This is a genomic window from Pseudoalteromonas sp. BSi20439, assembly GCF_000241165.1.
Taxonomy (GTDB): domain Bacteria; phylum Pseudomonadota; class Gammaproteobacteria; order Enterobacterales; family Alteromonadaceae; genus Pseudoalteromonas.
Genome location: NZ_BADW01000067.1, coordinates 1 through 44,195, shown reverse-complemented (window position 1 = coordinate 44,195; position 44,195 = coordinate 1). Strand labels below are relative to the sequence as shown.

The 44,195-nt window shown below is 41.1% G+C and carries 45 protein-coding genes and 1 pseudogene; 4 read left to right on the top strand and 42 right to left on the bottom strand.

Annotated features, from left to right (window positions below; translation table 11 throughout):
- Positions 1–46: 46 nt before the first annotated feature.
- Positions 47–1,558, bottom strand: a complete 1,512-nt coding sequence (gene putP, locus P20439_RS06460) for a sodium/proline symporter PutP (RefSeq protein WP_008465433.1) — start codon at positions 1,556–1,558, stop codon at positions 47–49.
- Positions 1,559–1,902: 344 nt separating this feature from the next.
- Between putP and P20439_RS06455 the strand changes: the two genes are divergently transcribed.
- A complete protein-coding gene (locus tag P20439_RS06455; protein ID WP_008465430.1) occupies positions 1,903–3,126 on the top strand; it encodes an EAL and HDOD domain-containing protein in 1,224 nt (407 codons plus the stop codon).
- A 56-nt stretch (positions 3,127–3,182) separates the two neighbouring features.
- On the opposite strand, the gene P20439_RS06450 is transcribed toward P20439_RS06455, so the two are convergent.
- From P20439_RS06450 to ccmA, 10 genes and pseudogenes are all read right to left on the bottom strand, one after another.
- A complete protein-coding gene (locus P20439_RS06450) occupies positions 3,183–3,914 on the bottom strand; it encodes a VacJ family lipoprotein (protein WP_008465428.1) in 732 nt (243 codons plus the stop codon).
- Positions 3,915–3,923: 9 nt separating this feature from the next.
- Entirely contained in the window at positions 3,924–5,180 is a 1,257-nt protein-coding gene (gene ccmI, locus P20439_RS06445) for a c-type cytochrome biogenesis protein CcmI (RefSeq protein WP_008465427.1), read from the bottom strand.
- Positions 5,181–5,642, bottom strand: a complete 462-nt coding sequence (locus tag P20439_RS06440) for a cytochrome c-type biogenesis protein (protein WP_008465425.1) — start codon at positions 5,640–5,642, stop codon at positions 5,181–5,183. It lies immediately after the preceding gene.
- A complete protein-coding gene (locus P20439_RS06435) occupies positions 5,639–6,211 on the bottom strand; it encodes a DsbE family thiol:disulfide interchange protein (RefSeq protein ID WP_036933069.1) in 573 nt (190 codons plus the stop codon). The genes P20439_RS06440 and P20439_RS06435 overlap by 4 nt, the downstream gene beginning before the upstream one ends.
- Positions 6,208–8,169 (bottom strand): heme lyase CcmF/NrfE family subunit, encoded by a 1,962-nt coding sequence (locus tag P20439_RS06430; protein WP_008465422.1) that lies wholly within the window; start codon positions 8,167–8,169, stop codon positions 6,208–6,210. Before P20439_RS06430 ends, P20439_RS06435 begins: the two co-directional genes overlap by 4 nt.
- Before the next feature lies 1 nt (position 8,170).
- Positions 8,171–8,650: a cytochrome c maturation protein CcmE gene (gene ccmE, locus P20439_RS06425; protein WP_008465420.1), complete on the bottom strand. Its 480-nt coding sequence runs from the start codon at positions 8,648–8,650 to the stop codon at positions 8,171–8,173.
- Positions 8,647–8,850, bottom strand: coding sequence for a heme exporter protein CcmD (ccmD, locus tag P20439_RS06420; protein ID WP_008112240.1), 204 nt, complete (start codon positions 8,848–8,850; stop codon positions 8,647–8,649). Before ccmD ends, ccmE begins: the two co-directional genes overlap by 4 nt.
- Positions 8,851–8,852: 2 nt before the next feature.
- Positions 8,853–9,590: a heme ABC transporter permease gene (locus P20439_RS06415; RefSeq protein WP_036933067.1), complete on the bottom strand. Its 738-nt coding sequence runs from the start codon at positions 9,588–9,590 to the stop codon at positions 8,853–8,855.
- Position 9,591: 1 nt separating this feature from the next.
- Positions 9,592–10,277 (bottom strand): annotated as a pseudogene (ccmB, locus tag P20439_RS06410) (heme exporter protein CcmB).
- Positions 10,277–10,897 (bottom strand): cytochrome c biogenesis heme-transporting ATPase CcmA, encoded by a 621-nt coding sequence (gene ccmA / locus P20439_RS06405; protein WP_076920609.1) that lies wholly within the window; start codon positions 10,895–10,897, stop codon positions 10,277–10,279. Before ccmA ends, ccmB begins: the two are co-directional and overlap by 1 nt.
- 113 nt (positions 10,898–11,010) lie before the next feature.
- On the opposite strand from ccmA, the gene P20439_RS06400 reads away from it, so the two are divergent.
- Entirely contained in the window at positions 11,011–13,176 is a 2,166-nt protein-coding gene (locus tag P20439_RS06400) for a flagellar hook-length control protein FliK (protein WP_008465409.1), read from the top strand.
- Positions 13,177–13,178: 2 nt separating this feature from the next.
- Positions 13,179–13,487: an EscU/YscU/HrcU family type III secretion system export apparatus switch protein gene (locus P20439_RS06395; protein WP_008465407.1), complete on the top strand. Its 309-nt coding sequence runs from the start codon at positions 13,179–13,181 to the stop codon at positions 13,485–13,487.
- 27 nt (positions 13,488–13,514) lie between these two features.
- Here the strand turns inward: P20439_RS06395 and P20439_RS06390 are convergent, their stop codons facing one another.
- The 31 genes from P20439_RS06390 to P20439_RS06240 form a co-directional block, all read right to left on the bottom strand.
- A complete protein-coding gene (locus P20439_RS06390; protein WP_008465405.1) occupies positions 13,515–13,916 on the bottom strand; it encodes a DUF2802 domain-containing protein in 402 nt (133 codons plus the stop codon).
- A gap of 18 nt (positions 13,917–13,934) precedes the next feature.
- Positions 13,935–14,432: a chemotaxis protein CheW gene (locus P20439_RS06385; protein WP_008112225.1), complete on the bottom strand. Its 498-nt coding sequence runs from the start codon at positions 14,430–14,432 to the stop codon at positions 13,935–13,937.
- Between the two features lie 21 nt (positions 14,433–14,453).
- Positions 14,454–15,188 (bottom strand): chemotaxis protein CheW, encoded by a 735-nt coding sequence (locus P20439_RS06380; RefSeq protein WP_008465403.1) that lies wholly within the window; start codon positions 15,186–15,188, stop codon positions 14,454–14,456.
- 3 nt (positions 15,189–15,191) lie between these two features.
- The gene (locus P20439_RS06375) at positions 15,192–15,962 is read right to left on the bottom strand and encodes a ParA family protein (RefSeq protein ID WP_008465402.1); all 771 of its coding nucleotides are present in this window, start codon (positions 15,960–15,962) and stop codon (positions 15,192–15,194) included.
- A 12-nt stretch (positions 15,963–15,974) separates the two neighbouring features.
- A complete protein-coding gene (locus tag P20439_RS06370; protein WP_008465401.1) occupies positions 15,975–16,934 on the bottom strand; it encodes a flagellar motor protein MotB in 960 nt (319 codons plus the stop codon).
- A 5-nt stretch (positions 16,935–16,939) separates the two neighbouring features.
- Complete coding sequence (locus P20439_RS06365; protein WP_008465400.1) at positions 16,940–17,704, bottom strand: flagellar motor protein; 765 nt, start codon at positions 17,702–17,704, stop codon at positions 16,940–16,942.
- Complete coding sequence (locus P20439_RS06360; protein WP_008465399.1) at positions 17,697–18,848, bottom strand: chemotaxis response regulator protein-glutamate methylesterase; 1,152 nt, start codon at positions 18,846–18,848, stop codon at positions 17,697–17,699. Before P20439_RS06360 ends, P20439_RS06365 begins: the two co-directional genes overlap by 8 nt.
- A 53-nt stretch (positions 18,849–18,901) precedes the next feature.
- Positions 18,902–21,118: a chemotaxis protein CheA gene (locus P20439_RS06355; protein WP_008465398.1), complete on the bottom strand. Its 2,217-nt coding sequence runs from the start codon at positions 21,116–21,118 to the stop codon at positions 18,902–18,904.
- Positions 21,119–21,132: 14 nt separating this feature from the next.
- Positions 21,133–21,906: a protein phosphatase CheZ gene (locus P20439_RS06350; protein ID WP_008465396.1), complete on the bottom strand. Its 774-nt coding sequence runs from the start codon at positions 21,904–21,906 to the stop codon at positions 21,133–21,135.
- 16 nt (positions 21,907–21,922) lie between these two features.
- Entirely contained in the window at positions 21,923–22,306 is a 384-nt protein-coding gene (gene cheY, locus P20439_RS06345) for a chemotaxis response regulator CheY (RefSeq protein WP_008465395.1), read from the bottom strand.
- 40 nt (positions 22,307–22,346) lie between these two features.
- Positions 22,347–23,057, bottom strand: coding sequence for an RNA polymerase sigma factor FliA (locus tag P20439_RS06340; RefSeq protein ID WP_036933071.1), 711 nt, complete (start codon positions 23,055–23,057; stop codon positions 22,347–22,349).
- A 26-nt stretch (positions 23,058–23,083) separates the two neighbouring features.
- Positions 23,084–23,944 (bottom strand): MinD/ParA family protein, encoded by an 861-nt coding sequence (locus tag P20439_RS06335; RefSeq protein ID WP_008465391.1) that lies wholly within the window; start codon positions 23,942–23,944, stop codon positions 23,084–23,086.
- Entirely contained in the window at positions 23,937–25,424 is a 1,488-nt protein-coding gene (gene flhF / locus P20439_RS06330; protein WP_008465389.1) for a flagellar biosynthesis protein FlhF, read from the bottom strand. The genes P20439_RS06335 and flhF overlap by 8 nt, the downstream gene beginning before the upstream one ends.
- A 21-nt stretch (positions 25,425–25,445) precedes the next feature.
- Complete coding sequence (gene flhA / locus P20439_RS06325) at positions 25,446–27,554, bottom strand: flagellar biosynthesis protein FlhA (RefSeq protein WP_008112204.1); 2,109 nt, start codon at positions 27,552–27,554, stop codon at positions 25,446–25,448.
- 71 nt (positions 27,555–27,625) lie between these two features.
- A complete protein-coding gene (gene flhB, locus P20439_RS06320; RefSeq protein ID WP_008112201.1) occupies positions 27,626–28,756 on the bottom strand; it encodes a flagellar biosynthesis protein FlhB in 1,131 nt (376 codons plus the stop codon).
- A 9-nt stretch (positions 28,757–28,765) separates the two neighbouring features.
- Positions 28,766–29,545 carry a flagellar biosynthetic protein FliR gene (fliR, locus tag P20439_RS06315; RefSeq protein WP_008112199.1) on the bottom strand — a complete coding sequence of 260 codons (780 nt, stop codon included), beginning with the start codon at positions 29,543–29,545 and terminating at the stop codon, positions 28,766–28,768.
- A 2-nt stretch (positions 29,546–29,547) separates the two neighbouring features.
- Positions 29,548–29,817, bottom strand: a complete 270-nt coding sequence (locus P20439_RS06310; RefSeq protein WP_008112198.1) for a flagellar biosynthetic protein FliQ — start codon at positions 29,815–29,817, stop codon at positions 29,548–29,550.
- A gap of 41 nt (positions 29,818–29,858) precedes the next feature.
- On the bottom strand, positions 29,859–30,599 hold the full coding sequence (gene fliP, locus P20439_RS06305) for a flagellar type III secretion system pore protein FliP (RefSeq protein WP_008112196.1): 741 nt from the start codon (positions 30,597–30,599) through the stop codon (positions 29,859–29,861).
- A 4-nt stretch (positions 30,600–30,603) separates the two neighbouring features.
- Positions 30,604–30,987 (bottom strand): flagellar biosynthetic protein FliO, encoded by a 384-nt coding sequence (gene fliO, locus P20439_RS06300; protein WP_008112194.1) that lies wholly within the window; start codon positions 30,985–30,987, stop codon positions 30,604–30,606.
- Entirely contained in the window at positions 30,984–31,382 is a 399-nt protein-coding gene (gene fliN, locus P20439_RS06295; protein WP_008112193.1) for a flagellar motor switch protein FliN, read from the bottom strand. Before fliN ends, fliO begins: the two co-directional genes overlap by 4 nt.
- A 20-nt stretch (positions 31,383–31,402) precedes the next feature.
- Positions 31,403–32,494, bottom strand: coding sequence for a flagellar motor switch protein FliM (fliM, locus tag P20439_RS06290; protein WP_008112191.1), 1,092 nt, complete (start codon positions 32,492–32,494; stop codon positions 31,403–31,405).
- A 9-nt stretch (positions 32,495–32,503) separates the two neighbouring features.
- Complete coding sequence (fliL, locus tag P20439_RS06285; RefSeq protein WP_008112190.1) at positions 32,504–33,031, bottom strand: flagellar basal body-associated protein FliL; 528 nt, start codon at positions 33,029–33,031, stop codon at positions 32,504–32,506.
- A 57-nt stretch (positions 33,032–33,088) separates the two neighbouring features.
- A complete protein-coding gene (locus P20439_RS06280; RefSeq protein ID WP_008465385.1) occupies positions 33,089–34,897 on the bottom strand; it encodes a flagellar hook-length control protein FliK in 1,809 nt (602 codons plus the stop codon).
- An 87-nt stretch (positions 34,898–34,984) separates the two neighbouring features.
- Positions 34,985–35,431 carry a flagellar export protein FliJ gene (gene fliJ, locus P20439_RS06275; RefSeq protein ID WP_008112186.1) on the bottom strand — a complete coding sequence of 149 codons (447 nt, stop codon included), beginning with the start codon at positions 35,429–35,431 and terminating at the stop codon, positions 34,985–34,987.
- Positions 35,431–36,765: a flagellar protein export ATPase FliI gene (gene fliI, locus P20439_RS06270; protein WP_008112184.1), complete on the bottom strand. Its 1,335-nt coding sequence runs from the start codon at positions 36,763–36,765 to the stop codon at positions 35,431–35,433. Before fliI ends, fliJ begins: the two co-directional genes overlap by 1 nt.
- 18 nt (positions 36,766–36,783) lie before the next feature.
- On the bottom strand, positions 36,784–37,587 hold the full coding sequence (gene fliH, locus P20439_RS06265; RefSeq protein ID WP_008112182.1) for a flagellar assembly protein FliH: 804 nt from the start codon (positions 37,585–37,587) through the stop codon (positions 36,784–36,786).
- Between the two features lie 3 nt (positions 37,588–37,590).
- Complete coding sequence (gene fliG / locus P20439_RS06260; protein ID WP_008112181.1) at positions 37,591–38,631, bottom strand: flagellar motor switch protein FliG; 1,041 nt, start codon at positions 38,629–38,631, stop codon at positions 37,591–37,593.
- Complete coding sequence (fliF, locus tag P20439_RS06255) at positions 38,624–40,339, bottom strand: flagellar basal-body MS-ring/collar protein FliF (RefSeq protein ID WP_008112179.1); 1,716 nt, start codon at positions 40,337–40,339, stop codon at positions 38,624–38,626. The genes fliG and fliF overlap by 8 nt, the downstream gene beginning before the upstream one ends.
- 20 nt (positions 40,340–40,359) lie before the next feature.
- Positions 40,360–40,692, bottom strand: coding sequence for a flagellar hook-basal body complex protein FliE (gene fliE / locus P20439_RS06250; RefSeq protein WP_008112177.1), 333 nt, complete (start codon positions 40,690–40,692; stop codon positions 40,360–40,362).
- 157 nt (positions 40,693–40,849) lie between these two features.
- A complete protein-coding gene (locus tag P20439_RS06245) occupies positions 40,850–42,274 on the bottom strand; it encodes a sigma-54 dependent transcriptional regulator (RefSeq protein WP_008112175.1) in 1,425 nt (474 codons plus the stop codon).
- The gene (locus P20439_RS06240) at positions 42,271–43,383 is read right to left on the bottom strand and encodes a PAS domain-containing sensor histidine kinase (RefSeq protein WP_008112173.1); all 1,113 of its coding nucleotides are present in this window, start codon (positions 43,381–43,383) and stop codon (positions 42,271–42,273) included. Before P20439_RS06240 ends, P20439_RS06245 begins: the two co-directional genes overlap by 4 nt.
- Before the next feature lie 129 nt (positions 43,384–43,512).
- Here P20439_RS06240 and P20439_RS06235 point away from each other — a divergent pair, with 129 nt between their 5' ends.
- A complete protein-coding gene (locus P20439_RS06235) occupies positions 43,513–44,115 on the top strand; it encodes a DNA-3-methyladenine glycosylase I (protein ID WP_008112172.1) in 603 nt (200 codons plus the stop codon).
- Positions 44,116–44,195: the final 80 nt, after the last annotated feature.

The window sequence follows — 44,195 nt, the reverse complement described above, 5'->3', positions numbered from 1 at the left end:
TAACGTGTGCATTTTTTTAAACCAAACCTTTACGTTAGTGAATCAGTTACAATGACGATTCAACTTCATCAAACAGATCAGTAATTTCTTTTTTCGGTTCAGCTGTTACAAGGCTACCTACCACAATAGCAATACTCGCTAAAATGAAGCCTGGGACGATTTCATAGATCACGCTACTTAGGCTATCACCATTAATAGTAATAGGCGCATAAATCCACACAAGCACGGTTAGAGCACCAACAACCATACCACTGATAGCCCCTTTTAAGTTCATGCGCTTCCAGTAAAGGCTAAACAATACCAATGGACCAAATGCAGCACCAAAACCTGCCCATGCGTTGCTCACTAAGTCTAGTATTGAACTATTACGGTCATAGGCTAAATAGATAGCAAATAGCGCAACCAGTATCACGCTAATACGTCCTACTAGTACCAACTCAGTTTGCGAAGCATTACGGTTTAAGTAAATCTTATAAAAGTCTTCAGTTAGAGAGCTTGAACACACCAATAGTTGCGATGAGATAGTACTCATAATTGCAGCTAAAATAGCCGCCAGTAAGAAACCTGCAATTAACGGATGAAAAATTAATTCCGCCAATACTAAGAATATTGTTTCTTTGTCGGCAATTGGCATTTGATTTTCAATCATGTATGCAGCACCGAATAAACCGGTAAATACTGCACCAATGGCAGATAAGGTCATCCAAGACATACCAATACGACGCATAGTTGGCATTTCTTTTACTGAGCGAATAGACATGAAGCGAACAATAATATGCGGCTGACCAAAGTAGCCTAAGCCCCATGCCATTGCAGAAATAATAGCAATAGTAGAACCGCCCGCAAACCAATCAAGCATACTTAAAGAATGAATTTCGCTTGCTTTAGGCGAGCTTAGTAATTGCTGATAATTTGCATTTGCTAAGGTGTCCATAAAGGGTTGATCAAGCATCATGTAAGTGGCAATTGGCACTGCTAACAACGAAATAAACATGATACAGCCTTGCACAAAGTCTGTAAGGCTAACCGCTAAAAAACCACCAAACAGGGTATAGACCACTACCACACCGGTGGTTATGTATAAGCCCATTTCGTAACTCATTTGAAATGAGTTTTCAAACAACTTACCGCCGGCAACAACACCCGATGAAGTGTATAAGGTAAAGAAAACAATAATTACTATTGCAGAGATAACACGTAGGATATTTTTGTTGTCATCAAAACGGTTTGCAAAGAAATCGGGGATAGTAATGGAGTCATTGGCTTTTTCAGTATAAACACGCAGTCTTGGTGCTACTAAAAAGTAGTTTGCCCATGCACCCAATACTAAACCAATTGCAATCCAAACCTTACTCAACCCAAATAAATACATTGCGCCGGGTAAGCCCATTAATAACCAACCACTCATATCTGATGCACCAGCCGATAGGGCAGCAACACTGGGGGCTAAATTACGACCACCTAGCATATACCCTGAAATATCACTGGTAGATTGCTTATATGCGTATAGTCCTATTCCTAGCATTACAATAAAGTACAATGCCAGTGAAATAATCATTCCTGTTTCCAAATTTGCCTCCACTTAAAAAAGTAATAACAGGCTTGTAATCCAAATAATGACTCTTGAAATCTTATAATTAAGACAGTATTGGAATAAAAGCTTTCTATCCAACTATAACACGGTAATTACTAATAACTCCAACTCGCTAATTTAAGTAGATAAAAAACCATCTATTCGCTCACTTTTAAAACAAATAGAATAAAAAACAATGAGTTTAGATTAATAAAAACCACCCAAGCCATGATATTTTATTAATATAATTCATTTTCCCGATGCTATTTTGAATGTTTTCCAATATATTATTACAATGTTAACCAATTTCTACTGTTTCGGAATCTTATATGTATTTTTATGCTGCTCGCCAACCTATTTTAGATCGCAATAAGGAGTTAATTGGCTACGAGCTTTTATTTCGTGATGGAGTAGATAACGTTTTTCCGAACATTGACGGCGACGAAGCAACGTCTCGACTGATTGAGGGCAGCCAGTTTAACTTTGGTCTTGAAGATTTGACCGATAATAAACCTGCTTATATTAACTTTACCCTAGACACCTTACTAAAAGGCTACCCCACGCTATTAAACAAAGACGGGGTAGTGATTGAAATATTAGAAACCGTTCAGCCGGGGAAACGTCTGCTAGCGATAGTTAAAGACTTAAAAGAGAAAGGGTATACACTTGCTCTAGATGACTACGCGCATCAACCGGTATGGCGTCACTTTTATCCGTTTATTGATATCATTAAAGTTGACTTTTTAACGTGCGATATGGAAACCGTTAAAACGATCATTGAAGACTTAAAACCTTACCCACATATCAAGTTACTCGCAGAAAAAGTTGAAACTTACGAGCTTTACAACCAAGCTTTTGAGTTGGGCTTTGAGTACTTTCAAGGCTTTTTCTTTTCAAAACCCGAGATGGTGCAAAGTAAAGCCTTACCGCCATCTGGCATGGCACTGGCTGAACTGCTCTATGAAACATCCAGTGTAGAAATGGATCTTAAGAAGATCACCGATGTATTTGAGCGTGATGTTAACTTATCTTACAAGCTCTTGCGCTATTCCAACTCAGCGGCATTTACCCGCCGCTCTGAAATAAACACTATAAAACAAGCACTAATTGTACTAGGGGCTGCTGAAATAAAAAAACTGCTCTCTTTATTGTTTGCAGCACAAGTATCTGCAGATAAGCCATTGGAACTTATTAGACTGTCGTTAACACGGGCGCGTTTTTGTGAGTTGTTAGCTATTTCACATGGCAAACTTAAAGATACAGGTATGGCGTTCTTAACCGGCATGATGTCGCTTATGGATGCGATATTAGATGAAGAAATGGACAGCGTAATGCTTAAATTACCTTTGTCTAATGAGATAAAAACAGCGCTGTTAAAAAATGAAGGACTACTTGCTGAATACTTAAACTTAGTCACTCTGTATGAGCATGGTGATTGGCAAGCTGCGAACGATAAAGCCCAGCAATTAAACTTAGGCGATGAAGTGCCTGATGCATATCACGAAGCACTCAACTGGGTTAGTGAGCAAATGCGAGTGATGATCGATAGCTAAAATATCTTTAATACCCATAAACAAAACGCCAGCATCTGCTGGCGTTTTTATTTTTATTAAAGGCTTTCTAAGAAATCCTCATCAAAATCTTCAGGCTCTTCTTTTATTGGCGGGTTACCATCAAATAACTCGTATAATTGACGCTGAAAATAAATGTCTTTAATAAACAAGTAGGGGTCTAATGAATCATTTAATAAACCCTCTTGAGCCATTAAAGACGCCCTTGCCTCAACCGCCTTTAACGCAAACACTAAAATTGTTTGTGGTGTAGTCAGTGCAATTTTAGGTAAAACCACATTATCAACAACATCACCGGTTAAGTTACGTGCAGTTGATGGCCCCATTGCCGGGATCATTAAATAGGCACCATCGCCTACTCCCCACACACCTAAGGTTTGGCCAAAATCTTCATCAGTTACTTCAAGCCCTAACGAACTTGCAACGTCAAATAAGCCAAACACTCCCACCGTAGAATTCACTAAAAAGCGCGCAAAATTAATTCCGGCACTGCTTGGCTTTCCTTGCAGACCCGCATTAATAATATCAACCGGTGCTGTAATATTATCGGTAAAATGCACAATACTTCGACGCACAGGCTGTGGGGTTACTGTTATATAACCCACTGCCGCAGGCCTTAAAATATAAGCATCAAGTACGTCCATATTAAAGTCATAAATAGGTCTGTTTACACTTTGTATGGGATCGCGCTCATCATATTTACTCTCAGGCACTTGAGCACAACCCGATAACGTGAGTAAACATAATAAAAGTAAGCCTTGTTTTAACATCTCAAATCCTTAAGGTATTAATGTATCAATGTTCAGTTGCACTTGGCGCACCTCTTTAGAAACAAGCACTTGAGAATGCCCTTCAAGCTCCCCAGTGCTTGGCATAACTGAATCATCATTAGAGATACGCGCAGAAATGATAATTTCACTCGCACTGGATAAATTTAGCCCTGCCATCATGGCGTTCTCGTCGCTCAGCTCAACCGTAATTGGAAAGCTATAGTCTGTTAGTTTGACCACGGCTAAAGGCATCGGTGATCCCTTAGCCGCTTTAGCAAACACAAACAAAATACCGTTATTGGGCTGTTTGTCTGCAAGTTGGCTATCGATATCAACGGTAACTTGAATACTTTGAGCCGCTAACTGATCGCCACTGGTTGCCACGTTTTGCTGAGCAATTTGTAGATCGATTTCGCTAATACGTTGGTTGATCATAGCATAGCGCGTATCAGACTCATCCATACTTGCAAGTAACACCTCAAACGCTGCCTTTGCCTGTAGCCAGTCTTTTCTCTCAAAGGCGATCAGTGCAAGTAACGAAATCGCATCAAGATTATTTGGCTGCGCTTGTAGCACTTTAGAAAGCATACCCGCTGCACGAGTCATGTTCTCTTCACTGCCCTCAAGTAATAGCACCTGAGAGTAGCTAACAAGCGCCTGCATATTATCAGGATTCATTGACAATGCTTTATCAAATGACTGTTTTGCCATGTCAAACTCATTAAGCATAATAGCGACACGCCCTAACAGCATCCAAGCTACTTCATCATCACCGCTTTGACTTAACTTTGTACGCAGTGCCAATGCAAACGCTTGAAGTTCATTTTTAGATAACGGCTCACCTTTTTGCATTACGGCACGTTGACCATAATCGGCTAAGTTGTCCATTGCATCATGCCACGCCGAAATTTGTTGTTGGCTGCCTGTCATCGCATAAAATATACCTGCTAATGCAATTAAAAACGCTGCCCCTGTTAAAGCAAATATACGGTTATCACCACGACTGTTTAGTGACTTTTCTGGCGATAATTCATTAAGCAAACGACGTTTTAGCTCAATAATAGCCTCGTTATGGTTTTGCGAGTCTATACGTTGATTGTCTAAATCAGCCTGCAGTTCAACTAAACGCTGCTCATAAATGCTGATAAGCTGTGCATTAGCGTTGTGAGTAATAGTTACTACGCGCTCTTTTTTTAAAAAAGGCACAATAATAAACAGCAATGCAATGAGTGTGAGTAAAGCAAAAGACGCCCACATTAAAATCATTTAACTTTGCTCCTGACGTTTATTTTGTTTAATCAACTTATTGAGCATCACTTCATCAGCGTCACTCCATGTTTGTTTTACCGACGCTTTACGTTGGCGAATAACAATAAAACCAAAGCCTATTATTACAATGAGTACTGGTAACACCCACAGAATTAACGTAGCCGGCGTTACTGGTGGATCGTAATGAACAAAGTAGCCATAGCGGTCAATCATATAGTCAATGACTTCATCTTTGCTTTTACCATCTTTTACTAACGCCAATACACGATCACGCAAGTCTTTTGCAACTACGGCATCTGAATCAGCAATGTTTTGATTTTGACATTTAGGGCAGCGTAATTCTTTAGTTAGCTCTTCAAAACGAATCGCTTGTTCATTGCTATCAAACTGATAACGATCTTGCTGAGCAAACGCTGCTAAACTAATAAATAAGCAAAGGGTTAATAAAAACAATCTCATGGCTGCAGCTCCTGCATAAGAGGCGCAAACTTAGCGCGCCAAACTCGAGGGTTTATATCACCGGTGTGGTGTAACAAAATAGTGCCATTTTTATCAACTAAAAATGTTTCTGGTGCTCCAGACACACCCAAATCTAACGCCAAAGAGCGCTCTAAATCTAAAATATTAAACTGATACGGATCACCGGCGCGCGCAAGCATATTACTCACATCGTCACGCAGTGCTTGCATATCAAACGGGCCATCAAAATCGGCATCGTAACTTTGAACATAATACAAGCCGATAATTTTAATGCCTTGTTCGCGAAGCTTAGTTAAATAATCAAGTTCAGCTAAACACGTTGGGCACCATGTGCCCCACACGTTTAATAAATACACGTCACCTTTTAACTGCTCATCAGTCCAACGTTTATTATCTTGCATTAAATCAGGCAAGTTAAATGTTGGTACGGTTTGACCAATGCGCCCTGTTTGTATTTCCCGAGGGTTAGCAAACAACCCTTGGTATAAAAACACACAAATAAAGATAAAAATTAATAAAGGGACTATTGCCATCAATTTGCGATTCATAATGCCCCCTCTAATTCATCTTTGCGAGGTGAAGCGCGATAACGCTTATCAAATAAAATCACAAACCCAGCAAGTGAAATCAAAACACCACCGATCCACATCCAACGCACAAACGGCTTATGATAAATACGTAATGACCATGCCCCTTCACTTAGTTGCTCACCAAGCGCAAGATATAAATCACGAGTGAATCCGGCATCAATAGCGGCTTCGGTCATAAATTGCATACCAATATCGTAACGACGCTTTTCTGCATATAAACGCGTTACAGTGTCATTCCCTTTTAATACCGTCACGACACCTGCATGACCACTGTAGTTTGCACCACGAATAGTCTTCACACCTTCAAAGCGGTATTGATACTGATTTAGCTGTACGCTATCACCAGGCTTCATTGATACATCACGCTCAACTGAATACGCCGAGGTGAGTGTAATGCCCGCTATAACAAAGGCTAAACCAACATGCCCCAGCACCATTGCCCAATAGCTTAAACCTAAGCGCTTTATACCGAGTTTAAGCGAGCCATGAACCGCTGCTTTGGTATATAAATCAATAAAAGTGGCAACAAATATCCATACACCTAGCGTGGTTGCTAAAAGTGTTAATGGAGTCACTACCTCATAGCTACTAAATAACCACGCACAGGTAATGATAATACTGACTAATGCGCCTACAAATATTTTATTTTGTAAAAAGGCCCACTTATTTTGCTTCCAACGCAGGAAAGGCCCAATGCCCATTAAAATAGCAAATGGCACCAGTAAAATAGCAAACATTTTATTAAAGAAAGGTTCGCCAATTGAAATACTGCCTAGCCCCATTTCCTTGTGCACCATAGGTAATAATGTACCTAACAGTACAATTAACGTAGCAACCACTAAGAAAATATTGTTTAACCAAAGTGCCACTTCACGCGATACAAATTTATAACGCCCTTCACTTTTAACTTGTGAGACACGCAAGCCATATAACGCTAAACCGCCGCCAACAACTACGGCCAAAAAGCCAAGAATAAATAAGCCACGATCAGGGTCTGTTGCAAAGGCATGCACCGAAACAATAATTCCTGAGCGAACGATAAAGGTGCCTAGTAAACTTAATGAAAATGCCGCAATAGCCAGTAACACTGTCCATGATTTAAATACGCCACGTTTTTCAGTCACACTTAAAGAGTGCAGTAACGCGGTTGCGACTAACCATGGCATGAGTGATGCATTTTCAACAGGATCCCAGAACCACCAGCCGCCCCAGCCTAGCTCTGAATAGGCCCACCAACTACCTATGGTGATACCTAAGGTTAAAAAGCCCCATGCCGTCATTGTCCATGGGCGTGACCATTTTGCCCAGGTGTTATCAAGCTTGCCGGTTAACAACGCGGCAATAGCAAAGGCAAAAGCAACAGAAAGACCGACATACCCCATATAAAGTAATGGAGGGTGAATGATCATCCCTGGGTCTTGTAATAATGGATTTAAATCGCGTCCCTCAACAGGGAAATAGGGCAGTAAACGTTCAAACGGACTTGAAAGTAGCAAGGTGTACATCATAAATCCGACACCTAAAAAGCCAAGCACACCTAATACGCGAGCACGAAGTACCCAAGGCAGTGACTTTGAACGCACAGCAACAACGGCGGTCCAACCGGCCTGCATTAATAACCACAGTAAAATAGCGCCTTCATGGCCACCCCATGTTGAGGTTATTTTATAATACCAAGGCAAGGTGCTACTTGAGTGATACGCTACATAAGATACGGTAAAATCATCAGTTAAGCTGGCATAAATAAGCGCAGCAAAAGACAAAGCAACAAATGCAAACTGACCAATAGCAAGTGATGGCGCAGCGCGCATCAAACGAAGGTTTCCTGTGTGTGCACCCCAAAGTGGGAAAATACACAACAGAATACTCAGTACCATGGCCAATGTTAGGGAAAAATAACCAAGTTCTGGGATCATATTAGCTCCCACTATCTAAATTGTATTTTGGTTTCTCGTGCTTAATTCCTTTTACTGCCTCGGCAACCTCGGCTGGCATATATTCTTCATCATGTTTAGCCAGTACTTCAAACGCTTCAATGACGTTAGGTTCAACTAGCACACCTTGTGCAACAATTCCTTGCCCTTCACGAAATAGATCAGGCAAAATTCCTTGATAACGCACCGTGACCAATGGGCCAGTATCAATCAACTTAAAGCTTACCTGTAAGCTTTGCTCATTTCTTTGCACTGTACCAGGGACAACCATACCGCCAATGCGGAGCTTTTGTCCTATATGAGGCTTTTCTTTATTCGGGCCTTTACCATCAATTAATTCACTGGGGGTGTAAAACAAATTAATGTTTTCTTGTAAGGCGTACAACACTAAACCAATTGATCCACCAATACCAAAGAGTACGGCGATAATAACCAAAAGGCGTTTTTTACGTCTAGGGTTCACGAGGTTTGCTCCTGCTTAGAATTTTTAATTCGAGTTTCACGCGCAATTTGCTGCTCTACCGACGCTAAAATTTGTTTTTTGTCGCGTAACGAGCTAAATAAAATGCCTAATAAAATTAATGCGCATGTACCAAAAGAAAGCCATACATAAAAGCCATAGCCTCCCATTGCAATAAAATCTGAAAACGAGTCAAACTGCATAATTACCCCTTAGTTAACAACTGTCGCACCCATGGGCGGTGCTTTTCACGGTGTAAAATTTCATTTTTAAGACGAATTAAAGTCACAGTACCAACAAACGCGGCAAAGGCTAAAATATTAATCATTAACGGCCAAAACATACTTGGATCTACCGCGTCACGGTTAAACTTAGTGATGCTTGCCCCTTGATGCAGGGTATTCCACCATTCCACCGAAAAGTGAATGATAGGCAAGTTAATAACCCCAACAATAGCTAAAATAGACGCGGCGCGACCGGCTGATTTTTTATCTTCAAAGGCATGGTACAAAGACAACACCCCTAGATATAAAAATAACAAAATGAGTTCAGAGGTCAGCCGAGCATCCCATACCCACCAAGCACCCCACATAGGTTTACCCCACGCAGCACCAGTAATTAAAGCTATTGCTGTCATACACGCACCTACGGGTGCTATTGCAATCACCGCAAGCTCTGCATTGCGTAATTGCCATACAAGCGCAACAATGGCTGCAATCGCCATTGATGAATAGGCGCCCATAGATAAAATAGCGGAGGGCACGTGAATAAAAATAATACGGTAACTGTCTTTTTGTTGGTAATCGGCAGGAGCAAAACCTAATCCCCATATCCAACCAACAACCATACTAATAACCGTTACTACTGCAAAATATGGCAGTAGAGTATTGCATAATTGATATGCTCGCTCTGCTTTCGCATACGGATGTAACCACTTCCACATATTAACTTACACTCACTTTTAATGCTGATGATATGGCAATTGGCGCACTGATAGTCGCAACGACTAACATCGCACCAAGGATTGCAAGCTGACCACTGTAATCCAGCGACATAGTGCTGGTATCAATAGCGGAAGTTGCAAAAATTAAAACCGGAATATATAAAGGCAAAACGAGCAGACTCATTAAAATGCCGCCTTTTTGTAATCCCACAGTCAAGCCCGCCCCTATTGCGCCTATGAAGCTCAATAAAGGCGTACCCAATAATAGCGTTAATAACGTAGCCATTAGGGCCGTCGTATCTAAATTTAGTAGTAAAGCAAATAAAGGAGTCATTAGCACTAACGGGAGGCCGGTGATCACCCAGTGTGCGGCTACTTTGCCCAGTACCGTTAATGATAATGGGTATGACGAAGCAATGAGCTGCTCCAAAGAGCCGTCGTGGTAATCATCTCTAAACAGTTTATCAAGGCCAAGCATGGTCGATAATAAAGCCGCAACCCAAATAATGCCCGGTGCCATCCTTGATAACAAGCCTGGCTCAGGCCCTATGGCTAATGGAAACAACGAGATAACAATTAAAAAAACAAGATAGGATTAACTATTTCAGCGCGCTGACGAAAAGCGAGCTTAACGTCTTTGCTAAATACCGCGACAAATAACTGCCAATATGAATGCTGTCGTATCATTAGTGGCGGTACTCCAAAGTCAACGTTTGTAAGTCACTAAAGTGGGTGGTTAGGTCTTGATGTGTTGTTAACAAAATAGCGCCCCCCTTTGATAAGTGCTCAGTAAAACGTTGCTGTAAAAAGGCAACCCCGCTTTTATCTAGCGCCGTGAAAGGTTCATCTAAAATCCATAACTTCGCTTCAGATAACCATAATCGAACGAGTGCCACCCGCCGCTGTTGACCCGCAGATAACATTCTTACAGGCACATCTTCCAGCCCCACTAAACCTAACTTACTTAATAAAGGGTATAAGTCAGGAGTATCAACATAACCATTAATAGCCAACCAATGTGCTACATTTTCAAGTGCACTAAGTTGTACGTTAACACCGGTTTTATGGCCTATAAATAATAAGTCTCTGGCATATTCGTCATAATATTTTTTGATAGATTGATTTAGGTATAAAATATCACCTTCATCCGGCAGCGAAAAACCAGCAATAATGCGCAGTAATGATGTTTTACCAGCCCCATTAGGGCCAGCTAACTGCATGATTTGACCGCTTTTAAGGCTAAAATTAAGTTCATCAAACAAACAACGCTCTTGCTTGATACAAGTAACGGACTTAATGTGTAACAAGATGACGATTCTCTCTGCCAAAAATTAGCCGTAAGTCTACCATAATGATAGGGTAATACGAATATTGCTTTAGAATCGATTTACTTAAAATAAAGAAAACTTGATATAAAATAATGAATACACCAACGCACATTACAGTGACTAACCCACAGGTTAGTAATCAAACAACCGATTCGGGTAAAACTGCGTTACCAATACTGCCGCCTGAAGTACTAGCAGCAAAAAACATTCAGTTTTCTAAAGATTCAGTGACGCTTGATGTGTTTATGAATAAGCATTGGCAAACGATTCGCCTTGGGACAACTGAGACATTCACAAACGTTGAAAAAATAGCAAGTGCTAACATACAGTTAAGTGCAGATGGTAAAAGCTTAACCATCATCCCTAACAATACAACGTTAACAATTAAACAACCGGCTCAGTTGCAACGATTTTTAAATTTTATAAACACCCAGAGTGATATTCAAAACAACCCGCTATCGATACAAGTTACTTTAAAGCCAACGCCAAAACTGGTGATTGAAAAATTTAATGCCAGCATCGCCATTAATAAACAAATAGCGCAATTACTAGCACAAGAACCCTTATTAAAAGGCATAATTGAGACTGATGGCAAAGGTACACGGCTAAATATCATTAATCGTTTTGCTGACATTGTACATTCTCAACCTTTAAGCCAAGCAAAACTAACACAATTAGTTGCTAACAATTTAGGTCATGCTCAGCTTCATGCTACGCCCAAATTTGCGGTGTTAAATCCAAATACCGCAACAGGCTCGTTAAATATTAACTTAAGTCATCAACAATTATCTGAGCTACCCATAACCCCGACTAAGGTAACTATTACCAGCCAAGCAGATAAACTATTAATTAAAACCGCTTATCAAAATATAACCGTGGAGCTTAAAAACTCATTTAGTAAACCATTTAATGAAATGCTTTCACAGCAACCACAAATTGCTAACGATTCGCAAAAAATTAAACCTCACCCACTTAGTACCGTTAATAGTCCAATTCAATCATGGCTAAAAAGCAGTTTTGCTGATTTTAAAACGCGTATTTTAGATGCGGTAAAACATTTTGAAAGCAAGCCATTTACCACGGTATTAAACGCATCTCAAAAACCAAGCACTGTTGTTAATGAACAGCAAAAATGGCTCGCGCCAACGCAAAAAATAGACATAACGCAATTAAAAAGTCCTTTGAGCACAGCCCCCCCTTTAGTGCAACTTACCCAGCAGATAAAAGCCAGTATCTCCTTATGGCAACAGCGAGCGTCGACAACACATACAGACTCACATCCTGTTGTTACCCAGCCAGCACAAACAACTAATAGCACCTTAGCAGCCGTTAATCATTTACAGCCACTGGAAAAGCTATTATTGGCAACCGTTTTAAAACAAAGTGCAGCCGCTCCAATAGAGCAAAAAGAAGCTAACAAACACATTTTAAGCAGTCAACTGAACACCATTGTAGCTAAGATGACTGATCAGGGTACTGATTTAAACCGCTTGGTTAATCAGGCTTTTAACCGAATGTTGTCAGAAAGTAATTTACACCCAACCACCATACAACGTGAAATACTCAGCACTATAAAGCCGACACAACTGCCCAATGACACCTTGCAAAGCTCGTTTAATCGAGGTGTAGAACAACTTTCATTAAGTATTTTAGCTGCACCAATTATTAATCATAATCCAACAGCGATTAGCATCAATAATCAAAGCGGTTTAGAAGCCCTGCTTCAGGTTTTATTACCCACCTTTAAAGTAGGTAATAGTGCCAATAAGTTATTAGAGCAGTTGCAGCAACCACAAGTGCAAGCATTAGCAGGCGAATTAACACAAATCAAAAGCACCTTAAGCCAAGTACAAGCACCCGTTTTGAGCCAGCAGCCTGACACTAACTCCTTGGTGCAATTTTTATTACCCATGAAACTGCCCCCTGAAGCGGCACAAACAGAAATATCGTTAGGGCAATATAAAAAGCCAAACAACGGTAAATTAGCGGATAAAAACGTGTGGTTTGTAAGGTTGAATTTTGATTATGCAGAACTAGGTAAACTGCAAATAACCGCAGAGCTGATGGACAAAGCACTCGATTGTCAGTTATTAGCGTCCACTCAAGCTGTAAGCGCGTTGGCTCATCCACACCTTGATAATTTACGCTCAAAATTGGCAAAACAGGGCTTGCAAGTGGGCGACCTAAACTTAAAACGAGCAGATGACAGCCATCAAGCATTTTACCAATCCCATGCCATTATAAATATTAAGGTTTAGTCATGACGGATTCATTTAAAAGCAATTCAGCAATTGGGCTACTCTACGAGGCAGGCAATTCACCCACCGTTAGCGCTAAAGGATTTGGCGAGCTGGCAGATGAAATTATTGCCCTAGCTAAAGATAAAGGAATTCTAATCCATCAAGATGAAGCACTTGCAAATACACTCTCGAAATTAGAGCTCGGCGAAGAAATCCCTAAAGAGCTTTACTTTGTTATTGCTGAGCTGATTGCTTTTTCATATGTGGTAAGAGGAAAATTTCCGCCCGGATGGCAAGACTTTCAAGGAAAGCTCAATATAAAAGCATAATCCACTGTGATAAAAACAAAAAAGGCGCTAAGCGCCTTTTTGTTTATGTAAAGAAAATAACAGTTCTGCTTCAGCGCGAGGTAATTCACATTCACGAATAACCTCATCTAAATCGGCACCTAACTCAACCATTTTTACTGCACGAGAGTAAATTTTAGCATCTGGATCATCGTATTTTTGAGCAGCTTGTTGCTGTATAAGCTCTTGGTTTTGTTGTTCTACCTCAAGCACTCGTTTACCAATACTTAGTAACCCAGTTCGTAACTCAGAGACTTCGCTACGTAAAATATTAATCTGCTCTGATGAATCTTTAAATTGCTGTAATTGTGCGTCAAGCTCATTCGCATACCGCTTTTTAAACATCACAATTAATAGCAACGAGAATAGCCCAAAGACTAAACCCGCAATTGCAATACCAAGTAATAACATAATTTTATGTAGAGAAGCTTATATATCGCTTAACTCATCCCATTCGTCATCACTAAGTAATTTATTTAAATCAACCAAAATAAGTAGCTCATTATCGCGGTTACACACACCTTGAATAAACTTAGCACTTTCTTCAGTACCTACGTTTGGTGCGCTATCAATTTCAGAGCTGCGTAAATACACAACCTCAGATACGCTATCAGCTAAAATACCAATCACTTGTTCTTCAGCTTCAATAATCAAAATACGTGAGTTATCGGTCGCTTCAATATCAGGTAAACCAAAGCGAGAGCGAGTATCAATAACGGTAACAACATTACCACGTAAGTTAATAATACCAATTACATAAGAAGGCGCACCTGGAACAGGAGCAATTTCGGTGTAACGCAGTATTTCTTGCACTTGCATTACATTCACGCCATAGGTTTCATCTTCTAACTTAAATGTAACCCACTGCAAAATTTCATCATTATTATCTGCATTTTTTTTAGCTGACAGTAATTTATCTTCACTCATGCTCTTACCTCGTAATGGTCATTACTTGTGACGGCTATCTAAGCCTTTCTCTAATAGTGCATTTAAATTATTAACATCTATTAAAGCACACATTTTTTCTTTAATTACTCCAGCAAGCCATGGGCGCTTACTGTTATTTGTACGCCATTTTACATCTTCTTTACTCAATGTAATGTTATTTATTAGTTTTTCTGCTAATAAACCCCACTGGCTATCACCTAAAGTGATTAGATATTGATAATTTAAAGACGCTTCTAACTGTTCATCGTATTTTTCGGGCATAACCCAGCGCGCGGTATCAACAACATTGAGCTTTTCTTCTCGATTGATCATGACACCTTTAAACCACTTAGGTTTACCAAATAAATGATTCACTTCTCCAAGCTCATGTATACCGCCTAACGCTTTTAATGGCACGGCTAAAGTGAGTCCTGCTACTTCAAAAAATAATGCCTGAAATTCACCATCAAAGTATTCAGCTTCATTACCGAGTGCTACATCATGTTCAGTTTCAAGCTGCTGCGCTTGGTGAGATTCTATTTCTACATTTGTTACCTGCTCATTGAGCTTTTCAACTTCAACAACCGGCTCGACTACAGGCTCAACCTGCAGTGATTGCTCTTTTTGCTCTTCATAAGCTACCTGCTCAAGCAATTTAGCAACAGGCTCAAGGTCTTTTGTTGGTTCGTCATCAGATAATAACGCCCCTAAGTACTGAGTGACTACTTTTTCATTAGCAAATAATTGCTTACTCATTTATTAACCTTGTTTTATTAAATATTCAAGCAATGCTTTGTAAGCATAGACTCCACGCGCATTAGGGCAGAAATCAATAGGCACCTTTTGCGCTAAACTCGCATCTCTAAATTTAGTATCGACAGGAATAACACCTGGCCACACTTTTTCTTTGTACGTATCTTGTAATGTTTTATAGGCCTCAAGTGATGCTTTGGTGCGCTTATCATACATAGTTGGAATTATAGTATATTCATAGCTTTTCGCTTGCGAGGTTTGCATTAACTCCATAGTACGCATCATTCTATCAAGCCCCTTAAGCGCTAAGAACTCAGTTTGTACTGGCACCAATACTCTTTCACAGGCTGCAAGCGCATTGACCATCAGCACCCCTAAAACGGGCGGACAATCTAAAATTGCATAATCGTAATACTCGCTAATTTTAGCCAATGTTTTCTTTAAAATCAGGCCCATTCCCGTTTTATTACCCATACTACGGTCAAGTGTAGCAATTGCCATAGTGGCAGGTAGAATATCAAGATTTTCTATGGTTGAGGGGCATAATGCTTGCAATACTTCTTCGCTTTTCATGCTTGAACCGCGAGTGAAAATGTCGTAAACACTGACCTCTAAATCTTCTGAATCAATGCCAAAGTAATAAGTTAATGATGCATGCGGATCGGTATCAATCAGTAAAACACGCTTACCTTGAAGCGCAAGGATCCCAGCAAGGCTAACCGCTGTAGTGGTTTTGCCTACCCCTCCTTTTTGATTGGCTACTGTCCAGATTTTCACATTACATCCTAATTACTGTTCATTACGCGTGGTAACACGAATGCCACCATGCTCTAAGCGAATTATTTTTATTGTATCGTCTTGAGTAGGCAGCTCAACTTCAGTTGGTTTAGCTTCCTCAGGGACTTGCTGCTCAGTATCCTCATTTGATGACTCTAAAACCAAGCCGTACTTAGAAAGCGCAATCACTACTTTGCGGTTTTCAGCTCGCCCAGCTTCGGTATCATTATCGGCAAAAGGTGAATATTGGCCATACCCTTCTATTGCCATACGTGCAGATTGAATACCTAAGCGCTCTAATTCAACTAATATTGATGTTGCACGTGCCACCGACAACTCCCAATTAGAGCGAAATATTTCATTGCGTATGGTTTCGTTATCTGTGTACCCACGCACTCTTATATAGTTATCGACAGGTGCGATTATTGCTTCAATCTTTTTTACAACTTCTTTGGCTTGATTATGCGCAACAGCACTGCCACTGGCAAATAATAACCCAGAATTAAGCTCAATAACCAACCAATCTTGGCTAAGCTCTAGGCTTGCCTCACCACTGCGTATCTCATCAATCAGAGACGATTGTAGCTTGACCAGTAAACTATCGAGCGGCTTACCTAAGTGACGTTGGCTGATATTGCTATTATCACTTTGACCATCGAGCAACACAGGCCCTTGTTCTTGTTTTTGAATACTTTCGCCATATAAAACCTCAACTTCAGGAGTCACTCTTTCAAGCAACAAAGCATCGCCGTTTACCCCTTTACCTTGCTGAGAAAATTGTTTCGCTGACTTATCAAAAACATGCTCAAGAGAGTTAGATAAAACTTGTATATTGTCTTCTTTGTTTATTGCAATGGCATACAATACAACAAAAAATGCAAACATAATGGTCATGTAATCTGCATAAGAGACTAGCCAACGCTCAGTATGTTGGCTTTTAGTGTTTTGATGACGTAAGCGACGGCGTAACATAACCGCTAATGGCCCTGTAAAAGAGGACGTTCGACACGGTAAGCTTCAAGCTTTAATTCAATATTAATAGGGCTTTCACCTTGGCTAATGGCAATAACGCCTTCAGCTAGCATTTCATGGTAAAGCATTTTTTGCTCAACCCGTTGCTTTAATTTATTGGCCATCGGCAAAAACAGTAAATTAGCTAAACCTACGCCATATATAGTAGCGATAAATGCAGTGGCAATACCCGTTCCTAGTTGCTCAGGATCGTTAATAAATGACATCGCTTGAATAAGTCCAAGCACTGCACCTAAAATACCGATAGTTGGACTGTAACCCCCCATCGCTTCATATACACGACTAGCTTCAAGCAGTCGTTCTCGTTCAAGTAATAAATCTATTTCTAGGGTATCACGAAGCTTTTGGTCAGAGCTGCCATCAACTAATAAACTTAGTCCTTTAGCGGCATAAGGATCAGTGTGAGTAAGCGCTTCGTTTTCTAGGGCTAAATAACCCTCTTGGCGGGCTTTATGCGACCAGCGCTTTACTTGCTCAATCGCATCTTCAATATCGTGGTCATCGGTGACAAAAACCCAATGAGTAATACTGAGCATTTTCTTAAATGTATTGGCTGATGTTTGTAACATCACGGCCCCCAATGTGCCGCCTAATACAATAATTAGCGCAGGCCCATTAAACAGCGCAGATACCACACCTCCTTCTAAAGAATAACCGATTGCAATAGCGCCTAGTGCAACCAATAATCCTAAAACAGAAAGCTTATCCACAGCCAACCTCTCTTTTGAGGCGCACCGCTACATCATGAAGACCTAAGCTTTCATTTGCTAATCCTGCACTTGCTACTGCTTGGGGCATACCATATACAACACAGCTTTTTTCATCTTGAGCCCAAATTGTAGCGCCAGATTGTTTAAGCATGCGAGCACCATCACGACCATCCGCCCCCATACCAGTCAAAATAATGGCAAGGACATCGCCTTGATACGCTTTTGCTGCACTGGCAAAGGTAATATCAACACTAGGCTTATAGCTTACTCGTTCATTTTTATCTTCAAATACACGTAATGTTCTGTTTGACCCCCGCCCTTCTACCATCATTTGCTGCCCGCCCGGCGCTAAATAAGCACAACCAGGTTGGAGTCTATCGCCTTGTTGCGCTTCTTTTACTTTAATCTTACACAAGCTATCTAATCGGGTTGCAAACGCAGGTGTAAATGCCGCAGGCATATGCTGTATGAGGAGTATTGGGTGTGGAAAATTAGCAGGCAACTGAGTCAAAATAGTTTGCAGTGCAACCGGTCCGCCTGTTGATGTGCCAATAGCAACTAATTGATACTGCTTACCACTGGCGCGCGCTGATGTGCTACTACTGGTTGGTGTAGGAGCTGCATTATTAAAGCTGCGATCAGGTTGAACAATTGGCTTTTTAGCGAGATTAGAAAAGCGATCAGACGTGCTTGCAGCAGGTTTACTTATACTAGGAGATGCTGGCGCTCTTGTGATTCTACCAATGCGCTGGCGACCTATTTCCTTTACCTTACCTTGTAATAACTTAATTGCGTCATCGTTATTACGGGCAATATCTTCAAACTTTTTCGGTAAAAAGTCCATCGCTCCGGCATCAAGTGCATCTAAGGTGGCTGATGCTCCAGCGCGTGTTAACGATGAGAACATTAAAATAGGAGTGGGGTTACTCGCCATGATCTCTTTAACCGCGCTAATACCATCAAGCACCGGCATTTCAACATCCATGGTGATCACATCGGGTCGTAACTGAGCTGTTTTATCGACCGCTTCTCGACCATTAACAGCGAAACCTATAACCTCAATGCCGCTGTCTTGTTCAAGAATTTCACTCACCCTGCGGCGAAAAAAGCTTGAATCATCAACTACTAAAACTTTAACAGCCATTTCGCTCTCTTATTCAATGAATGGGTAGGCATAACGTTTATGCCTACTTTTTATTATCCAGCGTAATGCTTTAGCATACTCGGCACATCTAATATCAGTGCAATACCACCATCAGAGGTGATTGTTGCACCTGCCATACCTGGCGTCCCTTGAAGTAATGCATCTAAAGGCTTAATCACCACTTCTTCTTGACCAATGAGCGAGTCAACAACGAACCCCACTTTTTGAGTTCCTATTTGCACAATCACCACATGGCCTTGTGCTTTTCGTTGTCCTCTATCAGCGCCTTTAATGAGCCAGTGTTCAAGATAGAACAGCGGTATCGATTTTTTACGAACAATAATAGTTAGCTGGCCATCAACCACATTAGTTTTTGTTAAATCTAAGTGGAATATTTCACTAACACCTGCCAGTGGCAACGCAAAGGTTTGTTCGCCAACCACTACCATTAAGGTGGGCAGTATCGCCAGAGTAAGTGGTACTTTAATTTCTAAAGTAGTCCCTACGCCCATCTCTGATTTAATATTTACCGAGCCATTGAGCTGAGTGATTTTTGTTTTAACCACATCCATACCAACGCCCCGGCCGGAAATATCTGATATCTCTTCTTTGGTTGAAAAGCCAGGCGCAAAAATAAGGTTATACGCTTCAGTATCAGAAAGGCGACTCGCTTGGTCGTGATCAAGCACGCCTTTACTAATCGCAATCTTTTTAAGCTTTTCAGCATCCATTCCGGCACCATCATCCTGGATGGTAAGTAGAATATGATCGCCTTGCTGAGAAGCAGATAAAGTCACAGTACCCGTTCTTGGTTTACCTGATGCTTCACGAACATCTGGCATTTCAATACCATGGTCGACCGAGTTGCGAACCAAATGCACTAATGGGTCTGCTAATGCTTCGACTAAATTTTTATCTAAATCGGTGTCTTCACCGACAAGTAATAAATTAATATCTTTCTGCAGCGTTCGTGCTAAATCACGTACCACACGAGGAAAACGACCAAATACTTTTTTAATTGGCTGCATTCGTGTTTGCATTACCGCACCTTGGATATCAGCAGTCACTACATCTAAGTTAGAGATTGCTTTACCCATGGCCTCGCTATCAGAGTTAGTCGCTAGACTTACTAAACGATTTCGCACAAGTACCAGTTCACCTACCATGTTCATTATTTGATCTAGGCGTTTGGTATCAACACGTACTGTTGTTTCTGCCGGTGGTGGCGCTGCTTTTTTAGCGGGAGCTGCTTTTGCAGGCTGTGCAGCCGGTACCGGCTTGGCTGGCTCTGGCTTGGGCTGTGGTTTTGCTGCAGCAACAGGCGCTGGTTTGTTAGCGGCTACGGGTTCAGATTTACTTTCAGGAGCCGGTGTTTCTATCGACTTAGGTGCACCTTTGCCGTGTAACTCATCTAGCAGAGCTTCAAACTCATCATCACTTATTTCATCATCGCTCGCGCTTGAATCATTATTTTGCGAGGCTGTAGGAGCTGATGGTGCTTGCTGTGGTGTGCTTGGGGCGTTTTGAGTTACTTCACCAAAACTACCGACACCATGAAGCTCATCTAATAAGCTATCAAATTCATCATCTGTAATATCGCCACTGACATCACTGTCGCTTGATGAGGATTGTTTTTCTTGCGGGGCTTGCCCTTTTCCATGAAGTTCATCAAGTAGACTTTCAAATTCATCTTCAGTGATCTCATCAATCTGAGAATCTGTACTACTAGTATCTGGGCCGCTAAATAATTCATCAAAAGCAAACGGATCTTCTTCCGCATCATTGCTTGGCTGCTCAACTACAGGTTCAGGTTCTACCGAGGGAGTTTCAACAGGAGCTATGTCTTCAACTGCAGAATCGCCGGCGAGTTCTTCAGCCGTTGGTGGTTGTCCAAGCTTGTGAAGTACTGCAAGTAACTCTGGATCTGCAGGCTCTGGCTGGTCACGATTTTTAATTGTGGCAAACATTTCATTAATGGTATCAAGTGCTTGTAAAATCACATCCATTAATTCAGAGTTAACTGTTCTTACACCTTGGCGCAATAAATCAAACACGTTTTCAGCACCATGACATGCATCAACAAGCTCTGTCATTGCCAAAAATCCGGCACCTCCCTTAACGGTATGGAAGCCACGGAATATTGCGTTTAGTAGTTCAGTATCATCTGGGTTGTTTTCCAGTTCTACTAACTGTTCAGATAAAAGCTCAAGGATTTCTCCGGCCTCTACTAAAAAGTCTTGTAAAATATCTTCATCGACTTCAAAGCTCATGCAGTACTCTCCTATTAGAAGCCCAAACTTGATAATAGATCATCAACTTCATCTTGATCAGATACAACATCATTACGCGATTCTTTATCAATAATAGGCCCTTCTGGACCTGCTAGTGTTTGTGCAACAATGGAATCTTCTGTTTCTTCTGGTTGTTCAGTTGGTTGTACTTGCTCAACCTCACCTTGCGCCGCAAATGCAGTTAACAAGTGGATTAAGCTCTCTTCAACTTCACGCACAAGTTCAATAACACGACGAATAACCTGACCAGTTAAATCTTGATAGTCTTGAGCCATCAATACATTGGTCATCAACATTTGTAACTCATCCGTTTTATGATGAGAGCTGTTCATAAACTTATCAATGCTATGGCAAAGTGACTTAAACTCACCAAGCTCAATTTCACGGTTCATTAACCGATCCCATGTTGGCTTGATATCAGCTATTTCGTCAGCAATTTCTTGCGCTAAAGGTAAGCTTGCTTCAACCGCATCCATCGTTTTGTTGGCTGCGTTTTCTGTCATTTCCATAACATAGTTGAGGCGTTTTTTAGCATCAGGGATGGCATCAGTGGTAATGTCTGTTAATCGCGTATCTAATTCAAAGCTTTTTAAAGCTTCGTGCAGTTGACGCGTTAACTTACCCACCTCAGCAAATAACTGTGATTGCTCTTGTGAAGCTGTTTCTAAAATTAACTGATTCGCTTTATCTTGCTCACCATTTTCTAAAAAAGCCACTAATTGGCGAGCTTGTTCTAAAGTAATCTGAGGCGCAGCAGGTGCTGACATAAGCCTCTCCCTCTCATTAACCTAAGCGTTCGAACACTTTTTCTAATTTAGTCTTCAATGTACCTGCAGTAAATGGTTTAACAATATAACCATTAACACCTGCTTGGGCCGCAGCAATTATTTGTTCTTTTTTAGCTTCTGCCGTTACCATTAAAACAGGGATATGCTTTAATTTTTCATCAGCTCGAATTGCCCTTAAAAGATCAATACCTTGCATGCCTGGCATATTCCAATCTGTTACCACAAAATCAAACACTTGATTTTGCAACATAGGTAAAGCAGTTGACCCGTCATCTGCTTCTTGAACATTGGTAAAACCTAAATCGCGCAACAGGTTTTTAATAATACGTCTCATCGTCGAAAAATCATCAACAACAAGAATTTTAATGTTTTTATCCAAAACATCCTCCAGTGAGGCCTGAACCTTTATTTACTTACTTCTAGTTTATCCAGTCATTGATCTTTGCTTTAAGCTTAATCATCGCCTGACCATGTATCTGACTTACACGCGACTCACTAACATCGAGTATATGCCCAATTTCTTTTAAATTCATTTCATCGTTATAGTACAAAGAAAGCACCATTGCATCTTTTTCCGGTAACGACTTTATCGCACTGAGTAAAGACTCATTAAACCGTTCATTTTTAACATTATTGAAAGGTTTGTCTAGTGCTAAATCTTGACCATGAGGTGTAATCACATCATCGTCAATACCAAGGTCTTCAATACCTAAAACTTTACTTACATTGACATCGTTTAAAATATGATGGTACTCATTTAACGAAATTTCAAGTTTTTCAGCAACTTCAATATCTTTGGGTTCACGGTTTAAACTGCTTTCAAGGGCAACTATTGTCTCTGCTACCAAGCGACTTTTTCTGTGAACTGAACGTGGAACCCAATCACCTCGGCGCATTTCATCTATCATTGCACCACGAATGCGAATACCCGCAAAGGTTTCAAAACTTGCGCCCTTGCTTGCGTCAAAGTTTTTAGAAGCTTCTATTAAGCCAATCATACCTGATTGGATCAAATCATCTAGTTGCACACTGGCCGGTAAACGAGCAATTAAATGGCACGCCACTTTTTTGACTAATGAGGCATGCTTTTCAACAATCATATTTAAATTCTGTGTTGACTGATATCCCATAGCTCTATTCACCGGTATTGTCATTGTTAGTTACTAACTAACTTCTCAATGAAAAACTCTAAGTGACCCGAGGCTTGACTAGGTGTTGGCCACTTAGCAATTTTTGTCGCCAGTGTTTTAAAAGCAATCGCAGCAGGAGACCCTGGAAAAACTTCAACTATCACTTTTTGGCGACGCGTTGATTTGCGCATATTCTCATCATAAGGAACCGTTGCAACCAGCTCCATTGATATATCTAAAAATCGGTCGGTTACTTTTGAAAGTTTAGCAAATAATTCTTGCCCTTCACGTAAGCTACGCACCATATTGGCAACAATTTTAAATTTGTAAACACCGTGCTCACGGCTCAGCACTTTTATTAACGCATATGCATCAGTAATTGAGGTTGGTTCGTCACAGACCACCACAACCACATCCTGTGCGGCGCGAGAAAAACTCAATACCATGTCAGAAATACCAGCAGCGGTATCTACAATTAAAATATCAAAATCGGTGTTAAGCTCACTAAATGCACGTATCAATCCCGCGTGCTCTGAAGGTGATAACTCAACCATACTTTGCGAACCCGATGTTGCTGGCACTATTTTAATTCCTGCAGGGCCTTCAACTAAAATATCTTCGAGTTCACACTCACCTGATAAAACATGAGATAAATTACGCTCTACGCGTAGTCCAAGCATAACATCACAATTGGCTAATCCTAAATCAGCATCTAATACCAGCACACGCTTGCCTTGTTGGCCTAACGCGATTGCCGTGTTAAGGGATACGTTTGTTTTACCCACTCCACCTTTGCCGCCGGTGACAGCGATAACTTTTACGCCGTTATTATTATTGTTGCTCATTTTGCGAAGGCCGCTTGCTTGATCTAAAACTGTGTTAATCATACATCTCTACTGTGCTCGACGCCACTGATTGGTGTCGTGATTGTTGTGCTTTTATTCTTTTTAAATACAATTGCTCAGCTTTTTTTACTAGTTTTTCGGCATTTGCCACTCTAATATCTTCTGGTACTCGCTGACCATTAGTAAGATACCCTATTGGGAGGCGGTTTTGAATCGCAATACTAATAATTTCACCTAAACTCAATGACTCATCTAGCTTAGTAAAAATACACCCACTGAGCTGTACCTTTTTAAAGTGCCTTACTGTTTCTTGTAATACATTAATTTGTGCTGTTGCACTTAATACTAAATAACTACGTATATCCACACGCTGATTACGCATTAAGGTATTAAGTTGCTCAGTTAAACGTAAATCTCGCTGACTCATTCCTGCTGTATCAATTAAGACTAGACGTTTATTTCGTAAATGGTATAAAACTTCTGCTAATTCATTTGCATCTTTGACTTGTTTTACGCCACAGCCAATAATTCGACCATAAGTTGCTAGCTGCTCATAGGCACCAATACGGTAGGTATCAGTCGTAATAAGCGCAACTTTATCAGCACCGTACTTTTGCGCACCTAATGCTGCCAATTTTGCAACAGTGGTGGTTTTGCCTACCCCTGTTGGGCCTACTAATGCATAAACACCACCTTGGCGAAGTATTTCATTGTTAGTGGTTTGCATTTGGTCTTCAACCATATTCAATAAGGCTTTCCAACCTTGTTGGCGAGATACATCGTCGGGTACAAAGCATGCCATCTGCTCAGCAACGTCTTTATCTATCCCCATACCCACTAAACGGTCAATCATGCAGGCGCGGGTTGGATCACGACGCGCCATATCTTGTTGCATTAAACCTGATACTTGATGTTCTAGTAATTGACGAATTGCGTTCATTTCTTCGCGCATGGTGGTTATATCACTCGACTCGTTTTGCATCGTTTGCTGGCGCGGTGCACTCGGTGAGTCTAAATCGTCAAAGCCACTGTCTAAATCATCAAAACCTAAGCTATCAGCTTGGGTGCGAGGACGTGCTGGCGCACTTTGTTCACGTTCAAACATATTTTTAGGTCGAGATTGAACAGCTTCTTGTTCTTGGTAATGACCAGAGGTGTCAATTCCAGATTGTGAAAACATTGACGCAAGCTCTGCTGAACGAGGACGGGGAGATTGACGTTCTAATAAAGCTTGTAAACTGTCTGCTACCTTTGCTTGTGGCTTAGGTTGAGCGCGTTGAGGTTCTGGTTTTACAAAATTATGTGAACTCTCAGTATGCGCAAATGAAGCTCTTGCAACTGGTTGGCTTTGAGGCTGCTCTGGCGCTTTTGTCGCGGCTTTGTCGTAATCAACAGCAGCAACAATTTCAACGCCATTAGCTAGTTTCTTATTTGACATAATAACCGCATCAACACCAAGCTCTTCTTTTACTTCTTTTAGTGCGGTGCGCATGTCTTTAGCAAAAAAACGTTTAATTTTCATAATTCAAACCCCTTTAAAATCTTATTGTTGGCCTACAGAGCTGACAATCTTGATCTGTCTTTCATCTGGTATCTCTTGATAAGACATCACTCTCAATCCTGGAATGGTGTATTTAACAAATCGAGATAACACAGTGCGCAACATTCCTGACGTTAGCAATATTGAAGGTTCACCGGCCATTTCTTGATTTTGATGCGCTTCATTCAATGATGTTTGAAGTCTATCAGCAAGTCCTGGTTCTATTCCGGCACCCTCATCACCTGCATTTTGAAGTGACTGATGCAACATCTGTTCCAACTCAGGCGCCAAGGTTATGACAGGGATTTCAGAAGACATACCAACAGCATCTTGAACGATTAATCTACGCAACGATATTCTCACTGCAGCCGTTAATACATCAGGGTCTTGGCTACGAGGGCCATATTCAACAAGGGTTTGAACAATTGAGCGCATATCACGTATTGCTACCCCTTCATTTAACAAGTTTTGTAGCACTTTAACGATAGTGGTTAGCGGTAATACCTCAGGTACTAGCCCTTCAACTAAGCGAGGATGGCTCTTACCTAACATATCTAATAAGTTTTGTACTTCTTCATGGCCGAGTAATAAAGCGGCACTATTAGTCAGTAACTGGCTAATATGAGTGGCTACAACAGTTGCTGAATCAACTACGGTATAACCTAAAGATTGCGCTTCATCTTTTTGATCTGGTTTTATCCATACCGCATCTAAACCAAATGCAGGGTCTTTGGTTTCAATGCCTTTTAGCGGACCAAATACTTGGCCTGGGTTAATTGCCAATTCATCACCGTGTTTAAGCTCTCCCTCACCACTTGATACGCCCATCATGGTGATGCGATACGCATTTGGGTCGAGCTCTAGATTATCGCGTATATGCACAGGCGGCACTAAAAAGCCCAGCTCTTGAGATAGTTTTTTACGCACCCCTTTAATGCGGTTTAATAGCTCACCACCTTGTGACTGATCAACCAGAGGAATTAAGCGATAACCTACTTCTAAGCCAATAACATCAACTTGTTGTACATCATCCCAGCCCAGCTCTTTTTGCTCTTGTTTAGCTGCAATCCCAGTGCCTGAAGCTGCATTTTCAGCTTCTTCGGCTTCAGCAGCCGCTAATTTAAGTTTATTTTGTTGGGTATAGTATGCAAGGTAGCCTAAAAGCGCCCCTAAGCTTAAAAATGCAAGGTGCGGCATACCGGGTACTAAGCCCATAGTTATGAGGATACCAGAGGCAATAAATAACGACTTTTCGTTACCTAATTGCTTCTTAAACTGATCGCCCATGTTGTGCGATTCATTTTGACGGGTTACAACAATTGCAGTACCAATTGAAAGTAGTAATGAAGGTAATTGCGCGACTAAGCCATCACCAATGGTCAATAGTGTGTACACTTCCATAGCGCGTGAAAAACTTAAATCATGTTGGATCATGCCAACAAATAAGCCACCCACAATATTGATCACTAAAATGACTATGCCAGCAATAGCATCGCCTTTTACAAATTTACTAGCACCATCCATAGAACCATAAAAGTCAGCTTCACGAGTTACTTCCTCACGACGTTCTCTGGCTTGCTCGGCACTGATAAAACCGGCATTCATATCTGCATCTATGGCCATTTGCTTACCTGGCATAGCATCTAGAGTAAAACGCGCTGATACTTCTGAAATACGACCAGCACCTTTGGTGATTACCACAAAGTTAATGATGATCAGAATTAAAAACACCACCAAGCCCACGGCGTAGTTACCACCGATTACCACTGAACCAAATGCTTCAATGACTTTACCAGCAGCATCCCCACCGTTATGACCCTCAAGCAGTACCACCCGGGTACTGGCCACATTGAGTGCTAAGCGCATTATGGTTGCAATTAACAGCACGGCTGGGAACATACCAAACTCAAGCGGTTTCATGGTGTATACAGTGACCAGTAATACAACTAACGCAAGCGCGATATTAAACGAAAATAATATATCAAGCAGGAATGGAGGCAGTGGTAAAATAACCATACCCAGCGCAGCCAACACCAAAAGCGGTGTACCAACGCCCTTCGCATATTCTTTTTTATCTTTATTAAGTTGTTGTAATACCGCTTTAAATTCCATAACTCTACAATTTCAAAAAATTGACACTACGCTGAAATTGCAATAACTATTCCAAGTTAGTTGGTTAGCAGTTAATACTTAAATTCATCGGGGATAGGCAGCTTTTTATTAAGGGCAACAGGGCGTTTTCCGCGGCCTTTTTTAAACCGTTTAAGCTGAAACACATAAGCAAGCACTTGAGCAACCGCAGTAAATAGCTGATCGGGGATTTGCTCACCCACTTCTGCAGTATGATAAAGCGCTCGGGTTAAAGTTGGAGACTCAACAATAGGCACTTCATTACCCAATGCAATTTTACGAATTTGCATGGCGAGCTCATCCACACCTTTGGCTAATACAATAGGCGCGCCTGCTCGCTCTGTATCGTATTTTAAAGCTACGGAATAGTGAGTAGGGTTGGTAACAATAACATCGGCGTCTGGCACATCCTGCATCATTCTCTTTTGCGACATTTGACGTTGGGTTTGCCTTATGCGCGCTTTAATCTGCGGATCACCTTCTGAGTTTTTATATTCGTCTTTTACCTCTTGCATAGTCATTTTAAGCTGTTTGTTATGGCTATAACTTTGAAAAGGCGCATCAATAGCAGCAATAATAATTAAGGTGCAAGACATGGCTAAAAACATCCACGCTAAAATTTCCAAAGCATGAACAATATTGCCAGGCGCACTTTCTATACTTAAATGTAAGATTTCATCAAAAAACGTATTAATTAAAAAAATAGCAAATGCGGCCACCAAGCCAAACTTTAATAATGACTTAAGCAATTCTATAGCCGCTTGTGGACCAAACATGCGGGTAAAGCCTTTCATTGGCGACATTTTACTGGCTTTGGGCGCAGCTGCTTGCCAACTAAAATTAAAGCCGCCAAGCATGGTATTACCGATAAATGCAGCCAATACAATAATGAGTACAAACATCGACATAGGAAATAACAGTACGTCGGCCACCTCTCCCCATACGGCAAACATTTTGGTGGTGTCGTAGGTTTCATTGCGGTTAAGACTCAGCATTCTTCCCATAATGCGGTACAAGCCTTTGCCAATTTCAGGCCCATACATTAATAAGGAAATAGCAGAAAAAATAAGCACAAACATGGTACCTAACTCTTTAGAACGCGCTATTTGGCCTTTCTTTTTAGCATCATCAACTTTTTTTGGGGTGGGTTCTTCGGTTTTTTCTTGTCCGGAATCTTCAGCCATTACGCTCTCCTAAGGGGAACAACCAATTAGAGTACACATCAGCTCAACCATTTTTAGCCATTGGAACTCAAACTGAGTGACAAAGTTACCGAGCGTTGCCCAAATAATAACGAGCCCTGCCACTAAGGTAAACGGGAAGCCTATCGAGAAAATATTTAACTGCGGTGCAGCACGGGTCATAATACCAAATGCCATATTAATAACCAGCATGGCGGTTAATGGTGCTAATGACAGCACTAATGCAGTGGTAAACATCCAACCACCCCATGTCACTATGTCCCAGTAATGATCAACCGCCCACCAATTACCATCAATTGGCAATACCTGAAAACTATGCACCACCATTTGAATCATCATTAAGTGGCCATTAAATACAAAAAATAACAAGGTAGCTAAAATGAGGTAGAACTGCCCTACAGCAGGCACACTCATTCCATTTGAGGGGTCAACAACAGACGCAAAACCTAAACCGGTTTGCATAGCAAGAATTTGCCCTGCTAATACAAACGTATTGAGCAATAGTGTAGATGCAAAACCAATCGCGACACCAATCAGCATTTGTTGTAGTACCACTAAAATCATTTCAAAAGAAAATAAATTAGTAAACGTAGCAGGAGGTAAAACAGGCACTACTAAAAATGTGACTACCACAGCTAAGCCCATTTTAATTCGAGAGGGTACATTTTTGGCGCCAATACCCGCCATGATCATGATCATTGAGCTTATGCGGACCAAAGGCAGTAAAAAATCACTTAGCCATTGAATAACAACGGAAAATGGAAACTCCATCGTTAACCTGCTATTTCGGGTATAAGAAGTACTAAGCGATTAAAAAAGTCCATCAGCTCTTGAGTAAACCAATGTCCACCCACAATTAATGCACCAATGGTAATTAATAAACGCGGTAAAAAGCTCAGTGTTTGTTCGTTAATTGAGGTTGCCGCCTGAAATACTGCCACTACTAAACCAATAATTAAACCAGGGACCACAATAGCAGACACCAGCTTAATCACTAAAAACAGGGCTCCACTTAAAATATCAACAAATACTTCAGGTTCCATGGGCGACTCCTAGTGTGATTGGTTCAATTTATAAAGCACTGCTATGTGCCTAAACCAAAGCTTTTAGCGAGCGTACCCATCACCAAGCTCCAACCATCAACCAATACAAACAACATAATCTTAAACGGTAGCGATACAATCATGGGGGATAGCATCATCATACCCATGGCCATCAACACCGATGCAACCACCAAATCGACAATCAAAAAGGGAATGAAGAACATAAACCCAATAATAAAGGCCGTTTGTAGCTCACTGGTTACAAACGCCGGAATAAGAACAATCATTGGCGTTGCTTCAGGTGAATCAAGCTGATCGTACCCAGCTATTTTTGCAAAGGTTTCTAAATCTTTTAGTCGTACTTGAGAAAGCATAAAGGCTTTCATTGGCTCTTTGGCTAAATCGAGTGCCTCTAGTGATGTTACCTGCTCACTTAAGTACGGTTCGATTGCACGTTCGTTTATTTGCTCATAAATAGGCGCCATAATAAAAATACTTAAAAACAGCGACATACCTAATAAAACTTGATTCGAAGGGGTTTGCTGTAAGCCAATCGCTTGGCGCAAAATAGCCAATACAACAATAATTCGAGTGAACGAGGTCATCATGATAATGGCCGCTGGAATAAAGCTCATTGCCGTCATGATCGCTAATACTTGAAGCGTCACTGAGTAATCTTGTGTGCCGTCAGCATTAGTGGTTATGGTTAGCGCATCAATTCCCTCTGCATTAACACCAGGAATGAACACGATGGCAAGAATGATAAGCAGCCATTTAGTCATAATATTAATTCTTTTTATTTTGATTAAGTTGCGGATTCAACATTTTGCCAAAACGCTTCGCTAATTCTGGTAACTCTTTTTCCGTTAAAGGAGTTTCTAGCTTATGTAAATAATTAATGCTGTGCGGGGTCACCCCTAATAGGTGCTGAGCGTTATCTATTTCAACAACCATTAATCGCTCGCGTGATCCTAGAGGAAGACTACGGATCACTTTAAACTCATCGTTGTTGGTTAAATTTGGATTGAGCTTTTTAACAAAAAAAGCCAACACTAAAATTAACACCACTACCACAGCTAACGACATCACCATTGAAATAATGTCTGTGGTGGGTGTTGCAGCATCGGTAGCTGCAAACACTGAATTGCTTAAACCAAGTAATGCTATCATCGTAATTTTTTGATCCGTTCAACCTGACTAATTACATCTGTTAAGCGAATACCAAACTTATCGTTCACCACAACCACTTCACCATGTGCTATCAATGTACCATTAACTAATACATCAAGCGGCTCACCAGCAACCCTATCAAGCTCAACAACTGAGCCTTGGTTAAGTTGTAGTAAATTACGAATATTAATTTTAGAACGCCCTACTTCCATCGAAATAGTAACGGGAATATCTAAAATAGTGTCGAGTTTACGTTTTTCTTCACCGCTGAGCTCATGTTTTGAATCATCCAGCTCATCAAGTTCGGTTACTTTAACCTCTGCACTATCATCAGTTCCCTCAGCCTCAGCAAGTGCTGCTGCCCATTCGTCCATTGTATCTTGATCATCGCTCATACTTTTAACCTTTTAATCAATTACCAGTCTAAGTCTACACCGTTTGAAAGGTGTAAATCATCTTCTAGTTCTGCTAATTCTGCATCTGAATCAATTTTTTTGCCGCCTTTGGTAAAGACATGCAGCTCAGATTTAACTGAATCAGGGCGTTTAATTTTTTCACTTATTTGTAGCGCAACGTTATCGCGTGAACGACCCATTTTAGCTCTAAATGTAGGTAACTCTTCCACAAACACAGTAATATGCTCTGGCATTTCAACAGGAATAATATCCCCAGCCTTAAGCTCCATAATTTGTTTTAAGCTTAAATCAACTTCAAGTAGCTGAGTCGATAAGTCGACTTCTACATCCATTATTTCGTCACGAAGCGCCTTACTCCAGCGTAAATCAGTATCTTCAGTATCAGACTGAACACCTGCATCCAGTAGCTCTCGAATAGGTTCGAGCATTGAATACGGCAGCGCAATATGAAAGTCACCACCACCGCCATCAAGTTCAATGTGAAAAGAGCTTATAACCACCACTTCGGTTGGACTAACAATGTTAGCCATGGCGGGGTTCACCTCAGAATCAAGATACTCGAACGACACATCCATCACAGGTGCCCATGCCTCTTTGTAATCTTCAAAGATTATTTTTAGTAGCATTTGCACGATTCGGCGTTCTGTTGGGGTAAATTCACGCCCTTCAATTTTGGCATGATAGCGGCCATCGCCACCAAAGAAGTTGTCTACCAATATAAAAACTAAGCGCGCCTCCATAGTAATTAGGCCGGTGCCTTTTAGTGGACGAAAACGCACCATGTTCAAACTAGTTGGTACAAATAAGGTGTGAATATACTCACCAAACTTGATCATTTGCACGCCGTTAATTGACACCTCTGCGGTGCGGCGCATCATGTTAAATAAGCTAATTCGCATATGACGCGCAAATCGCTCATTAACAATTTCAAGTGTCGGCATGCGACCACGTACGATACGATCTTGCGAAGAGAAGTCATATTGAAGTGTACTTCCATCACCTTCGTCACCGTCGTGTATATCTTCCTCTTCGACCTCATCAACACCGTGTAATAGCGCATCAATTTCGTCTTGGGATAATAAATCGCTCACACTGACCCCTTATTGCATTACAAAGCCGGTAAACAGTACCCGCTCAATTACTTTACTTCCTTCCACATCCATCATAGCTGCTTGCACTTTATCAAGCGCAGTAAAGCGCAGTGTTTCCTTACCAACACTGCTACTTAACTCATCAGCTGTGGTCATAGAAAATACATTTAACAACGTACCTTCTATAAGAGGAATATGCTTTTTAGCTATTTCTTCATTGCCATCCCCGCGCACCAGTAATTGCACTTTAATTTGCACAATTCTATCGCGACTTGCCCCAGGGACATTAAATACAAAAGGTCTTGGCATTGAAATATATAAGGCTGTGCCTATTGTTGCTGAAGAGCTTGATGATGCAGCAGCTAATTCACCACTGGCACTATCATCTGTTAGAGTTTCTAAGGCCTCATCATCCCCCGATAGTAAAAAGTAACCAGCTACACCGCCAACAATTACCAATACAGCAGCTATAATTATAATGAGTTTGCTTTTATTTTTACTGACTTCTTCTATTTCTAAATTAGTATCTTCAGCCATTGTATTTCCTTTATTCGCAAAGGTATTTGCTTGTTTTAACTATTATAATAGCAGGACTTAGGCATAGTAATCTATTGATGATGACGTTTGTTGTCCAGAACTGTCTGTTTGCATATCTGATTGCTCACTATTTGTCTCATCTGAAGAGCGATTATTAGCCATTTGACCTTGTGCCTGACCTTCTTGTTGCTCGTTTTGTTCTGCCGATGAATCGCCATAAGAAATACTGCTTTCACCTAGTTCTAAACCCTGTTGCATTAATAATTCTCTAAGCCTAGGTAATGACTGCTCCAGCGCTTCTTTGGCTTGCTGATTTTGCACTACAAAGTTTATTTGTGCTTGTTCCGCGTCACTTCGAATGCGAATTTGCATACTGCCCATCTCAGGTGGATCTAAACGAATTTCAGCTTCTTTATTATTAATGCTTAACATTGAGGTAACGCGCTCTTGTAGCATTTTTGCAGCATCACTTTTAATAATATTTAACGCCTGTAAGGTAGCAGGATCAATGCTTACCTGTTTAGCTTGTGCAGTACTTTGCAACTGCCCGGCCTGTAAACTTTGCGCTTCAATAATAGCTTGCTCGTAGCCTAAAGTATCGTATTTAGCGAGCGTATTAAGCGACGATTTATCAAATATATTAATGATTTGAGAAAAAACCTGTGCAGCACGCGGTGGCATTTGTTCTGCGTTAGTGGCACGCATACTCTCTTTTTGTAACGCATCGAGCTGCTTAGCAAGCTCCTCAGGTGTTTCGGCTACCGATTTTGAACCCTCTGGTTTTAGCTCAGGTTTTACATTAGCTGATTCAGTACCTTGTTGTGTTTTAGGTGTAACAACTGGTGTCAAAGTATTATTGGCAAACAATGGCTTATCTTTGGCACTAAACAAAGTATCTGCGTTAATAGCAGTTTCTAAATCACTGATAACTCCTTTTAAAGAGGTCAGTTCTTTAGTAGATAGAGACTCGCTTTTAATGTATCCCTGCAATTGATTGAGCAATGCCTGTTTCTCTGGGGTAGTTAGCGTACTTATTTGTGCATTAATGACCTGCTGAGGTGTTTGCGGCTTCTCACTTTCACTCACATACTTACTGAGTAATTGCTTTAAATCCGCTAGGTTATCTTTATTAATTGGCTTGCTCATCGCATTAAGCTCAGTGGCTAATTCACCTTGCTGAGCAGGTGTTAAATTTGCCAATAATTTATCTGCTTTAATGGCATTATCATCTTTTGATAACAGCGCCAAAATTGATGAGTCTAATGATGATTTTACGGTTGTGGTATCAGTCGGCTTATCGGCCACCTTATCTGTTGCTAATTGGCTTGAAACAACATCGCCTTTTTGACTCGCATTAACAGCTGCTAGCGCTTTTGTGTCAAGCAGTGTCGGCTCACCTTCGCCTTTTCCTGCTAAATTAGCACCTTGTACATTTTGTGTTTGTGGAATGATTTCATCATCCATAACGGCATCACTTGGCATAGTAATAATAGGTGCCAGCTTATTTTCAGGCTTAGCGTTTATTTTAACAGCGTCTTTGTCTATTAACTGCGCACCACCATGGGGGTTATTTTTTACTGAGGTATCGATGACTTGTGCCGCATTAATTTGCGCCAGCATATCTTCACCGCTCAAAGGCTTTTCTTCGCTACTTTGCTCTTTTAGATCGGATTGTTCATCTGCTGATTGTTTGTTTGGCGCTTTAGCTTGCGTACTGTGTGTTTCAGAAGCTTGGTTAGCAAGGGCTAATTGATCAAAAAAGCCAGCATCATTACTGCTATCTAGCTTTGTTTTATCACTGTCTTTTTTAACTAAGTATGAGTCTTGCTCAGATACCGCTAACATTGAAATATCATTTATCGCCATAAATCACCTAATAAAAGCGGCAACAGCCCACCGCACAATCCTAAAAATCATTGCTCTTGTAGAATCTAAGCAATTAGCATGCCTACCTTATAGTGCTTTATGCCTTTGATAAAACTGATTAGAGGAAAATTCATCGAGCATTTTTTGCTCACTTTTAGCGGCCAACATATCCGCTTTTATCTGTTGTTTTTCAATTAACTTAGCAACCGCTTTCGCTTTTACTTGTTGCTTTAACCACAAGGTTTTACGCTGGCTAACCACCTGCTTTGCAGTGTTAACAGTGCTTGCTTGTTGACGTATCGCTTCTTCAATCTTAGCAATGAATGCATGATACTGACTAAATCCGGCACTTGATAAACCCGACTGCCCCTTAATATGAAGTTGCTGCGTGTATTCAAGTCGAAAGTCATTTAAGCCCTGCAGCTTTTGCTGATTTACTTGCAAATTTTGATTAGCTTGCAAGTAGCTCATGCGCAACGTTTCTTCTTTTTCGTTTTCAAGCCTGAGCAACAAATGCAGTTTATTTTTTGCCATTATGCTTGTCCTAATAATTGCGCGAGCCCTTGAAGGCCATCATCATAGCTAATCACATCACGCATCCCTTGTTGTAAAAATGCGTTCACTCTTGGCATCATGTTTATTGCCTGATCGAGCATTTGATCACTGCCTTTTTGATAAGCGCCCAAGGTGATCATGTCTTTGTTCTGTTGATACATTGAATACACTTGCTTAAGCACCCGAGCTTGTTGCATGTGCGATTCAGACACCACTTGAGGCATAACTCGAGAAATCGATTTTTCTATGTCAATGGCAGGATAATGGCCGCTGTCGGCTAAATCACGAGATAAAACAATATGTCCGTCAAGTATGGCACGTGCAGCATCAGCAATCGGGTCTTGCATGTCATCGCCTTCACTCAGTACGGTAAAAAAGGCAGTAATAGAGCCTTGCCCTTCCCCGCCATTACCCGCTCTTTCCACCAGCGCAGGTAATTTAGCAAATACTGAAGGTGGGTAACCTTTTGTTGCAGGGGGCTCACCGACGGCAAGGGCGATTTCACGCTGTGCCATAGCATAACGCGTCACCGAGTCGAGTAATAACAATACGTTTAAACCTTGATCTCGAAAATACTCTGCAATGGTTACCGCACTTTCGCAGCCTTTTAATCGCATTAATGGTGAGGCATCAGCGGGGGCTGCAACAACAACTGAACGTTTACGCCCTTCAACACCCAGTATTTCTTCAATAAATTCTTTTACTTCTCGACCACGCTCACCGACTAAACCCACTACAATCACATCGGCTTCACTGCCTCGGGTCATCATGCCTAATAATACTGATTTACCCACACCAGAGCCTGCAAATAAGCCCATGCGCTGGCCTTGGCCGACAGTAATCACCGAGTTAATAGCACGTACCCCCACATCCATAGGCTTACTAATGGGGCGTCTTGCAAGAGGGTTTATTGCATTTTGAGCAAATTTGAGTGTATGTTCTGCATTAATTTTACCTAAGCCATCTAAAGGTCTGCCTAAGCCGTCTACCACTCGACCAAGTAAGCTCATGCCAACAGGCAAACCTGTGTCATTAACTTGGGGGATAACTCGCGCACCAGGAAGTACGCCTGAAATGTGGTCGTTAGGCATTAAATACAAAGTTTGATCGTTAAATCCAACAATTTCAGCGTCAACAAAGCCGTTCATTGTTTCAATTTTACATTGGCTGCCTACCGGAGCGCGCAAACCTTTGGCTTCCAGTGTTAAACCAACCACACGCGTTAAAACTCCCGCGACTGCAGGCGCTGGAATTTTAATATGTCGTTGGTATTGAGATAAGCGTTCGCTTAATGAAGTATCGCTCACAGACATGACACGCCAATAAAAAAGTTAGATACCACTATTATGCAAAAAGCTATCCAACGTTTCTTTGACACGGGTTTTCAAGGTCATATCTAAAGATGATAACGTTGTTTTAACTTCACAACCGCCCCGCTCTAGAGTGGGTTCTGCAATTAATTGCCAATGATTATCTTCAATAGCTTGTTCACCATAACTGGCTTTTATCAGCGTTAAGTCATCTGGATGAAGATGAATTCGAACTTTTTCTTGTTCTGCATTAAGTGCATCAATGCTTTTTTTCAAAGTATGTAAAATAATATCAGGTGATGTTTTTACTTCTTGATAAATAATCGCTTCACTGAGCATAGTGGCTAGCTGTACCAGCTGTTTTTCTGCTTGCTCGTCCACTTTTTTAAGCGGGTCGCTTAAACTATCTAGTAAGCCACGCAGGCTGGTCAACTGCTCATCAATTAAGGGTTTAACGTCTTCTTGGCCTTGTGTTTTACCCAGCTCTACACCTTCTTTGTAACCCGCCTCTTTACCCTCGGTTACGCCTTTGTCAAAGCCATCTATATAGCCTTGTTCGTGCCCTTGTTTAAGGCCTTCTTCGTAGGCATCTTGGCGAATACGCTCCAGCTCTACCATAGTTAATGAAGGCAGCTCTGGTTCTTCCGGTTCTTCTACTTGTTCTTTTGCTATTTCTTTACGGTATAGCTCGGCTAAGGGTGTGCCATAAGCCGTAGAGCGATTGCCAAAACTTCGCTCATCTGGCGCAACGTCAGGAATTGGCCAATTTTTTAATAGCTCATCAGCTTCATCTGCCTGTAACGGGCGACCCTTAGAGTTACTCATAGATTACAAGAACTCCTCACCACCGCCACCACCAAGCATAATTTCACCTGAATCTGACAGACGACGTGCTGTTGAGAGTATTTCTTTTTGCGCTGCCTCTACTTCGCTAATACGCACTGGTGCCATAGCCTCTAAGTCATCAGCAAGCATTTCAGCGGCACGTTTAGACATGTTACCCAAAATCTTCTCTTTAAGCGCTTCGTCAGTGCCTTTAATGGCTTTCATCAGTACATCTTGCGGCACTTCGCGTAAAATTGCTTGAATACCTCTGTCTTCTACATCCATTAAGTTTTCGAAAACAAACATTAAGTCTTGAATTTGTTGTGACATTTCTTCGTCATGCTCACGGATAGAATCCATTAACTGCCCTTCAACATTGGTATCGAGGTAGTTCATAATATCTGCAGCCGCTTTTAAGCCACCCATTTTCGCAGCTTGTGCGCCTGCTTGACCAGCAAATTGTTTTTCCATAATTTCGTTTAATTCTTGTAAAGCCGCTGGTTGTACTTCTTCTAAATTGGCAATACGCATGGTTAAATCTAGGCGCACTTTTTCAGGAAATTGCGCTAAAATTTCAGCTGATTGTTCCGGCTCTAAATAAGAAAGCACAATTGTTTGAATTTGCGGATGCTCATTACGAATAATGTTAGCTACCTGCTTTGAGTCCATCCATTTTAATGAATCAAGCCCTTTAGCGCCTGAGCCCATAACAATTTGGTCTATTAAGCTGGCGGCTTTATCTTCACCTAATGCAGCTGTAAGTGCCTTTTTGATAAAATCTTCAGACTGAAAACCTATCGTACTAAAACTTTGAATTTGTTCGATAAACAAATTATGAACTGCGCTAATTTTAGCTTGCGACAAATCATCGATTGCCGCCATAGCCATACCTACCTTTTGCACTTGTTTTGGCTCTAAGTGTTTAAGGATTTGCGCTGCATCTTCTTCAGATAAGCTCAGCAATAATATCGCCGCTTTATCTACACCATCGAGCTTATCAACATCAAACGTCGGTGGTAGTTGTTTTTGTTCTTGATCAGTCATCTTCTGTTAACCACGCTTTAACTACTTGTGATGATAGTTCTGGTTCATTGGCTACAAGGGCACGAACCGCTTTCAATAAGTCTTCGTCGCCATGTAAGTCTGGTAAGCGTAGTGTACCATCGCTTGAGAAGCCAACTGAAGCAGAATCAAAGTCATTATTTAGCATATCTAATGTGCTGTCACCAAGGTCAACACCTGAACTAAGAGAGTCTTCATCATATTCTTCAAGTGTATTATCTGGGTAAATTAAGCGTTTAAGCATAGGTTTAACAACAGCTAATATCAGTACAATAATAACCAGCGCACCTAATACTAAGCGCATCATTTTCATAAACCAGTCTTGTTCCCATAAAGGCAATTCAAAATCAAGCGCTGAGTCTTCACGAACGAATGGCACGGTTACTACTTCAAGAGCATCGCCACGTTGCATATCAAAGCCTACGCCACCTTGTAACAAGCGACGAATATTTGACAAAGCTTCTACCGAGCGTGGTGTCATGGTTGTTTCACCATTTTCACCCACCGTAGGTAAGTAATCGACCGCCACGGACACACTTATTCTGCGGATCACACCGGTTTGCTGACGCTTATGTGAAATAGTGGTATCGAGTTCATAGTTACGAGTGGCTTCTTTGTGAGTTCTACTCGGTGAGGTTGCAGTGCCTGCACCGCCCGCCATCGCATCTTCAGGAATAGTTGAGTTAACTGGTGGCTGATTAGTCAGCGCGCCTGGAATACCAACCGCTAGGCCACCAATATTATTTTCTTCAAAGGTCGTTTCACTTCTTACCGCAGGTAAATCTGGGTTGTAACGTTTTTGTGTTTCTTCTACCGCACTAAAGTCCATACTTAAATCTACTTGTGCGGTGTAATTACCTAATCCAACCACGGGGATCAAAATACTGTCGATTTTTTCTAGGTATTCTTGCTCACGTTTACGTTCTATATCGTATTCTTTACGCGAGCGTGCAGCTAAAGAGGTTTGCGAGCCTGAATTTAATAAACGACCATTTTGATCGGTCACAGTAACGCGCGAAGGCTCAAGCCCTTGTACCGCTGAAGCTATCATATCAACAACCGAGTCAACTTCTTCGCCATCTAGAGAGCGACCGCGTTTAAGAGTAAGTACAACAGTCGCAGAGGGTTTTTTCTCTCTACGGGCAAATACATTTTCTTTGGGAATAGCTAACAATACTTTGGCGCGAGTAACATTATTTAGCTCTTCTATAGTACGGGCAAGTTGTTGCTCACGGCCATGTTTAAGGCGCTCACGTTCTAAACGTTGGCTTACCCCAAACCCCATGTCTTGCATAATAATGTCGCTACCTGATGTAGGCCCTTGATCTAAACCTTCACGGGTCATCAATAACTTGATATTTTGATATTCAGTTTCATCCACCGAGACCACATTGCCATCAAGTTGGTAGTCAATTTTTTGTGCATCTAAAAAGTCGAGTGTTTCTATTAACTCTTCAGTTTGCATTTTACCTAAAGGGCGCATATCTGGCTGACGAGCCCAAATAATAACGAAAATAGCAATGGCTAAACAAATAGCTAATGCAACAATCAGGGTAATTTGACGTAAAACATCAACACCGCCAAGGGCACTGAAATAGCCTGATTTTTGCTCTTGTTGATCTTCGTTTTCACTTTGCTCCATCATGCCATCAGCAAGTGCCAGATCTGTAGATTGATTAGATTGCGCCACAATAATTCTCCACTACCTAATTAAACAGGCATGTTCATAATTTCTTTATAAGACTCAACAAGCTTATTACGAACCTGTACCGTAGCTTCAAATGCCACAGAAGACTTTTGCGAAGCAATCATAGCCTCGGCAAGTGACACGCTTCTGTCGCCATTCTCTACCGCTTTTACTTTTTGCCCTGCGTCTTGCTGAAGTTCATGCACTGTATTAAGGGCATTACTCAACATGTCACCAAACTGTGCTGTAGAGGTTGATTGCACTTGCGTTGGCAAGTTATTAACTTGATTACTACGTGTGGCTTCTGCAGCCATTGATTGCATTTCTTGAAATAAAGCACTGTTTTGAATTTTCATAATTGTCTCTGATAATGCAGTAAACTCTTAAAGAGAATAAAGCACAAAACATGCCAAAAATTAAAATCAATTAAAACAACGCTTTAAGTAAAATAATTAAGCAGTCAGAGTTTTGACAGCCCTAAATTCAAGTGATTGAACTTAGGGCTTATGGGGGTTATGCTGGGAGGGAAATACCTAAATCACGCATTTGTGCTAATTTGTAGCGTAAAGTACGCGGGCTAATACCTAAGGTTTCGGCGACCTCTTTACGTTTTCCTTGGCAGCGTGCCAAGGTTTCTAAAATAATACGATGTTCTTTATCTTTAAGCTCATCTTTGTAACTACCAGTATCGACGGCTAACAAATCATTTTTTTGCTCATCTGCAGGCGCTGCTTTTTCATCATAATAAGCGTTACTGAGACTACTTTTTACAGGCTCAATGTCAGCTTTAGTTTCTGCCACAAAATGCGTTGGAGCTAGATTTTCGATAAAAATAGCATGCTCATCAATACTATTCCCACTGCGTAAAATTAATGCTCGCTGAATAACGTTATCTAGTTCGCGTACGTTACCGGGCCAGCTATGGCTAAGCAGTTTTTGCTCTGCACTGCTATCTAAATACGCCATTGGCTCTTTGCTTTTACTTAAGTGACGTTCAATCAAATGTTTAGCCAACACTATAATGTCCCCTGGGCGCTCACACAGTGGTCGCCACAGCAGTGGGAAAACATTGAGTCGATAGTATAAATCTTCGCGGAACTGGTTTTCAGCAACCGCTTCTTTTAACTCTCGGTTACTTGTGGCAAGCACACGTACATCCAGTGCAATGGTTTTACGACCACCTAAACGCTCAACTTCACGCTCTTGTAGTACACGTAACAGCTTGGCTTGCAGGCCTAAATCCATTTCGGTGATTTCATCAAGTAAAATAGTACCGCCCTGTGCTTGTTCAAACTTACCAGGGCAAGCTTGAATAGCACCGGTAAACGCGCCTTTCTCATAACCAAATAAAGTGGCTTCGAGCATATTTTCAGGAATAGCAGCACAGTTAATCGCAACAAACGGTTCATTACAGCGTTTTGATTTGTCATGAATATAACGCGCCAGTACTTCTTTACCAGAGCCACTTGGCCCAAGCACCATCACACTGGCATCTGAACGAGCAACTTTATTAGCAAGTTCGAGTAATTGAATACTACTAGGATCGGCGACAATGGGCCCGTCTGTTTCTTTTTCTTTTTCTGGTAAGTAACGACTCACCATATTCAATAGCACTTCTGGTGCAAATGGCTTAGCCATATAATCAATCGCGCCTAAACGCATAGCCTCTACAGCATCATCAATAGTGGCGTAGGCCGTCATCATTAGTACGGGTAAATCAGGGTAATTTAATTTAATACTACGTAATAAATCCAAGCCGCTCATTGCGCCCATTTGTACATCACTGACCACCAATGAAAATGCTTCTTTTTTTAGTAGCACCATGGCTTGCTCGGCACTATTGGCGGCCATACAGGCTATACCTGACATTTCAAGCGTATCAATTAATGCTTCACGAAGTCCGGCGTCATCTTCTACAACTAAAATAGTGTTACTCATTGTGACTCCCCTAATTTAGATGTGACACTAATAGGTAGCAACATACTAAAAATTGCTCCCCCTTGTGGGTTGTTGTTTGCTTCAACACGTCCCTGATGTGCACTGGCCACTGAACTTACAACGGCAAGTCCTAAACCAGTACCTTGGCTTTTAGTGGTATAAAAGGGTTCAAATATTTTTTCGCTTTGCGCTAAGTCAATCCCAGGGCCATTATCACTAACACTAATGCGGACATAATCAGGGTCTTGCGTATCACGCAAAGCACTAAGATGTACTTGTGCACCACTGCCAATGACTTGAATACTATTATGAATTAGGTTTTGAATTGCGCTTGCCAATGCTGTTTTGTTACCCATAATTTCAATATCGGGTTCAGGTAAGCTCACATTTAATTCGCTATCATTGAGCGCTACCATAGCATCGGCACCGGCTTTAACTTCACTTAGTAGCTGTTGCATCGACACTTGCTCAACAACTTGCTGATCACCACTTTTAGCAAATAACAGCATGTCGTTTACTTGGGTTTCTAAATCTTTTAAACGTGACATTAATTTAGTATGAAAACTGCCGCGAGAAGCTTCGGGTAAGCGTTTTGAGCCTAAATTTGCAGCATACAACATAGCCGCTGATAACGGTGTGCGTACTTGATGAGCCAAAGACGCCACCATTTTACCTAAGGCACTTAAACGCTGCATATGCGCGACTCGCTTTTGTAAGCGTCGGGTTTCGGTTAAATCGGTCATTAGTATAAGTTGCCCAGGCTCAGGCGCGAGTGCAGTAATATCGAGCTTTATTAAGCGTCCATCTTTTAACGACACTTCATGACCATCATCTTGATGAGGACGAAATGAGCGCTGAATAACGCTAAACCACTTCTCTCCTTCTAATGGCTCGCCGAGCATATCGATAGCTATTTGGTTTGCCTTAGCGATCATTCCTTTACCATCAAGTACAATCACGCCCGCAGGCATGGTATCAACCAGATGAGAGAGCCAACTTGCTTGTTGACGCAAATCACTCAACTCACCAACATACTCCTCTTGCAGTAAACATGGGTTATACTGATTAGCAGAAATAAACTGAGGTTTTAGCACACTTGCAAGGGCCATAATCAACTCTCTAAAATAATGTAGATACACTGGATAATGCACAATATGTACCAAAATTATTTCCTTATAATATCAACAATTTAAACAGTTAAAATACGTGCCGTAAAAATGACGCGCTAAGGAATAAGCATGAAAGAGGAAGCTCAGTATCGCTGTCCATGGTTAGATACTTCAAAACCAGACTACGTGGATTACCATGACCATGAATGGGGCGTACCTGTGTATAACGATCACCTACTTTTTGAGTTTTTGACATTAGAATCGGCACAAGCGGGGCTCAGCTGGTACACCATATTAAAAAAGCGCGCTAATTATAAAAACGCCTTTGCCAACTTTGACGTAAATAAAGTAGCGGCCTTTACTGAACACGACATAGAAACATTAATGCAAAATGAGGGAATTGTTCGCAATCGCTTAAAAATAGCCGCAACAATTAATAATGCAAAGTGCTTCATTGCTATTCAAGAAGAGTTTGGCAGCTTTAGTGATTACCAGTGGCGGTTTGTTGGTAATAAACCTCAGGTAAACGATTTAGAGACGCTTGCGGATTACCCTGCAGTTACTGAGGCATCAACATTATTTGCAAAAGATTTAAAAAAGCGTGGCTTTAAATTTTTAGGCCCAACCACAGTGTATGCCTACATGCAGGCCTGTGGAATGGTTAACGATCATAGTAATAATTGCTTTAGAAAAGAAGAAGTTAAAAAGTTAGGGTTAAAGGTTAAAGGTTAAAGGTTAAAGGTTAAAGTAAGTAAGTAAGTAAGTAAGTAAGTAAGTAAGTAAGTAAGTAAGTAAGTAAGTAAGTAAGTAAG

What these genes read in the sequence shown, in the direction of transcription:
- fliI (WP_008112184.1), bottom strand. Translation starts at nt 36,765, where the DNA reads ATGTCTGTGAGCGATACTTCATTAAGCGAACGCTTATCTCAATACCAA.
- fliH (WP_008112182.1), bottom strand. Translation starts at nt 37,587, where the DNA reads ATGAGTAACTCTAAGGGTCGCCCGTTACAGGCAGATGAAGCTGATGAG.
- fliO (WP_008112194.1), bottom strand. Translation starts at nt 30,987, where the DNA reads ATGATAGCATTACTTGGTTTAAGCAATTCAGTGTTTGCAGCTACCGAT.
- P20439_RS06415 (WP_036933067.1), bottom strand. Translation starts at nt 9,590, where the DNA reads ATGTGGAAGTGGTTACATCCGTATGCGAAAGCAGAGCGAGCATATCAA.
- P20439_RS06395 (WP_008465407.1), top strand. Translation starts at nt 13,179, where the DNA reads ATGACGGATTCATTTAAAAGCAATTCAGCAATTGGGCTACTCTACGAG.
- P20439_RS06430 (WP_008465422.1), bottom strand. Translation starts at nt 8,169, where the DNA reads ATGATCCCAGAACTTGGTTATTTTTCCCTAACATTGGCCATGGTACTG.
- P20439_RS06340 (WP_036933071.1), bottom strand. Translation starts at nt 23,057, where the DNA reads ATGGGATATCAGTCAACACAGAATTTAAATATGATTGTTGAAAAGCAT.
- P20439_RS06380 (WP_008465403.1), bottom strand. Translation starts at nt 15,188, where the DNA reads ATGAGTAAGCAATTATTTGCTAATGAAAAAGTAGTCACTCAGTACTTA.
- P20439_RS06435 (WP_036933069.1), bottom strand. Translation starts at nt 6,211, where the DNA reads ATGAATCGCAAATTGATGGCAATAGTCCCTTTATTAATTTTTATCTTT.
- P20439_RS06335 (WP_008465391.1), bottom strand. Translation starts at nt 23,944, where the DNA reads ATGATTAACACAGTTTTAGATCAAGCAAGCGGCCTTCGCAAAATGAGC.
- P20439_RS06280 (WP_008465385.1), bottom strand. Translation starts at nt 34,897, where the DNA reads ATGGCGATAAATGATATTTCAATGTTAGCGGTATCTGAGCAAGACTCA.
- P20439_RS06440 (WP_008465425.1), bottom strand. Translation starts at nt 5,642, where the DNA reads ATGAGATTGTTTTTATTAACCCTTTGCTTATTTATTAGTTTAGCAGCG.
- flhA (WP_008112204.1), bottom strand. Translation starts at nt 27,554, where the DNA reads ATGGAATTTAAAGCGGTATTACAACAACTTAATAAAGATAAAAAAGAA.
- P20439_RS06245 (WP_008112175.1), bottom strand. Translation starts at nt 42,274, where the DNA reads ATGAGTAACACTATTTTAGTTGTAGAAGATGACGCCGGACTTCGTGAA.
- fliG (WP_008112181.1), bottom strand. Translation starts at nt 38,631, where the DNA reads ATGACTGATCAAGAACAAAAACAACTACCACCGACGTTTGATGTTGAT.
- P20439_RS06370 (WP_008465401.1), bottom strand. Translation starts at nt 16,934, where the DNA reads ATGTTACGCCGTCGCTTACGTCATCAAAACACTAAAAGCCAACATACT.
- P20439_RS06355 (WP_008465398.1), bottom strand. Translation starts at nt 21,118, where the DNA reads ATGAGCTTTGAAGTCGATGAAGATATTTTACAAGACTTTTTAGTAGAG.
- P20439_RS06390 (WP_008465405.1), bottom strand. Translation starts at nt 13,916, where the DNA reads ATGTTATTACTTGGTATTGCAATTGCGGGTTTAGTCTTTGGGCTATTC.
- fliL (WP_008112190.1), bottom strand. Translation starts at nt 33,031, where the DNA reads ATGGCTGAAGATACTAATTTAGAAATAGAAGAAGTCAGTAAAAATAAA.
- flhB (WP_008112201.1), bottom strand. Translation starts at nt 28,756, where the DNA reads ATGGCTGAAGATTCCGGACAAGAAAAAACCGAAGAACCCACCCCAAAA.
- flhF (WP_008465389.1), bottom strand. Translation starts at nt 25,424, where the DNA reads ATGAAAATTAAACGTTTTTTTGCTAAAGACATGCGCACCGCACTAAAA.
- P20439_RS06235 (WP_008112172.1), top strand. Translation starts at nt 43,513, where the DNA reads ATGAAAGAGGAAGCTCAGTATCGCTGTCCATGGTTAGATACTTCAAAA.
- P20439_RS06450 (WP_008465428.1), bottom strand. Translation starts at nt 3,914, where the DNA reads ATGTTAAAACAAGGCTTACTTTTATTATGTTTACTCACGTTATCGGGT.
- P20439_RS06360 (WP_008465399.1), bottom strand. Translation starts at nt 18,848, where the DNA reads ATGGCTGTTAAAGTTTTAGTAGTTGATGATTCAAGCTTTTTTCGCCGC.
- ccmI (WP_008465427.1), bottom strand. Translation starts at nt 5,180, where the DNA reads ATGATTTTAATGTGGGCGTCTTTTGCTTTACTCACACTCATTGCATTG.
- fliN (WP_008112193.1), bottom strand. Translation starts at nt 31,382, where the DNA reads ATGAGCGATGATCAAGATACAATGGACGAATGGGCAGCAGCACTTGCT.
- ccmD (WP_008112240.1), bottom strand. Translation starts at nt 8,850, where the DNA reads ATGCAGTTTGACTCGTTTTCAGATTTTATTGCAATGGGAGGCTATGGC.
- fliP (WP_008112196.1), bottom strand. Translation starts at nt 30,599, where the DNA reads ATGACTAAATGGCTGCTTATCATTCTTGCCATCGTGTTCATTCCTGGT.
- P20439_RS06455 (WP_008465430.1), top strand. Translation starts at nt 1,903, where the DNA reads ATGTATTTTTATGCTGCTCGCCAACCTATTTTAGATCGCAATAAGGAG.
- fliJ (WP_008112186.1), bottom strand. Translation starts at nt 35,431, where the DNA reads ATGGCAAAAAATAAACTGCATTTGTTGCTCAGGCTTGAAAACGAAAAA.
- P20439_RS06385 (WP_008112225.1), bottom strand. Translation starts at nt 14,432, where the DNA reads ATGAGTGAAGATAAATTACTGTCAGCTAAAAAAAATGCAGATAATAAT.
- P20439_RS06400 (WP_008465409.1), top strand. Translation starts at nt 11,011, where the DNA reads ATGAATACACCAACGCACATTACAGTGACTAACCCACAGGTTAGTAAT.
- putP (WP_008465433.1), bottom strand. Translation starts at nt 1,558, where the DNA reads ATGATTATTTCACTGGCATTGTACTTTATTGTAATGCTAGGAATAGGA.
- P20439_RS06310 (WP_008112198.1), bottom strand. Translation starts at nt 29,817, where the DNA reads ATGGAACCTGAAGTATTTGTTGATATTTTAAGTGGAGCCCTGTTTTTA.
- P20439_RS06240 (WP_008112173.1), bottom strand. Translation starts at nt 43,383, where the DNA reads ATGGCCCTTGCAAGTGTGCTAAAACCTCAGTTTATTTCTGCTAATCAG.
- P20439_RS06350 (WP_008465396.1), bottom strand. Translation starts at nt 21,906, where the DNA reads ATGTCAGCACCTGCTGCGCCTCAGATTACTTTAGAACAAGCTCGCCAA.
- fliR (WP_008112199.1), bottom strand. Translation starts at nt 29,545, where the DNA reads ATGGAGTTTCCATTTTCCGTTGTTATTCAATGGCTAAGTGATTTTTTA.
- fliE (WP_008112177.1), bottom strand. Translation starts at nt 40,692, where the DNA reads ATGAAAATTCAAAACAGTGCTTTATTTCAAGAAATGCAATCAATGGCT.